Below are 57,103 nucleotides of genomic sequence, written 5' to 3' on the forward strand. Positions count from 1 at the left end.
GCGGTGACCTCGACGCACCATCCTCCGTACCCCCCGCCCGAACCACCCCACGGATCCGGCGCCGGAAACGGCGGTGTCCCCGGCCAGGGACCCGGGACCGGCCCCGAGCCGGGCCACGGACACGCAGGGCCGGGCGGCGGCCACTCCCACAGCCACAGCCACGGTCCGGCGGCTCCCGTCTCGCGGCACCTGCGCAAGGTCATCGCGGCGATCCTGATCCCGTTCGCCGTGGCCGTGCTGGCCGGCCTGGTGGTGCTGTGGCCGGGCGGTACCCCCGGGCACGAACGCACCGGTGTGGGTTTCGACCGGCAGACCCAGCAGGCGACGGTCACCGAGGTGGTCGAGGTCAGCTGCAGGTCGGTCAACGCCTCCGGGGGCGTGCCGACCGGCGACACCTCCACGGCGGAGGGCTCGTCGGCCCAGCAACAGGCGGACGGCACCTGCAAGAAGGCCACGATCCGCGTGGACTCCGGCAAGGACAAGGGCCGTACGTTCACCGAGATCGTGCAGCCCGACCAGTCCCGTCAGCTGAGCCGGGACCAGGAAGTCGTCGTCGCCTACGAGCCGTCCGCGCCGAAGGACCTGCAGTACTCGGTCACCGACGTGAACCGGCGCTTCCCCCTGGCGCTGCTGGCCGGCGTCTTCGCGCTCGCGGTCGTGGCCGTGGGACGGCTGCGCGGGGTCATGGCGCTGGTCGCCCTGGCCATGAGCTTCGTGGTGCTCAACTTCTTCATCCTGCCCGCGATCCTGCAGGGGTCGAACCCCCTGGCCGTCGCCGTGGTCGGGGCGAGCGCCATCATGCTGATCGCGCTGTATCTCTGTCACGGGCTGTCCGCCCGCACGTCGGTCGCCGTCCTGGGCACCCTGATCTCCCTGCTGCTGATCGGCATCCTCGGCTCGGTGTTCATCGGCTGGGCGGCGCTGACCGGGAACACGGACGACAACACCGGTCTGATCCACGGGCTGTATCCCGGGATCGACATGAGCGGCCTGCTGCTGGCCGGAGTGATCATCGGCTCGCTGGGTGTGCTGGACGACGTCACCGTCACGCAGACGTCCGCGGTGTGGGAACTGCACGAGGCCAATCCGCTGATGAGCCGGCGCGCGCTGTACCGCGCGGGGATCAGGATCGGCCGTGACCACATCGCCTCGGTGGTCAACACACTCGTCCTCGCCTACGCGGGTGCCGCCCTGCCGCTGCTGCTGCTGTTCTCCATCGCGCAGAGCGGCGTCGGAACGGTGGCCAACAGCGAACTGGTGGCGGAGGAGATCGTGCGGACCCTCATCGGGTCGATCGGACTGGTCGCCTCCGTGCCGGTCACCACGGCACTGGCCGCCCTGGTCGTCTCGGCGGACCGTCCGACGGGCGGCGGCCGGCCGAAGGCAGCCACGCCGGCCGGGGGCGGCGGGACGGTTACGGAAGCCCGGTCGGCCTCCCCGCGCGGGGGGCGGGGGAGGCGGCGCAAGCGCTGAGCCTCGCCGGGCCGGGCGGCCCGGTCCCGTGGTGGAACAGCCCGCGCCGAGGTGACGCGCCGGTCTCGGGGTTCGACGGGCGCTCACCAGCCCCCGGCGAGCCCTCCGCCCCCACCGGCTGCCCGGCGCTGCGGCGCCCGTGACGGCCCCGCTGCGGCACCCGCGTTCCGCCGCGCGAGGGAGCCGGTCCTCGTCCGCCGCGGTGACGCGAGCCGGTCGGCGGGAGGTGACCGCCCCAACGTGGCTGCCGGGAGGTGGCGGAGCGTTTCTGCGCATCGTGGGCGGAACGCTCAGGAGCGCGTCCGCCCGCCCGGGCGGCCCGCGGGGGCGTCAGCCGGCGCTCTGTTCCGCCAGGATCCGGTCCAACGCGTTGTCCAGGTGGGCGTCGAAGTCCGCGAGCGCGCCTTCCTGGCCCAGCGGGACCAGCTTGTCCGTGCGGTCGAGGAACGCCACCAGCGGAGCCGTCGAGGAACGGAACAGCGCCTGGTCGCTGCCGACCTGGAGCCGGATCATCACCTCGCCCAAGGCGTCCGGTTCCACGGGAGAAACCCGTACGTCGCCCTCACCGCACGGTCGCCCCACGCCGTCGACCAGAAGCTCCCGACCGAACGCCCAGGTCACCGGCGCATCACCCGGAAGATGGAACGTCAGCCGCACGGCATAGGGATCACAGGTGTCGTAGCGGAGTTCCACCGGGATACGGAAGGACAGCTCCTCCGACACGAGAAAGCTCATCATGACCTCTGCCTGCACGGATTCGCGCATCGCCTACCCCGTCATTTGCCGTCGACTGGCCGGGAATGGACCACCTGACACCTGATGGAATCTTGCTGAAAGTACACAGCAGATCACAAGGAGTAAGTTTTCAGATACTGATAGAGAGTGCGAGCGACCCGACGAGACGCGCCCCCTCCGTCTGCAGACGCTGTGCCGCCGGGACCAGGCGGTCGGCCTGGTGTGCGGGCAGCGAGATCGCGATCGCCGCGGCCGTACTGCCGACGGTGACCGGGATTGCCGCACAGACCGTCCCGACGGCGTACTCCTGTCGCTCCGTCACCACGTCCGTGCGGCGGGAGCGTTCGAGGCGCCGGAGCAGACTGTGCCCGTCCCGCACCGTGTACGGCGTGACGGGCCGGACCGGATGGCGGGCGAGGTGGTCACGGCGGTCCTCCTCGCCCAGCTGGGAGAGCAGGCACTGCCCGATGGCGTGGGCGTGACCGGTCTCCCGGAAGGCGGCCCACTCCTCGACCGCGGGGTTGCCGGGGGTGTCCGAGACGCACAGGACGTCGATCTCGCCCTCGCGGTAGACCGCGTAGTACACGGGCGCGCCGAGGGCGTCCCTCCAGTGGGCGAGGGCCTCGAGGAACGCGGTGCGGCGTTTCTGCCGCGCTCCGCTGCTGCTCAGCCTCTCGGTGGCCTCTCCGAGGAAGAACAGTCCCTTGTCCCGGCGCAGATAGCCCTCGTGGACCAGGGTCCGCAGCAGGTGATACGTCGTGGGAAGGGCGAGCCCGGTCTCCCGGGCCAGCTGCTTGGCCGGAGCCCCGTACGTGTGTCCCGACACACACTCCAGCAGCCGCAGCGCGCGCTGCACCGAGCCGATGAGTGTCGCGGTCGGCAGGGCCGCGGCGGACTCCGGTGCGCTGGGCTGCGAGGGGACGGAGGCCACGTGGGCAGGGGCGGTGTCGGCCGGGGCCAAGGATCACTCCCGAGGGCGAGGGGCGGCCCGTGCGGGGAACACGGGTGGGCGTGCGGGCCGCTCGCGGGGATGCGCCGTCCCCACGCCGCGTGTCGGACTCTAACCGTCCGTCACCATCCGTGGCCCGTCCACCGGCGAAGTTCCCCCGGCCGAGGGAACCGGTGACGGGCCGTGCTGCCGCCCCGGTTCCCGGCCGGCTCACCAGTCGCTGCGCGAGGTGGAGCCGGTCATGAACTTCCGCACGACGTAGATGAGTCCGCCGATCAGGGCGACGCACACCAGCAGCTTGAAGAGGAGGCTGATCACGAAGCCGACCACGCTCGCTATCAGGCCGCCGAACACGACCAGGGCGATGACCGGCACCGCGATCCACTTCACCCACCACGGCAGTCCCGTGAAGATCTCTCGCATGGCCCTCGTCCTTACCTCTCCGCCCGCCGGTTACGGGTCGTGTCGATGATGTCCTGCACTCGATGCTAGGACGGCCGGAGGTCCCACGGGGGCCGCGGACCCCTTGTCCTCCCCTGAGCGAACCCCTAGGGAACCCCGAGACCCCGGCTCAGCTCTCGGGCGGGGAGAAGACGACCAGAACCCGCAGGTCCTCGCTGATGTGGTGGAACTTGTGCGGCACGCCCGCCGGCACGTACACGACGCTGCCGCGCGCCACCTGCGTGGTCTCCGTGCCCACGGTGATCGACGCCCGGCCGCTGACGACGAAGTACACCTCGTCCTGCCGGTGCGGCTGCTGCGGGTCCTGAACCCCGGCATCGAGCGCGTAGAGCCCGACCGACATGTTCCGCTCCCGCAGGAACTGCAGGTACGCACCGTCGTTGGCGGCCCGCTCGGCCTCCAGTTCGTCCAGCCGGAATGCCTTCATGGCGATGCCCGCCCCCACCTCACTGCCCAGGTCCGATCGTGTCTGCCACGATCAGACACATGATGAATTTCCTAGTCAAGACGATCGCCAACGCGGGCGCCCTCGCCGTCGCGGTGTGGCTGGTCGACAACATCACCCTCACCGGGGACAGCACGGGCAAGAAAGCCGGCACCCTGATCCTCGTCGCGTTGATCTTCGGCGTGGTGAACGTCCTGGTCAAGCCCGTCGTGCAGCTCCTCAGTCTGCCGCTGCTCGTCCTGACGCTCGGTCTGTTCACCCTGGTGGTGAACGCGCTGATGCTGCTGCTGACCTCCTGGCTCGCCGAGGTGGTCGACCTGAGCTTCCACGTGGAGGGCTTCTGGACCGCGGTGCTCGGCGGGCTCATCATCTCGGTCGTCTCGTGGGCGCTCAACCTCGTCCTGCCCGACGGGGACTGAGCACATGACCTACCGCGTCTGCTTCGTCTGCACCGGCAACATCTGCCGCTCCCCGATGGCCGAGTCCGTCTTCCGCGCCCGCGTGGCGGAGGCCGGGCTCGGGGGCCTGATCGAGGTCGACAGCGCCGGCACGGGCGGCTGGCACGAGGGGGACGGCGCCGACCACCGGGCGGTATCCGTCCTCCGCGAGAACGGCTACGACGGCGACCACACGGCCCGGCAGTTCGATCCGTCGTGGTTCCCCCGTCTCAACCTCGTCGTCGCGCTCGACACCGGCCACCTGCGGGCCCTGCGCCGGCTCGCCCCCACCGAGCAGGACGCGGCCAAGGTGTGTCTGCTGCGGTCGTACGATCCCTGCGCGGTCGACGATCCCGACGTGCCCGACCCCTACTACGGCGAGCGGGACGGATTCGAGACCTGTCTGGCCATGGTGGAAGCGGCGAGCGACGGACTGCTGGCCGCGGTGCGCGCACAGGTGGAAGGACGGGCGGCATGAGCGGTCCCACGACGAACGGTCACCCCGCCGCTTCCGGCCCCGGGGACGGCACGCGCGCGGTGCGGGCCGGGCTCCCCGAGCCGGTCAAGCACGAGCCGACCCTGCCCGGGCCGGTGTTCGCGGCCCATTTCCACCTTCCCGGAGACCCCACCGGCCCGTACACCTACGGCCGGGACGAGAACCCGACCTGGACCCTGCTGGAACGAGCCGTCGGCGAGCTGGAGGCACCCAGCCAGGACGGCGTCGAGACACTGGTGTTCGCCTCCGGCATGGCGGCGATCTCCGCGGTGCTCTTCTCCCAGCTGAGCTCCGGGGACGTGGCCGTCCTGCCGGACGACGGCTACCAGGCGCTGCCGCTGGCACGCGCCCAGCTGGAGGCGTTCGGCATCGAGGTGCGCACCGCGCCGACGGGCGGTGACGCCCAGCTCGACCTGCTCGACGGAGCGAACCTGCTGTGGATCGAGACACCGTCCAACCCTGGGCTGGACGTGTGCGACATCCGGCGGCTGGTCGCCGAGGCCCATGCCCGCGGCGCCCTGGTCGCCGTCGACAACACACTGGCGACCCCGCTCGGGCAGCGCCCCCTCGAACTCGGCGCCGACTTCACGGTGGCGAGCGGAACCAAGCAGCTCACCGGTCACGGTGACCTCCTCCTCGGCTACGTCGCCGGACGGGACGGCCGGGCCATGGCGGCCGTGCGGCGCTGGCGCAAGATCACCGGTGCGATCCCGGGCCCCATGGAGGCATGGCTGGCACACCGTTCCCTCGCCACACTGCAGCTGCGCGTGGAACGGCAGAACGCGACCGCGCTCGTCCTCGCCCGTGCGCTGCGGGAGCGTCCCGAGGTGACGGGTCTGCGCTACCCCGGACTCGTCGACGACCCGTCGTACCCGGTCGCCTCACGGCAGATGCGCGGATACGGGTGCGTGGTGTCCTTCACGCTGCCGACGCACGCCCGCGCGGAACGCTTCCTCGACGCGCTGCGTCTCGTGGACGGGGCGACCAGCTTCGGCGGTGTCCGCTCCACGGCCGAGCGACGGGGGCGGTGGGGCGGGGACGCCGTGCCGGAGGGTTTCATCCGCCTCTCGGTCGGCGCCGAGGACGCCGAGGACCTGGTGGCGGACGTCCTGCACGCCCTGGACGTGTCGGCCGACTGACCTCGCGGGCCGGCAGCCTCCACCGGTCCGGCGACGGGCGGTCCGAGCCTCCCCCCTCGTGGCTCGGACCGCCCTCGGTTCTGCGCGCGAAGAACCGCGCGACCAAGGCTAGTTGACTCACTGTCAGTGTCCAATCACACAAACGACAGCGACCTATCGACTTATTTATAGTGGGACGCCGCCGGGGGCGTCAGCCGGTGCCGACGAGGGGGAGTGCCTGCCGTGGATCTGGCCTTGCTGCGGACGTTCGTCACCGTGCACCGGGCCGGTTCCTTCACCCGCGCCGCCGCGCTGCTCGGTCTCTCCCAGCCCGCCGTCACCTCGCAGATCCGGACGCTGGAGCGCCAGGTCGGGCGTCCGCTGTTCCTGCGGCAGGCCCGCGGTGTGACACCGACCCCTGTCGGGGACGAACTCGCCCACAAGGCCGCACCCCACCTCGACGCCCTGGTGGAGATCACCGGGACGGGCCTGGAGGAGTCCTCCTCGTCGCGCACCCTGCACCTGGCCGGACCCGCCGAATTCGTCGCCGAGCGGGTCCTTCCCGCCCTCACCGGTCTGACCACGGAGGACCGACGGAGCCTGGACCTGCGCGCCTCCTTCGGTACCGCGGATGACGTCCTGGACGGGCTGGCCGCCGGGCATCACGATCTCGCCATCAGCACGATGCGGCCCCGCGGAGCCCTGCTCTCCGCGACCGCGCTCTGCGACGAGGAGCACGTCCTGGTCGCCGCACCGCGCTGGGCCGAACGCATCGGCGACGGCGCCCTGCGCCACACCGGAACCTCCGTCCTGGAACAGGTGCCGGTGATCGAGGTGCACGAGTCGCTGCCTTTCGTGGCCCGCTACTGGGCCTCGGTCTTCGACTCCCGCCCGCCCTCACCGGGCTCCGTCGTCGTCCCCGACCTGCGCGCGGTGCTGGCCTGCACCGTCGCCGGCGCCGGGCTGGCGGTGCTCCCCCGCTATCTGTGCGCCACGGCCCTGGAACGGGGCGCGGTGCGGGCCCTGTACGAGCCGGCGGTCCCGCCCCTGCGCACCTACTTCCTGGTGGTGCGCACGGGCACCCTGGCGTTGCCGCACGTGGCACGCGCCCACGACCGGTTACAGCAGGCGGCATCGGACTGGTGCTGATCGGGGCGGCGAGGCGCCGGTTCCGCCGCACCGGCCCTACGGTGGCGTGGTCGGCCCTGCGGGATGGCGTGGTCGGCCCCTGCGGCGTGGTCGGCCCTGCGGGGTGGCGTGGTCGGCCCTGTGGCGGCGTGGTCAGCGGACAGGCTGCAGAGCCGACACTGAGGTCGCTGGGGCTGGACGAGCGCGGCTCGCGTCGGCCGACGGGGTGAGCCGGGTTGCGGACCGGAGAGACAACACCGCAGCGCACGGGGGAGCGCCGAAGGCGACCGGCGATGTTTCACGTGGAACCAACCGGGCCACATTTCCACCATGACCGTCCGCCCCGTGGTCAAGCGCACCGCCCGTGCGGTTCTGCTGGACGACGACCATCTGATCCTGATCAAGCGCACGAAGCCCGGCGTCGATCCCTACTGGGTGACGCCCGGAGGCGGGGTCGAGCCGGGAGACGCGACCGTGGTCGACGCCTTGCACCGGGAGGTCCACGAGGAGCTCGGAGCGAAGATCTCGGACGTCGTGCCGTGCTTCGTGGACACTGTGGAGCACATCGGGGAGGACGGCGGCGCCACCGGCGTGAAGGTGCAGCACTTCTTCGTGTGCCGTCTCGCATCCATGGATCCCTCGCTGCGACACGGCCCGGAGGTCGAGGAGCCCGCCGGTGAGTACGAGATCGTCCGCGTGCCGTTCACCCGGGTCGGGATCGCCTCCGTCCACCTCGTGCCGCTCTCCCTCCGCCACTTCCTGGACGGCAACACCGAAGGGGTACGTGCCCTGCACGCATCCGACCTCGGCTGACCTGCGGGATCAGGCGGCGCGCACCAGCTCGTAGACCTCCGAGAGGTCCCGCCCGGAGTAGCAATGGGTCGCCAGCCCGTCCACGTGGTGGTCCGCGTTCACCGCGACGGAGACAGGCACCGCACCGAACAGGTCGAGGTCCGAGTGCGAATCGCCATAGGCCACACAGTCTGCCCGCGTCACACCGAACTCCGCACACAGCCGGTCGGCGATCCTGACCTTGGCCGCCGCGCTGAGAACGCCCGTCGGATCGACCGGCTCGGTGAACGGCACGGCCGGGAAGACGGAGCCGTGCGCAGCATGAGCTCCCCAGTCGCGGAGCCGCTCCACGAAGAAGGACGGCGACAGCGAGATCACCGCGCAGTACTCGCCGCGCCGCGTGATCTCCGCCCAGACCTCACGGATGCGAGTCAGCCAGGGTGCCGCGTCGAAAGCCGCTGCCACATGCGCCTCGGTGAGGCCCGCCCAGAGCGCGTGTACCCGTGTCGCGTACTCCGTAGGTCCGATCAGGCCCGTCGAGATCGCCCGGTCCAGCGCCACTGTCTCGGCCTCCAGACCGAGCTGGCGGGAGATCTCCACCGGAGCCGTGGTGCCGTGCAGCAGTGTGCCGTCCAGATCGAACAGATGCAGCCGAGTCATGAGGCACGAGGCTAGCGAGGACGTTTCACGTGAAACGTCCTCGACCGCCGACGAGAGGGGAACTCAGCGCTGCCTGTCCGAAAGCCTGCCGGTCCCCAAGCCTGCCGGTCCCGAGGTCTGCCGGTCCCGGCGTCAGCCGGTCCCGCATAACGAGTGGACGGCCGCGGCCGAGGTCGGCCAGGGTGACCTCCGTGCCTACTCCATCCCCCGTCTCACGGCCGATCCGCCGTCTGACGCTCCGCGATCTCACCGCATGCGCCAACCTGTCCGAGAACCGCGGCTGGCCACGCGAGGAGCACAAGTGGGGACTCCTGCTCTCCGCCGGACAGGGATACGGCATCGACGACCCCGACGGCGGACTGATGGCCGGCTGCGTCGTCACCGAGTACGGCCACGGGCCCCGCCCCGAGCTGGGGGCCATCGGCATGGTCCTGGTCGCCGAGCGGTACGCCCGGCAGGGAATCGGGCGCTGGTTGATGCGCCATGTCCTCTCCGTCATGGACACCACTCCGCTGACCCTGCACGCGACACCCCACGGTCGTCCGCTGTACGAGGAGCTCGGCTTCCGGCTCGTCGGCAGGGCGGAGATGCTGCGCGGACGGTTCCGTCCGGGCGGGGGCGACCCCGCGGTCGCCACCCGGCCCGCGACGGCCGACGATCTGCCCGCCCTTCTGCGACTGGACGAGGAGGTGTTCGGCGCGGACCGCACCCCCCTGCTCACCCGCCTCCCCTCATTCGCCGACCAGGTGCGCGTCGCCGAGGACGACGGACGGCTCACGGGGTACGCGGCTGCGTGGCCCAACATGGACACCCACGTCGTGGGTCCGCTGATCGCCCGCGACACATCGACCGCGCAGGCGCTCGTCAGCTCCCTGGCCGCGGGCACCGACCGCCCACTGCGCACGGACATCGACGTGCGTCACGGGGCGTTCCTCGACTGGGCCAAGAAGCACGGTCTGGCCTCGGTCGCCTTCAACGCCGTGATGACGTACGGCATCACGGACCTGCCCGGGGACTGGAGCCGCAGATTCGCGCCGTTGACGGTCGCCGCGGGCTGACCCCGGCCGATCAGCAGGGCGGCCCAGCGGGCCTGACATAGCACCCGAACCCGCAGGAGTGCGGGGATCGCGGCCTCGCCGTCACAGGAGCGCGTCCACCGCGGTCGTAGCGAAGGCGTGGTCCTGCTCGGGCGCGCCTCCCCCGACACCGATCGCCCCGATCAGGCGCCCGTCGCGGTGGACGGGGACACCGCCGGCGATGAACAGGAGAGGGCGGTCGAGCGCGGTGGGCAGGGTGTGGAACGGGGCGCCGGGCTGCACGGCCAGGACCAGGTCGACAGTGGCCGCGTTCAGTTGCAGGGCCGTGTACGCCTTCCGGGTGCTGGTCTCGCCCGAGATCAGCACGGCGCGGTCGTCCCTGCGGAAGGCGAGCAGATGGCCTCCGGCGTCCAGCACGGTGATGCTCACCGGGACACCCGAGGTGTCGGCGGCGCGGCGTGCGGCGGCGACCAGGACTTCGGCGTCCGACGTGGTCAGCGGGTTCACGGCAGTGGTGGTGCTCATGCGGGGTACTCCTGGAAGCAGAGGGATTGGATGGGGGCGGGGTCGTGCGTGACCGGGTGCTCCTGCCGGTCGGGACGGCCCGTTCTTCGCGGCCGCCGGTTCGTGGACGTCAGAGCCGCGCGGTGACCGGCTGCTCGACGGGCGCGGCCGGACCGGCGGCGGCCGGGACGTCCGTGTCACGGCGTTCCAGTGCGGCCGAGACGACGGCCAGGACGAGGGCGCCGGCGGCCAGGAGGGCGCCCACCCCGTTGGGGGCGGTGTAGCCGAGACCGGCCGCGATCACCGCGCCACCGAGCCAGGCCGCGAGAGCGTTGCCGAGGTTGAAGGCACCGATGTTCACTGCCGAGGCCAGCGTGGGGGCGCCCTTCGCCTGGTCGAGCACCCGCTTCTGCAGCGGCGGCACCGTCGCGAATCCGAGGGCACCGATCAAGGTGATCGTCACGGCGGACGCGACCTTGTGGTGGGCGGTCACGGCGAACAGGGCCAGCACGACGGCCAGCGCCCCCAGGGACACGTAGAGCATGGGCATCAGGGCACGGTCGGCGAACCGGCCGCCGAGGAGGTTGCCGCCCACCATGCCGAGGCCGAAGAGGACCAGGAGCCAGGTGACGGACCCGGCGGCGAAGCCCGCGACGTGGGTCATCATCGGCGCGATGTAGGTGATGGCCGCGAAGACGCCACCGAAGCCCAGCACGGTCATCGCCATGGCCAGCAGGACCTGGACGTTCTTGAAGGCGGCCAGTTCATGGCGCAACCGGACGCCTTCGGGCCTGCTCACCTCGGGAACCAGGACGGCGATACCCGCCAGACCGATGACGCCCAGGGCCGCGACGATGCCGAACGTCACCCGCCAGCCGAGGGACTGACCGACGAGGGTGCCCAGAGGGACTCCGACCACGTTGGCGACGGTCAGTCCGGTGAACATCAGGGCGATGGCGCCGGCCTTCCGGTCGGGGGCGACCAGATCCGCCGCGACCACGGAGCCGATGCCGAAGAAGGCACCGTGAGCCAAGGACGCGACGACCCGGCCGGTCAGCATGAGGCCGAAGGAGGGAGCCAGGGCCGAGACGACGTTTCCGACGACGAACAGGCCCATCAGCAGCATCAGCATCCGCTTGCGGGACACCCTGGTGCCGAGCACGGTCATCAGCGGGGCGCCGAACACGACTCCCAGCGCGTAGCCGGTGACGAGCAGACCGGCCGTGGGGACGGAGACACCGAAGTCACCGGCGACCTCGGGCAGCAGGCCCATGATCACGAACTCCGTCGTACCGATCCCGAAGGCTCCGATCGCCAGAGCGAGCAGGGCGAGAGGCATGGGAGGACCTTCCACATGATTGCAGCAGCGCTTTACGCTTCGAGACAATAATTGCAGACGCTGCCTATTTGCAAACGCGGGCTATTGCGTCCGTGCTCTACGCTGGAAAGGAGCAGTTCCTGGACGGAGGACACCGCCCCATGACAGCCACGGACCCCAGCCTCACCGCTCTCGCCGAGGGCTGGTGGGCTCTCTCCCTGCTGCACGGGAGAATCGAGCCGCACGTCGAACGCGCCCTCCAGGCGGGACACGGCCTCAGCGTGCGCGAGTACTCCCTGCTCAACGTGCTCAGCCGCCAGCACGACGGCGAGGGAGGACATCTGCAGATGAAGCAGGTGGCCGACGCCGTCGTGCTCAGCCAGAGCGCCACCACCCGTCTGGTGACCCGGCTGGAGGACCGCGGCCTGCTCGAGCGCTATCTCTGCCCCACCGACCGACGCGGCATCTACACCAATGTCACCCGCGCCGGCCTGACTCTCCTCGACGAGGCGCGTCCGACACATGATCAGGCCCTTCGCCAGGCCCTCGACGAGGCGGCGGAGAACCCGGACCTGGCGCCCCTGGTCCGGGCGGTGGAGACACTCAAGGCTCCGGTTCCGGCCTGACCGCCCTCTGGTCCGATCATCTCGGGCCGGACCACCCCGCCCCCGCCCACATAGGGTGCGGGCATGACAGATCTTGAGATACGCGCCGTGGTCGCCGACGACCTCCCCGCGATCGTCGGCATGCTCGCCGACGACCCGTTGGGCGCCCAGCGCGAATCGCCGGACGACCTCGGCCCGTACCTGACCGCACTGGAGCGGCTCCGTACTGATCCGCATCAGCACCTGGTGGTGGCAGTGCGCGGCGACCGGGTCGTCGGCACCCTCCAGCTCACCGTGATCCCAGGGCTCTCCCGACGTGGCGCCACCCGGTCCGTCATCGAGGGTGTCCGCGTCCATGCCGACGAGCGTGGCAGCGGACTGGGAACCCAGCTCATCGAGTGGGCGATCGACGAGTCCCGTCGGCAAGGATGCCAACTGGTCCAGCTCACCTCGGACGCCACACGCACCGACGCACACCGCTTCTATGAGCGGCTGGGCTTCACGGCCTCCCACGTCGGCTTCAAGTTGGCGCTGTAGCGGGACGCGCCGGACGTTTCACGTGAAACACCCACCGTGAGAGAAGGTGGCGTGGGCTACCCGACCCCACGCCACCCTTCGGGATCCACGCCTCCGGGCACCGGCGCACCGGCGTCGTAGGGCCTGCGGGTGAACACGAAGGATCCCAGGTCAAGGTGCCCCACCGCCCCGTCGGGCCGGCGCACGGGCTTCAGGACCTCTCCCGCGTAGTAGCCCTCCAGTCCCGTCCAGGTACCGTCGCCGTTCGGCCGGAAGCGTGAGCGGCGTCCGGCACCGGACAAGGGCTCCAGCGAGAGAAGACCGTCGGCAGACAGGCGCAGGGCACAGGACTGCGTCCCCCAGTACCACGGGCCCACCAGCTCCAGCAGATCCGGATCCGTCTGCCGCACGGGCTTCCAGGGCGCCGGGAGGCGGGGCTCCGCCTCGGCGGTGATGCGCACCAGATCGGCGGCGAGGGAGAACACCGGGATCCCGGACGTACAGTTCGCCAGCACCACCACGGACACGTCGTCCTCCACCCCGACCGTGAGACAGGCGAGGAAGCCCGGCAGCGAACCCGTGTGCCCGACCAGAGCCCGCCCGTTGTGGTGCCGCAGCTCCAGGCCGAGGCCGTACGCGTACCCTCCCGCCACGTCCGCCGCCTCGGCCGGGGCCGCCGGAGCCCTCATCTCACTCACGGACGCGGCGCTCAGCACCTGCTCCTCGCCCTCGACGAGGAAGGCCGCGAAGCGCGCCAGGTCCCCCGCCGTGGACCACAACTGGCCCGCCGGTGCCATGCGTCCGAGATCGGCGGCGGGTTCCGGCAGCAGCACATCGGCCCAGGGGTGTACCGCCCAGCCCTGCGCGTACGGAGCCTGAGGCCGCACACCGGTCCGCTCCAGCCCCAGCGGTTCGAGCACCTCCCGTCGCAGCACCTCCTCCCACGGTGCGCCCCGCGTCTGTTCCACCAGGGCACCCAGCAGGGCGTATCCGGGGTTGGAGTAGTGGAACCGCCGCCCTGCCGGATGCACCGAGGGACGCTCCCCCAGCACATCGGCCAGCTCCGGGCGCAGAGACCCGGGAGTCCGCTCCCACCAGGGGCCCGGTGTCTCGGCGGCCAGGCCCCCGGCATGGGCGAGCAGTTCGGCCACGGTCACCTTGCCCACGCCGGTGCCCGGCAGATGCTTCTCCAGAGGGTCCTGCAGGTCGAGCAGGCCCTCGTCCCGCAGCCGGAGCGTCAGCACGGCAGTGAAGGTCTTGGTGATCGAACCGATGCGGTACTGCGTGTCCGCCCCCGGCACCGACTCCTCGGACGAGGCCCGCGCTCCGGTCCACACGACCCGCCCGCCCCGCGCCACGGCCGCCACCACCGACGGGGCCCGCCCCTCCGCCTGGGCGACGGCGACCCGGTGCAGCAGCGCCCTGCGAGTACCCGGCAGCAGTTCTTCCTGAGATGACGTCATGCCCCCAGTCCAGCACGTGCCCAGGCCACGACCGTGCCGACCGGCGACGGCCCGGCCGACGGTGCGTCCCGGGGATCGTCCGAGGGGCCGCACGTTCCGTCCCCGTACCCGATCGGGATACGACGCCCCGGACGAGGACACGCGCAGGGGCAACGGGCCCAGCCCGCCGGCCCGGCCCCGTGCCCCGGGCGCTGCGGACATCCGCCCCGCCCTTCTCAGCACCCGCCCCTCTCACTGCCCCGAGATCCGCCGACAGAACCGACGAAGCCCCGTGAAGCCCTGCACCCGCCCCGCGTCAGGTCTGGGCCATGTCCACGAAGCGCGAGTAGTGGCCCTGGAAGGCGACCGTGATGGTGGCGGTGGGGCCGTTGCGGTGCTTGGCCACGATCAGGTCGGCCTCGCCGGCCCGGGGGGACTCCTTCTCGTAGGCGTCCTCGCGGTGCAGCAGGATGACCATGTCCGCGTCCTGCTCGATGGAGCCGGACTCACGCAGGTCGGAGACCATCGGCTTCTTGTCCGTGCGCTGTTCGGGACCACGGTTGAGCTGAGAGAGCGCGATGACCGGAATCTCCAGCTCCTTGGCGAGCAGCTTCAGGTTCCGGGACATGTCGGAGACCTCCTGCTGACGGCTCTCGGCGCGTTTGGAGCCACCGGACTGCATCAGCTGGAGGTAGTCGATCACGACCAGTTTCAGGTCGTTGCGCTGCTTGAGCCGACGGCACTTCGCGCGGATCTCCATCATCGACAGGTTCGGGGAGTCGTCGATGTAGAGCGGCGCCGCGGACACGTCCGGCATCCGGCGTGCCAGCCGGGTCCAGTCCTCGTCGGTCATCGTGCCGGATCTCATGTGGTGCAGGGCGACCCTGGCCTCGGCGGACAGCAGGCGCATCGCGATCTCGTTGCGCCCCATCTCGAGGGAGAAGACGACGCTCGGCAGGTTGTGCTTGATGGATGCCGCGCGCGCGAAGTCCAGGGCGAGGGTGGACTTTCCCATGGCGGGCCGGGCGGCGATGACGATCATCTGACCCGGATGCAGACCGTTGGTGAGCGAGTCGAAGTCCGTGAACCCGGTGGGGACGCCCGTCATCTCCCCGCTGCGCGACCCGATGGCCTCGATCTCGTCGAGGGCACCCTCCATGATGTCGCCCAGGGGCAGGTAGTCCTCGCTGGTGCGCTGCTCGGTCACCGCGTAGATCTCGGCCTGGGCGCGGTTGACGATCTCGTCGACGTCGTCGTCGCCCGCGTATCCCATCTGGGTGATGCGCGTGCCGGCCTCGACCAGGCGGCGGAGCACCGCGCGCTCGTGGACGATCTCCGCGTAGTAGGCCGCGTTGGCGGCGGTCGGCACCGTCTGGACGAGGGTGTGCAGGTACGAGGCCCCGCCGACCTTGTTGATCTCACCGCGCTTGGTCAGTTCGGCGGCGATGGTGATGGGGTCGGCCGGCTCCCCCTTGGCGTAGACGTCGAGGATCGCCGTGTAGATGGTCTCGTGCGCCGGCTTGTAGAAGTCGTGGCCCTTGAGGAGTTCCACCACGTCGGCGATGGCGTCCTTGGACAGCAGCATGCCGCCGAGCACCGACTGCTCGGCCTCCAGGTCCTGGGGCGGTACCCGCTCGAACGGCGAGCCGCCGGCGTCCCACCCGTCGGTGTCCCGGCCGCGGTCGTGGCGCTCGTCGCGGCCTCGACCGCCCTCGTCCCGGCGACGGGAGGCAGGCAGACGATCACTGGGACCGCTGTCGGCCCACGGATCGTCCAAGGGCTCGGAAATGCTCACCGAGCCACCTCCTCCCGTCCGCGAGCGGACCTCACCGTGCCCCTCTTTCTACGGCACGGCACTGACACATAAGAGGCCCGACTCCGGTAGTCGCGCGCCGGATATGTGGCGATTCCGGAATCGGCGGAAGGAGCGGGACGCCGGACCACCGTAGGCCCGTCGGCACCGTCAGCCAATCTGGTTATCCACAGGCCATGTGGACGACCGGCCCAATGCTGTGGAGAACTCCGCCAAACCTGTGCACGACACCGTGGACAGCGCTGTGAACAAGCTCCGCCGGCCCCGGCATGAAGCGGCTTGACCTGCAGGTTTGCCGTCCACCGGCTGTGCAGAAGAAAAACTTCCCCAGTCGGCCCAAGATCACGTCGGACGGTGTACGCAACCACACACTCTGCGGGAACAAGTAAGGGACGCAGGGGCTTTGCATCTCTTACCTGTGGACGATTAGATTGGTGCACATGACACAGGCCCCTCCGAGCCCCCGGACCAGTCGGCGCCGGCACGACCGAGAGATCGTCCTGCTGGCCGTCCCGGCGTTCGGTGCACTCGTCGCCGAGCCTCTCTTCGTCATGGCCGACAGTGCCATCGTCGGCCATCTGGGCACGGCGCAACTGGCCGGGCTGGGAGTCGCCTCGGCTCTGCTGATGACCGCCGTCAGCGTGTTCGTCTTCCTGGCCTACGCCACCACGGCCGCCGTTGCCCGGCGCGTCGGGGCAGGAGACCTTCCGGCGGCCATCCGGCAGGGCATGGACGGTATCTGGCTCGCTCTGCTGCTGGGTGCGGGCGTCATCGCCGTGGTCCTGCCCACAGCACCCGCGCTCATCGACCTGTTCGGTGCCTCCAGCACGGCCGCTCCCTACGCCGTCACGTATCTGCGGATCTCCGCCCTCGGCATCCCGGCCATGCTGGTGGTCCTGGCGGCCACTGGTGTCCTGCGCGGGCTCCAGGACACCAAGACCCCTCTCTACGTGGCCACGGGAGGCTTCCTCGCCAACGGCATCCTGAACGTCGCCCTCGTCTACGGCGCCGGCTTCGGCATCGCGGGCTCCGCCTGGGGCACCGTCATCGCCCAATGCGGTATGGCCGCGATCTACCTCGTCGTCGTGGTGCGGGGGGCCCGCAAGCACGGTGCCTCCCTGCGTCCGGATCCGGCCGGTATCAGGGCCTCGGCCCAGGCCGGTGCGCCCTTGCTGGTGCGTACGCTCTCCCTGCGGGCCATTCTCATGATCACCACGGCCATCGCCGCCCGTCTCGGGGATGCCGACATGGCGGCCCACCAGATCATCCTCTCCCTGTGGAGCCTGCTCGCCTTCGCTCTCGATGCCATCGCCATCGCGGGGCAGGCCATCATCGGCCGTTATCTCGGAGCCGGTGACGCCCAGGGGGCCCGGGAGGCATGCCGCCGCATGGTCGAGTGGGGCATCGCGGTCGGCGTGGTTCTCGGCGTGCTCGTCGTGATCTCGCGTCCCCTCCTCCTGCCCCTGTTCACCAGCGACTCCACGGTCACGGACGCCGCACTGCCCGCGCTCGTGATCGTGGCCCTGTCGCAGCCGATCTCGGGGATCGTCTTCGTCCTGGACGGGATCCTCATGGGAGCGGGCGACGGCCCCTACCTCGCCTGGGCCATGCTGGCGACGCTGGCGGTGTTCACCCCCGTGGCCCTGCTGGTGCCGGTGGTGGGCGGCGGACTGACCGCCCTGTGGGCCACGATGACGCTGATGATGAGCGTGCGTCTGCTCACCCTCGCCGTCCGCACCCGGTCGGGCCGTTGGATCGTCACCGGAGCGACCCGCTGACGCGCTCCTGTTTCACGTGAAACGGACCGGGCCCTGCGGGTCGGACAACTCGGCGCACCACCGGGACATGAGAGGGGCCGCACCCCGGAGGGTGCGGCCCCTGCTCACTGCCTCAGCCGGCGCGGCGATCAGGCCGCGACGACCTCAATGTTGACCTTGGCGTCAACCTCGGGGTGCAGACGCACGGACGTCTCGTGAGCGCCCAGCGTCTTGATCGGCGCACCGAGCTCGATGCGGCGCTTGTCCACCTCGGGACCACCGGCGGCCTTGATCGCGGAGGCGATGTCGGCCGGGGTGACGGAACCGAAGAGGCGGCCGGCGTCGCCGGAGCGGACAGCCAGACGGACCTTGACGCCTTCGAGCTGGGCCTTGACCTGGTTGGCCTGCTCGATGGTCTGGATCTCGTGGATCTTGCGAGCACGACGGATCTGCTCGACGTCCTTCTCGCCACCCTTGGTCCAGCGGATCGCGAGCTTCCGCGGCACCAGGTAGTTGCGAGCGTAGCCGTCCTTGACGTCGACGACGTCGCCCGCGGCACCGAGGCCGGAGACCTCGTGGGTGAGGATGATCTTCATGAGTCGGTCACCCTTCCCTTATCGCGCGGTGGAGGTGTAGGGCAGCAGCGCCATCTCACGGCTGTTCTTGACGGCCGTGGCGACGTCACGCTGGTGCTGCGTGCAGTTGCCGGTCACGCGGCGGGCACGGATCTTGCCGCGGTCGGAAATGAACTTCCGCAGCATGTTCGTGTCCTTGTAGTCCACGTACGTGACCTTGTCCTTGCAGAACGCGCAGACCTTCTTCTTAGGCTTGCGCACAGGCGGCTTCGCCATGGTGTTTCTCCTGTGTGATCAAGAAGTGTGGTGCGGCCCCGCCTAGAAGGGGGGCTCGTCCGAGTAGCCGCCACCGCCGCCGGAGCCACCGCCCCAGCCGCCGCCGCCGCCCTGCTGGCCGCCGGCGGTAGCACCGGTCGCCCACGGGTCGTCGGCGGGAGCACCGCCGCCCTGCTGGCCGCCGCCGGGGCCACCGCCCCAGCCGCCGCCGCCCTGGCCGCCACCGCCGCTGTAGCCACCCTGACCGCCTCGGCCGGTGGTCTTGGTGACCTTGGCCGTGGCGTTGCGCAGGCTGGCGCCGACCTCGTCGACGTCCAGTTCGTAGACCGTGCGCTTGACGCCCTCACGGTCCTCGTAGGACCGCTGCTTCAGCCGGCCCTGCACGATCACGCGCATGCCTCGCTGAAGCGACTCGGCGACGTTCTCCGCCGCCTGACGCCAGACCGAGCACGTCAGGAACAGGCTCTCGCCGTCCTTCCACTCATTGGTCTGACGGTCGAAGGTGCGGGGGGTCGACGCGACACGGAACTTCGCGACGGCCGCACCGGACGGGGTGAAGCGCAGCTCGGGGTCATCGACAAGGTTGCCGACGACCGTGATGACGGTCTCGCCTGCCATGGGGGAACCTCTCGGCGGGTGTGCTGCTGGCTGCTTGTGCTGCTACTCGGATCCCGGAACAGCTGAGCGGAAGCTCAGTGGTTCTCGGGACGGAGGACCTTGGTCCGGAGGACCGACTCGTTCAGGTTCATCTGGCGGTCGAGCTCCTTGACGACCGCAGGCTCGGCCTGCAGGTCGATGACCGAGTAGATGCCCTCGGGCTTCTTCTTGATCTCGTACGAGAGACGACGACGGCCCCAGGTGTCGACCTTCTCGACCTTTCCGCCGCCGTCACGGACGACAGAGAGGAAGTTCTCGATCAGCGGGGAGACAGAGCGCTCCTCGAGATCGGGGTCGAGGATGACCATCACCTCGTAGTGACGCATGTGGAACCCACCTCCTTTGGACTCAGCGGCCACGGTCGTTCCGTGGCAGGAGGGTCGTGATGCGTTGCGCAACGATGCCTGTCAGTAAAACAGCCGCCACTGACAACGGAGGTCGGGCGGCGGCCCCGGGCCGGCGGCGGAGGACCGTGGTCCGTTCCGCGCCGTCCTGCTTCTGTCCGGACAGACACCGGTGCAGACGATACAGGGTACCCGGACAGTGGCTTCCGGTTGAAATCAGGCCGGGAACCCCGTCAGTCTGTACACATCGGGTGTGTATGGCGCTACGATGCGCCGCCTTTCGCAGGAGGTGCCCCATGGCACAGGCAATGCGACCCAACACCGCCGGAGGGCTGTTCGCCACGGACGGAAAACCCCACCCAGTCCAGGACACCCTGATGGTGGTGACCCTGGTGCTGGGTATCACGTCCTTCGTCACAGCGATGTTCCACCATCTGCACCTGCTCAGCTCCTGGACCGGCCTGGTGGGCATCCTCACCGGCGCGTACGGCCAGTGGATCTCCGAGACGACGCGGCAGCGCTTCGGTCTCATTCTCGGGCTCGGCGCCTCGGCGCTCGGCTTCTTCCTGGGCATGGCACACGGTGGCCTGTTCGGCGGCGTCTTCGACTGACGTCCGGCACCCCCACCGCCGTACGGCGGTCCGCCCCGGCCGGTGACCGGCGGGGGCGGACCGCCCGTGCGCCCCACCGGGCCGCTCCCCGGGCGCAGTAGGCTTCGCGCGAGAGCCGGAGCCCCTGACCCCATGGGGACACACCAGCCCGAGGAGCGCCCCGAATGAGCCTGACCCTGAGGACCATCAGTCGAGAGCAGCATCTGGCATACATCCAGAGCCTGCCGTCGGCGAGTCACATGCAGGTCCCGGCCTGGGCGGACGTCAAGGCGGAATGGCGCGCGGAGAACCTCGGCTGGTTCGACGAGCGGACCGGTGAGATGGTCGGGGCCGGGCTGGTCCTGTACCGCCAGCTGCCGAAGATCAAGCGCTACCTCGCCTACCTGCCCGAGGGGCCGGTCATCAACTGGTTCTCGCCGAATCTGCAGGAGTGGATCGAGCCGATGCTGGCGCACCTGAAGCAGCAGGGCGCCTTCTCGGTGAAGATGGGTCCGCCGGTGGTCATCCGGCGCTGGGAGGCGCCGACGATCAAGAAGGGCATCCAGGACCCGGACGTGAAGCGTCTGCGCGACCTGGAGGCCGACTTCATCGAGCCGCGCGCGTTCGAGGTCGCCGACAAGCTCCGTCGCATGGGCTGGCAGCAGGGCGAGGACGGCGGCGCCGGCTTCGGTGACGTCCAGCCCCGGTACGTCTACCAGGTGCCCCTGGCGAACCGGTCCCTCGAAGAGGTCCACAAGAACTTCAACCAGCTGTGGCGCCGCAACATCAAGAAGGCCGAGAAGGCGGGTGTCGAGGTCGTCCAGGGCGGTTACGAGGATCTGGCCGAGTGGCAGCGCCTGTACGAGATCACGGCCGTGCGCGACCGCTTCCGGCCGCGCCCGCTGTCGTACTTCCAGCGCATGTGGACGGCCCTCAACTCCGAGGACCCCAACCGCATGCGGCTGTATTTCGCCCGCCACAACGGCGTGAACCTGTCCGCCGCGACGATGCTGATCGTCGGCGGGCACGTCTGGTACTCCTACGGGGCCTCCGACAACATCGGGCGCGAGGTCCGGCCCTCGAACGCGATGCAGTGGCGGATGCTGCGCGACGCCTACGCCCTCGGGGCCACCGTCTACGACCTGCGGGGCATCTCCGACTCGCTGGACGAGACGGACCACCTCTTCGGTCTGATCCAGTTCAAGGTCGGCACCGGTGGCCAGGCCGCCGAGTACCTCGGCGAATGGGACTTCCCCCTCAACAAGCTGCTCCACAAGGCGCTCGACATGTATATGTCGCGCCGCTGACTCCTCGGCCGTCGTGCCGACGGCATCGCCTCCTTCCACACCTCTGATACACCGCAGCCACGAGAAAGGTTCCGGTCCGGCCATGGCGCTCACCCTCTACGTCGACACCGCGCGCTGGCGGGCGCACCACAAGCACGTGCAGGAGCAGTTCCCCGGGCTCGTCCCGGTCTGCAAGGGCAACGGCTACGGCTTCGGCCACGAGCGGCTGGCCGAGGAGGCCACCCGCCTGGGTTCCGACGTCCTCGCCGTCGGCACCACGTACGAGGCCGCCCGGATCAAGGACTGGTTCGGCGGCGACCTGCTGGTGCTGACCCCGTACCGGCGGGGCGAGGAGCCGGTCCCGCTGCCCGACCGGGTCATCCGCTCGGTCTCGTCGGTCGACGGCGTCTACGGCCTCGTCGGCGCCCGCGTGGTCATCGAGGTGATGTCCTCGATGAAGCGGCACGGCGTCAGCGAGCAGGACCTGCCCCAGCTGCACTCCGCCATAGAGAACGTCCGCCTGGAGGGCTTCGCCATCCACCTGCCGCTCGACCGCACCGACGGCTCGGACGCCGTCGAGGAGGTCATCGGCTGGATGGACCGGCTGCGCGCCGCGCGCCTGCCCCTGCACACGATGTTCGTCAGCCACCTCAAGGCCGACGAACTGGCCCGGCTGCAGCAGCAGTTCCCGCAGACCCGGTTCCGCGCCCGGATCGGCACGCGGCTGTGGCTCGGGGACCACGAGGCCACCGAGTACCGCGGCGCCGTCCTGGACGTCACGCGCGTGGCCAAGGGGGAGCGGTTCGGTTACCGCCAGCAGAAGGCCGCCTCCGACGGCTTCCTGGTCGTCGTGGCGGGCGGAACGTCGCACGGGGTGGGGCTGGAAGCCCCCAAGGCCCTGCACGGCGTCATGCCACGGGCCAAGGGCGTCGCCCGCGCGGGCCTCGCCACGGTCAACCGCAACCTCTCCCCGTTCGTCTGGGGCGGCAAGCAGCGCTGGTTCGCCGAGCCCCCGCACATGCAGGTGTCGATCCTCTTCGTGCCCTCGGACGCACCGGAGCCGAAGGTCGGCGAGGAGCTGGTCGCCCATCTGCGCCACACCACCACGCAGTTCGACCGTCTCCTGGACCGCTGAGTCTGCTGTGGTGCGGTCAGGCGGGATCGCCGTCGCCGCACAGCGCTTCCGGGGCCGTGCACGGAGCTTCTCCGTGCACGGCCCCGTCGTCCGTTCCGAGACGGTGAGGACTCGGCCGGCCCGGCCGTGCCCGTTCGCTCAGAGTGAACGCCCGGCTCCCGCGGCCCTGCCCCACTCCACCGTCACTCTCTCCACGGCCACGACGTGCCGCGCCGGACGGGCGGCCGGCCCGAAGGCCGCGACGTCCTCGGCTCCGTCCAGCACACCGCCCGACGGATCGTCCCCACCCGACCTGCGGACCGGGTCGCCCTCCGGCTGGAGGATGTCGCGCACGACCATGACGCACAGGTAGAGGGTGCCGAGCAGGTGGAGCGCGATGGCCCAGTGGTAGCCGTCGGCGGGCAGTCCCTTGTGGGCGTCCCCGCTGGTGGTGTACGCGAGGTACATCCAGATGCCCAGGAAGTACGCCACCTCGCACGCCTGCCAGATGAGGAAGTCCCGCCACTTCGGCCGGGCGAGTGCGGCCAACGGCACCAGCCACAGGACGTACTGGGGTGAGTAGACCTTGTTGGTGAGGATGAAGGCCGCGACGATCAGGAAGGCGAGCTGGGCGAACCGCGGCCGTCGCGGCGCCATGAGGGCGAGCGCCGCCACGCCCAGGCAGCACACCAGCATCAGCACGGTGGCCAGTGTGTTGACGGTGTCCGTGCTCAGCGGATCGGACGAGTTCTGCGCCAGGATCAGCCAGAAGGAGCCGAAGTCGACGCCCCGTTCCTGGCTGAAGGTGTAGAACTTCGACCAGCCGTCGAACGCGAACAGCATCACCGGCGCGTTCACCACCGCCCAGGCCACGGCGGCCCCGCCGAGGGCCTTTGCGAACTCCCGCCGGCGACCCGCACGCCAGCACAGCACCAGCAGAGGGCCGAGGAGCAGGAACGGGTACAGCTTGGCGGCCGTGGCGAGCCCCAGGAGGACGCCGAAGGCCAGGGCCCGCCCTCGCGACCACATGAGCATCGCCGCGGCCGTCAGAGCGACGGCCAGCAGGTCCCAGTTGATCGTCGCGGTCAGGGCGAAGGCCGGCGCCAGCGCGACCAGCAGGCCGTCCCAGGGCCGGCGGGCGTGGGTGCGCGTCACACAGACGGCGATGACCGCGGCGCAGGCCATGAGCATCCCGGCGTTGACCATCCAGTACCACTGTTCCTGGTGCTGGATGCTGCCGCCGTCCGTGGTGAGCCAGGCCGCGACCTGCATGAACACACCGGTGAGCACCGGGTACTCGAGATACTGCATGTCACCGGGCAACTGGTCGAAGTACGGCACGAGCCCGTCGGCGAAGCCCCGCCCCTGGTAGAGGTGCGGGATGTCGGAGTAGCAGGCGTGCGTGTACTGGGCGCTGGCTCCGAAGAACCAGGCCCCGTTGAAGCACGGCGCCTTCTGGACCATGCCGAGGGCGAACATGCCGATCGCCACCAACGCGATCACCCTGACCGGGGTCCACCAGGACCTGCCCGGCCGGACACGGCGTCCGAGCGGGCCGCCGATCAGCTCACTGCCGGCAGCAGCGACCTCGTCCTCCCTCGTCGGCCCCACCGCGTCGGGTTCGTGAACGCTCGCGCGCGTCGATTCTCCACTGGGCATGGCGCACATCCTGCCGTACGCCGCCGTGAAGGGCCGAGGGCCGCCGCACCGGAGAGGTGCGGCGGCCCATGTTTCACGTGAAACGCCCGGAACGGGCAGGAGTCGGACTAACCTGCCGGGCCTCCGAAGAAGCCAGGACCCCCGTTGTTCCCGTTGCCTCTGTTGTTGCCGACGCCGTCGGACTGTGTCGGCGTCGGCGAGGTGGGCACTCCTCCGTCCGTTCCGCCGTCGTCCGCACCGCCCGGTCCGTTGCCACCCGAGTCGTCCTCGTCCTCACAGTTGAAGTCGAACGGCCGGCAGGTGTTGCTCGGCTGCGGGGGCGTCGGAGTGGTCTGGGACGGCGTCGGGTCGGGCGACGCGGAAGGCGTCTCCGACTCCGTCTCGGTGGGCGTGGGCGTCGGGCTCGGCTCGGGGTCGTCGTTCACGACCGTGCCGATCGGCTGGGGGGTCGGGAACGGCTGGGGCGCCTTCCCCTTGAGCGCGTCCTCCATGTAGTCCGCCCAGATCTGCGACGGGAAGGACGCGCCGTGGATCTTCTTCTCGCCACCGGTTCCGAACATCTCCAGGAACTGGCGGTTCTTGATGGACTCGTCATCCGGGTACCGGAACATGCTGATCGCGGTCGACAGCTGCGGGGTGTACCCGACGAACCAGGCGGACTTGTTGCCGTCGGTCGTACCCGTCTTCCCGGCCACCTGACGGCCCGGAAGCTGCGCGTTGGTACCGGTGCCCTCCTCCACCACGGTCTTCAGGATGTCCGTGACGTTGTCGGCGACCTGGGCGGTGAACGCCTGCTTGGTCTCGGTCTTGTGGGTGTAGACCGTGCCGTCCTTGCTCGTGACCCTCTTGACGGAGTACGGCTCACGCTGCTTGCCGCTGGCCGCGAAGGTGGCGTAGGAGCCCGCCATGCGGATCGCACTGGGGCTGGAGGTGCCGATGGAGAACGACGGGTAGTCGGTTCCGGCCAGGCTGGACTTCAGGATGCCGGTGTCGATCGCGGCCTCCTTCACCTTGTCCAGGCCGACGTCCATGCCGAGCTGGACGAAGGAGGAGTTGATGGACTCGCGCATGGCCTCGCGGAGGTCGACCTTGTAGTCGGGTGGCGTGCCGTAGGACTGGTCACCGTCGTTGACCTGCAGCCACTCCTCCCCCTTCTCGTTCCGCCAGATCGACCCGTCGTAGTTCTTGATCTTGAGCTTGTTCTTGCCGTTGTACAGGCTCTTCGGCGAGACGATGGTGCGCTCGTCCTGGGCCTGGCTCGGGTCACGCTCCGGGTCGCGCACGCCCCACTTCATGGCCGCCGCCAGCACATAGGGCTTGAAGGTGGAGCCGACCTGGGCCCCGGTCGCGTCGGCGTTGTTGGTGAAGTGCTTGGTCGCGTCCTCACCGCCGTAGATGGCCTCGATCGCGCCGGTGGCCGGGTTCACCGAGGCACCACCGAACTGCACATGGGTGTCCGTCTCCGGGCGTTCCTTCGGTCTGATCTTCGCCTTGTAGACCTTCTGGACCGACTTCTCGAGCTCCTTGACCTTCTTCTTGTCGAAGGTCGTGTAGATCGAGTAACCGCCCTGCTCCAGCTTGCTGGCGGTGATGCCGGTCTCGTCGCTGTTGTTGACGATGTAGGCCTTGGCGAGGTCCACGAGGTAACCGATCTGGCCGCTCAGCGCGGTGTTCGACCGGGGGTTCTGCACCTTGGGCAGCTTGGGGTACTTGGCCCTGGTCTCCGGGTCGAGCAGGTCGTACTCGACCATCTTGTCCAGCGTGTCCTGCATCTGGGTCAGCGCACGCTTCTTGTTCGCCGCGGCGGTGGCGTTGACCGGGTCGATGGACGGGGAGCCGTTCGGGTCGTAGTAGGTGGCTCCCTTGAGCACGGCGGCGAGGAGGGCGCATTCGCCCTCGTTCAAGTCGATGGCTTCCTTGTTGAAGTAGGCGCGGGCGGCCGCCTGGATGCCGTACGCGCCCCGCCCGTAGTAGGCGGAGTTCAGGTAACCCTCGAGGATGGTGTCCTTGTCCTCGGTGGTGCCCACCTTGACGGCGACGAAGATCTCCTTGAACTTGCGGGAGAGCGTCTGCGACTGGTCGTCCAGCATCGCGTTCTTGACGTACTGCTGGGTGATGGTGGACCCGCCCTGCGTCTCGCCACCGCGCGCCATGTTGAACACGGCGCGGGCGATGCCCTTCGGGTCGATGCCGCTGTCGTCGCGGAACGTCTTGTTCTCCTGGGCGATGACCGCGTTCTGCATCGCCTTGGGGATCTGCGTGAGATTGACGATCTGGCGGTTGCGTTCACCACCCGTGGCAACCATCTGCGAGCCGTCGGACCAGTAGTAGACGTTGTTCTGGGCCTTGGCCGTCAGCGCGATGTTGGGCACGTCGACCAGGGCGTATCCGACTCCGGCGACGGCCACCAGACCACCGAAGAAGGCGATGCACAGACCGGTCACCAGCCGCCACGACGGCATCCACCGGCGCCAGCCGTACTGGTCGTGCCGGGGATAGTCGATGATCCGCTTCTTGGCGGGCGGTGCCGCGCGTCCCCTGCCCCGGCCGGGCCCGGCGGCCGGGGCGGCCCGGCGCCGGCTGCCTCCACCTCGTTGTGCCGCACGCCGCGCCTCGGCGCGGCTGCCGTACGTACGCTCCTCACCCCGTCCGCCCGACCCATGGGAATCGGACGGAGACCCGGTGGCGCCTCGCGGAGCCGCGCGGCGGCCGGAGGACGAGCCGGACTGACCGCGTCGGGCCGCGGCACGTCCGCCTCCCTGCGGCTGCGGCGGTTTGCGACGGTGCTCGCTCATCGAACGACTACTCCTAGGGCAGGCGCACCTGTGCGCCTGGAAACGGCGGCTGGTTTCCGGTCCCCCCGAAGTACGGATGTGACGCGCAGCGCATTCACCCGTACGGCACCGGGGACGACGACGCTCACGGACGTCACTCGGTTCCCGGTGGTGTGCATGGCGCACAGACTACGCATCGCCAAACCGTGCCGAGGACAGAAGTTCACCTCAAACCAGGCAACTTGCTCTCCTCGAAGCGGGGATGTGATCCCGTTCACGCCACCCCCTCTTGTCGCGACCGGGAGGCCGTTCTATCGTCGTGATGTATCGAGTCGATACATCAGCTCGGCATAAGGTGTCGCTGAGCCGGACCCCGCTCCGGCGCCAGGCGACCGTGGAGGGGAGGAGGCGACGATGAGCCGGCGTTCCGGGATCCTCGAGTTCGCTGTCCTCGGTCTGCTCCGCGAATCACCCATGCACGGCTATGAGCTGCGCAAACGACTCAATACATCACTGGGTGTGTTCCGTGCGTTCAGCTACGGGACGCTCTACCCGTGCCTCAAGACGCTGGTCGCGAACGGCTGGTTGATCGAGGAACCGGGGCACACCACCGAGGACGCCCTCGCCGCTCCGCTCACGGGCCGTCGCGCCAAGATCGTCTACCGGTTGACGGCGGAGGGGAAGGAGCACTTCGAACAGCTCCTCTCCCAGACGGGACCCGACGCGTACGAGGACGAGACCTTCGCCGCGCGCTTCGCCTTCTTCGGGCAGACGTCGCGTGACGTGCGCATGCGGGTGCTCGAGGGCCGCCGCAGCCGGCTGGAGGAGCGCCTGGAGAAGATGCGCGTCTCTCTGGCGCGGACCAGGGAACGCCTCGACGACTACACACTCGAGCTCCAGCGCCACGGGATGGAGTCCGTGGAGCGCGAAGTGCGCTGGCTGAACGAGCTCATCGAGAGCGAGCGTGCCGGACGGGACCTCAAGGGTTCCGTCTCCGGGGGGACCGCTCAGCAGGACACCACATCTGGAGCGACGGGCGGCCTGCCCCGGCCGGAGGACGACCTCCGGCCGGATTCGCCCGACGACACCGCCACGTGAGTCCCAGTCAGGGCCTCACTCGTACTACACAGGGAGCAACCGGAATGGGTTCGGTTCGCGTAGCCATCGTTGGCGTGGGCAACTGCGCCGCATCGCTGGTGCAGGGAGTCGAGTACTACAAGGACGCCGACCCGGCGTCCAAGGTGCCGGGCCTGATGCACGTCCAGTTCGGCGACTACCACGTCCGCGACGTCGAGTTCGTCGCCGCCTTCGACGTGGACGCCAAGAAGGTCGGCCTCGACCTGGCGGACGCCATCGGCGCATCCGAGAACAACACCATCAAGATCTGCGACGTCCCCCGCACCGGTGTGACGGTCCAGCGCGGCCACACCCTCGACGGTCTCGGCAAGTACTACCGCGAGACGATCGAGGAGTCCGCCGAGGACCCCGTCGACGTCGTGCAGGTCCTCAAGGACCAGCAGGTCGACGTCCTCGTCTGCTACCTGCCGGTCGGCTCCGAGGACGCGGCGAAGTTCTACGCGCAGTGCGCCATCGACGCCAAGGTCGCCTTCGTCAACGCGCTCCCGGTCTTCATCGCCGGCACCAAGGAGTGGGCGGACAAGTTCACCGAGGCGGGCGTCCCGATCGTCGGTGACGACATCAAGTCGCAGGTCGGCGCGACGATCACGCACCGCGTGATGGCGAAGCTGTTCGAGGACCGGGGCGTCATCCTGGACCGCACGATGCAGCTGAACGTCGGCGGCAACATGGACTTCAAGAACATGCTCGAGCGGGACCGCCTCGAGTCCAAGAAGATCTCCAAGACGCAGGCCGTCACCTCGCAGATCCGCGACCGGGAGCTCGGCGAGGACAACGTCCACATCGGCCCGTCCGACTACGTCGCCTGGCTGGACGACCGCAAGTGGGCCTACGTCCGCCTCGAGGGCCGCGCCTTCGGCGATGTCCCGCTGAGCCTCGAGTACAAGCTGGAGGTCTGGGACTCCCCGAACTCCGCGGGTGTCATCATCGATGCCCTGCGTGCCGCGAAGATCGCCAAGGACCGGGGCATCGGTGGCCCGATCCTCTCCGCGTCCTCGTACTTCATGAAGTCGCCGCCGGTGCAGTACTTCGACGACGAGGCCCGTGAGAACGTCGAGAAGTTCATCCAGGGCGAGGTCGAGCGCTGATCACGCCCGACCGGGGCAGGTGAGAGGTCTCCGGGTCGCACGACCCGGAGACCTTTTTTCTGTGTGAGGCTGTCCCCCATGGCCGTCGTCCGTGACCTGCGCGTACTCCTGCGTTTCCAGGGTTTCCGACGTCTGCTCGCGGTCCGGCTCCTCTCCCAGGGCGCCGACGGCGTCTTCCAGGTGGCGCTCGCCGCCTATGTCGTGTTCTCGCCGGAGCGGCAGACGTCGGCCGCGGCGATCGCCTCGGCGATGGCGGTGCTGTTGCTGCCGTACTCCCTGGTGGGACCGTTCGCCGGGGCGTTCCTGGACCGCTGGCGCCGACGGCAGATCTTCCTGTACGGCAACCTCCTGCGCGCGCTGATGGCCTGCGCGACCGCTCTCCTCATCTTCGGCCGGGTCCCGGACGGCTTCCTCTTCGCCGCCGCGCTGTGCGTCACGGCCGTGAACCGGTTCGTCCTGGCCGGGCTGTCGGCGGCTCTGCCGCGGGTGGTCGACGCCGAGCGGCTGGTCGTCGCCAACTCCCTCTCCCCGACGGCGGGGACCCTGGCCGCGACCGCCGGCGGTGGGCTCGCCTTCCTGGTCCGCCTGTTCGTCGCCGACTCGGACGCCGCGGTGGTCCTGGTGGGTGCCGCGCTCTACCTCTGTGCCGCTCTGGCCTCCCTGCGGATCGCCAAGGACCTGCTGGGCCCGGATCGCGCCGCCGCTCCCTCGCGTCTGGCCACCGCCCTCCGGGAGTGCGCCCGCGACCTGGTGGCGGGCGTCCGCCACCTCGCCGCCCCGGAGCGCAGGGAGGCGGCCCGGGCTCTGACGGCGATGGCTCTGATGCGGTTCTGCTACGGCGCCATGCTCGTCATGGTGCTGATGCTCTGCCGGTACGCCCTGACCTCGTCCACGGAGGAAGGGCTCGCGCTGCTCGGGACGGCTCTGGGGGTCTCCGGCGCCGGATTCTTCGCGGCGGCGGTGCTGACTCCCTGGGCCGCGGGGCGCCTCGGGCCGGGGCGATGGATCCTGGTGTGCTCCGCGGTGGCCGCGGTCCTGGTGCCCGCCCTCGGCCTTCCCTTCGCCACGGGCCCCCTGCTGGCGGGAGCGTTCGTCCTGGGACTGAGCACTCAGGGAGCGAAGATCGCCACGGACACCATCGTGCAGTCGACGGTCGAGGACGCGTTCCGTGGCCGGATCTTCTCGGTCTACGACGTGCTGTTCAATGTGGCGTTCGTCGGCGCCGCCGGCGTGGCCGCCCTGATGCTCCCACCGGACGGCAGGTCGGTCCCGCTGGTGGTAACGATCGCCGTTATCTACGGCACAGTTGCTGCGTCTATCGCCCGTTTTGACCGTCAGTAAGTGTCACATCAGTGCCACAGAGCCCCACAGAACTCTTGGGATGTCAGTGCGGCCAGGTAGCTTACGGGCGTCTTGACTCGCGTGCAGTTCACGCCACGCGAGGCTTTTTCGAGTTCGAGGGGGACCCCCAAGTGACCACTCCGCCGCCCCAGGGCAACCCGTTCGCCCAGGGCCAGCCGCCGCAGGGCCAGGCTCCGCAGCCGCCCCAGGGCGGATTCCCGCAGCCGGCCGGTCAGCCGGGGTTCCCTCAGGGCGGTCAGCCCGGGTTCCCGCCGCCTGGAGCACCCGTTCCGCCGCCGCCCTCGGGCGGCCGGTTCAACAAGAAGCTGCTGCGCGTTGTCGCGGTCATAGCCATCGCCATCGTCATCGGCGTGGTCAAGTGGCAGTGGAACAAGTCCGACGCCGAGACGACCTCGGTGGGCAGTTGCATGCAGAACGAGGGCACCCAGTTCAAGCCGGACCTCAAGTCCGTCGACTGCTCCTCCGGTGACGCCGAGTACAAGGTCGTCGAGAAGTTCGACGGCACCAGCGACAGCGACAAGTGCAAGACGGTTCCTGACGCGCCCATCGCCTACTACCAGACCGGCGGCGGCCACGAGGTGGTCCTCTGCCTCAAGGACATCAAGTAGGACAGCCAACGCTCTCCGTGGGTGGTGATGTTTCACGTGAAACATCACCACCCACGGACGCGAGACCTACCTGAAGGTGGTCGTGTTTCACGTGAAACACGACCACCTTCCGCGTTCAGCCCTGCTGAGCGGCCCACCATTCCTTGAGAGCCGCGACGGCGGCCTCGTGCCCCATGGGCCCGTGCTCCAGACGCAGCTCCAGCAGGTGCTTGTACGCCTGCCCCACCGCCGGCCCCGGCTTGAGGTCCAGGATCTGCATGATCTGGTTCCCGTCGAGATCCGGCCGGATCGCGTCCAGCTCCTCCTGCTCCTGCAACTGGGCGATCCGCTCCTCCAGACCGTCGTAGGCGCGCGACAGCGCGGCGGCCTTGCGGCGGTTGCGCGTGGTGCAGTCGGAGCGCGTCAGCTTGTGCAGTCGGTCCAGCAGCGGCCCGGCGTCGCGGACGTAGCGACGGACGGCGGAGTCGGTCCACTCTCCCGTGCCGTAGCCGTGGAAGCGCAGGTGGAGCTCCACCAGTCGCGACACGTCCTTGACGAGCTCGTTGGAGTACTTGAGTGCCGTCATGCGCTTCTTGGTCATCTTCGCCCCGACCACCTCGTGGTGATGGAACGAGACCCTGCCGTCCTTCTCGAAACGGCGCGTGCGGGGCTTGCCGATGTCGTGCAGGAGAGCCGCCAGGCGGAGTGTCAGGTCGGGGCCGTCGTCCTCCAGCGCCATCGCCTGCTCCAGCACGATCAGCGTGTGCTCGTAGACGTCCTTGTGCCGGTGGTGCTCATCGCTCTCCAGCCGCAGAGCCGGCAGCTCGGGGAGGACGTGACCGGCCAGCCCCGTGTCGACGAGCAGGGTCAGTCCCTTACGGGGATGGGGGGAGAGGATCAGCTTGTTCAGCTCGTCCCGCACCCGCTCGGCGGACACGATCGTGATGCGGTCGGCCATCTCCGTCATGGCCCCGACCACCTCGGGGGCCACGTCGAAGTCGAGCTGGGCGGCGAACCGGGCGGCCCGCATCATCCGCAGCGGATCGTCCGAGAAGCTCTGCTCCGGGGTGCCTGGCGTCCTCAGCAGCCGCTGGGCGAGATCCCCACGTCCGTCGTGCGGGTCGATGAAGGTCCGCTGCGGCAGAGCGAGCGCCATCGCGTTGACCGTGAAGTCGCGGCGGACGAGATCGTCCTCGATGGAGTCGCCGTAGGACACCTCCGGCTTGCGCGAGGTCCGGTCGTACGCCTCGGAACGGTATGTGGTGACCTCGATCTGGTAGCCGTCCTTCTGCGCGCCGACCGTGCCGAACGCGATCCCCACCTCCCAGACCGCGTCCGCCCAGGGCCGGACGATCCTCAGCACGTCCTCGGGACGGGCGTCGGTCGTGAAGTCCAGGTCGTTGCCGAGCCGTCCCAGCAAGGCGTCCCGGACCGATCCGCCGACCAGGGCCAGGGAGAATCCGGCCTCCTGGAAACGGCGGGCGAGGTCGTCGGCGACAGGGGCGACCTGCAACGGATCGGGCGACCCGGGACGCGGCACCTGACTCAGGACACTGGTTTCTTCATTGGCGTTCGGCACAACAGAAAAGAGTACGTGGCCAGGGCTGCCGGGGGCGCCCCCATCGGCGTGCGGTCCCGGACACCTCGCACCGAACCCGTACAAGCATCGCTCCGGCGACGCCGGGACACACTCCGGCCATACGGCGGCACAGCGGACGACAGGGTAACGCCCGCGATCTTGGAGGTCGATCCGCGGCACCTCCTCTCAGCGCGCATCGTTACCATGCGGGGACGCACATTCCGACGACCACTGACGACGAGGGACGGGCGAGCGCGTGGCCGAGGCGGCAGACTTCCAGGGGACCCCTCCCTCACCTGCCCGCCACCGGCGGCGCACCGGGGTCCTCCTCGCCACCCTGCTCGTGCTGACCGGGCTCCTGCAGTGGGCCTCACTGCCTTCCGCGCATGCCGCGGGCCGGGAGGCCCCACGGGCCGCCACGGACACCGGGTCGGTCGCGGTCGCCGTGGACGGGCTCACCCCCAGCGTGCCGGGGGAGGGCGACACGGTCACCGTGACGGGCACCGTGACCAACAAGGGCCGTCAGGCCGTCACCGACGCTCACGTGGGGCTGCGGGTCGGCCCGATGCTCAACACCCGCTCGGGCATCGAGACCGTCGCCAGGAACAGCACGGACATCCTGAGCCCGGCCGGACAGGAACTCGGCGGCAAGTACACCGCGAAGCTGTCCAAGCTCACGCCCGGTGTCTCGCAGCCGTTCCGCATCTCCGTGCCGGTCGACAAGCTCGACCTCGAAGAGAACGGCGTCTACCAGCTGGCCGTGTCGCTCACCGGCGAGACGTCCGCACAGCCCTGGCAGCGCATCCTCGGCATGCAGCGGACATTCCTGCCCTGGCAGCCGGAGGAAACCGACCCCAGGACGCGGACGACCGTGCTGTGGCCGCTCATCTCGTCGACCCACATGACCGCGGAGACCGGGTCGGACGAACAGCAGACGCCCGTCTTCCGCGACGACGACCTCGCCAAGGAGATCGCGCCCGGCGGCCGCCTCGACCGCATGGTGGCGCTGGGCGAGGACCTGGACGTCACCTGGGTCGTCGACCCCGACCTGCTGGCCTCGGTCGATGCCATGACCGAACGGTACGAGGTCCGGGGAGAGGGCGACACCACCGTGCCCGGCCGCAACCAGGCGGTCGCCAAGCGGTGGCTGGCCGCGGTGCAGAAGGCCGTGGCCGGAGACGAAGTGGTCGCACTGCCCTTCGGCGATCCGGACCTCGCCTCGCTCGCCCACAACGGCACCTCGGTCGGCGGCTCGCTGAAGCACCTCAAGGAGGCCACCGACGTCGTCGTGAACACGGTCGAGCCGATCCTGCACGTGAAGCCGACCACGGACTTCGCCTGGCCCGTCGACGGGGCCGTCGACCCTTCCGTCATCAAGGTCGCGACGTCGGCCGGCGCCGACAAGATCATCACCCGCAGCGACAGCCTCAAGGAGTCCGCAGGCCTGTCGTACACCCCGTCCGCGGCCCGCCCCATCGGCGGCGGCACCACGGCGGTCGTCGCGGACGCCACACTGTCCACGGCCTTCCGCGGCGATCTGACCAAGGCTTCCGCCTCGACCCTCGCCACCCAGCGCTTCCTGGCACAGACCCTGACGCTCGGCCTCCAGACCGGCAAGGACCGCAGCATCGTGGTCGCCCCGCAGCGCATGCCGTCGGCGAGCCAGGCACAGACCATGGCCGAGGCCGTGAAGGCGCTGCAGGAGGGCACCTGGACACAGGCCCAGGACCTCACCACCGCTGCCCGGGCGAAGCCGGACCCGGCCGCCTCCACCCGGGTCCCCCCGGCCGGCGCGTACCCCTCCTCGCTGCGCAAGCAGGAGCTGCCGCGCGCCGCCTACGAACAGATCGCACGGACACAGGGCAAGCTCGACAAGTTCAACGTGATCCTCTCCGACCGCTCCAGGGTGGTGACCCCGTTCGGACGCGCCCTGAACCGGGCCATGTCCGCCTCGTGGCGCGGCCGGGTCGCGGAAGCAGCCACGTACCGGAGCGGTGTCGAGGCGTACCTGGACGTCCTGATCGACCAGGTGAAACTGATCGACAAGTCGGAGACGAAGCTCTCCGGCCGCAGCGCCACCATCCCCGTGACCGTCCAGAACAACCTGGTGCAGGGCGTCGAGAACCTGGTGCTGCGGCTCAGCTCGACCAATCCGACGCGTCTGGAGATCGGCGGGGACGCCTACCAGGAGCAGCCCGTCACGGTCTCCGGGGGCCACAGCCAGTCCGTGAAGTTCACCACGTCCGCCAACGCCAACGGCCGGGCCACCGTGGTCGCCCAGCTGTACACCGAGGACGGCCGGCCGTACGGCGGGCCCGTCGTGTTCGATGTGAAGGTCACCGAGATCACCGCCACCGTGATGCTGGTCATCGGCGGCGGGGTGCTGCTCCTCGTGCTGGCCGGATTCCGGATGTACACCCAGCGCAAGCGGGCAGCCGCCCGCGGTGCTGAGGGCGGCGGAAGCGACGGCCCGGATGAGGACGGGGACGATCCGCAGAACCCGACGGCACCCGAGGTGCGTCTCACGGAGGAGCCGGACACCGGCCCGGGGGCAGACGCCCCGCAGGCGAGTGACCCCGCCCCGGACACCGCATCGGAAAGCCAGGACCCGTCCGGCACGGGTGAGAGAGTGGACCGTTGAGGATGTCGTGGCCGGTGGGCCCGGGACGATGAGGTGGGGTAACCATGAACGCGCCGTACGACGGTGACCGCGGCGGTGCCGCGGGCAGCTCGGGCCATCCCGAGCCGGACCGCTTCGAAGGTCCGCCGCCCGGGCACGACCAGGCGCCGCAGGCATCCGCGGACACCTACCTCCAGGACGCCTACGACCAGGATCCCTACCGGGCGCGGGACATCGCCGCGCAGGACCCCGTCGACGAGGCGCTCTACGACCGCGCCGCGCACCCGCCGCCCCCTCCGGGCAGCTACCCGCCGCCGCAGCCGCTGTACGGGCAGCCGCCGCAGCCGCCGCACGCGCCCGACCCCCGGGTGTGGGCGCGGACCCCGGCGCCCGAGCCGGACGGCCCCACCCAGTTCCTGCCGCACGGCGACGACCCGCGCACCACGCAGTACGTGGGCGTGGACGACCTGGTGGGCGGGAGCCGGGAACGGGACCAGGGATCCGACGCGTTCGCGCATCTCTTCCGCGATCAGCAGCACAGCGGTTCCGTCCCGGGGCAGTACGGCGCCGCGTACCCGCAGGAGCCGCGGCACGACCACGCCGCCTACCCGGCGGAGAGCAGCCACCGCGTCGAGCAGCCCGCCGGAGTGCCGGCCGCAGTCTCGGCGCCGGGTCACTACGCCGGCGCCACCCCTCCGCCGGCCGCCGAGGCACCCCAGTCGTCCGAGACGCCCGAGCCCGCCCCGAAGAAGGCGGGCAAGGCGGGAGGGCTGCTGAAGTCCAGCGCCGTGATGGCGGCGGGCACCATGGTGTCGCGGCTGACGGGCTTCGTCCGCTCGGCGCTGATCGTCTCCGCGCTGGGACTGGGCCTTCTCGGTGACTCGTTCCAGGTCTCCTACCAGCTGCCGACGATGATCTACATCCTCACGGTCGGCGGTGGACTGAACTCCGTGTTCGTGCCGCAGCTCGTGCGGGCCATGAAGGACGACGAGGACGGTGGCGAGGCGTACGCCAACCGGCTCCTGACCCTCGTGATGGTGGCTCTGGCCGCCCTGACCGCCCTCGCCTGGTTCGCCGCGCCCCTGCTGGTGCGCGCCCTGTCGAACCCGGTCGCGACGGACCCGGCGGCCAACGAGGTCGCCGTCACCTTCACCCGCTACTTCCTGCCCTCGATCTTCTTCATGGGCGTGCACGTGGTGATGGGTCAGATCCTCAACGCCCGCGGCCGGTTCGGCGCCATGATGTGGACCCCGGTCCTCAACAACATCGTCATCATCGTGACGCTCGGCGTCTTCATCTACGTCTACGGCACCGCCGCCGACTCCCGGATGAACGTCTCCAACATCCCCCCGGAGGGCCAGCGCCTCCTCGGCCTGGGCGTCCTGCTCGGCCTCGTCGTCCAGGCCCTGGCCATGATCCCGTACCTGCGGGAGACCGGTTTCCGCATCCGCCCCCGGTTCGACTGGAAGGGCCACGGCCTCGGCAAGGCCGCCATGCTCGCCAAGTGGACCATCCTGTTCGTCCTGGCCAACCAGGCCGGCGCCCTGGTCGTCACGCAGCTGTCCACCGCGTCCGGTCTGGACTCCGGGGTCGAGGGAACGGGCTTCGCCGCCTACGCCAACGCCCAGCTCATCTGGGGACTGCCGCAGGCCATCATCACCGTCTCCCTGATGGCCGCCCTGCTGCCCCGGATCTCCCGCTCGGCAGCCGAGGAGGACGGCGGCGCCGTCCGTGACGACATCTCCCAGGGCCTGCGCACCACCGCGGTCGCCATCGTGCCGATCGCCTTCGGGTTCATCGCCCTCGGCATCCCGATGTGCACCCTGATGTTCGGGTCCTCGGGCACCGCCGAGGCCACCAACATGGGCTACATGCTGATGGCCTTCGGCCTCGGCCTGATCCCCTACTCCGTGCAGTACGTCGTCCTGCGTGCCTTCTACGCCTACGAGGACACCCGAACCCCCTTCTACAACACCGTGATCGTGGCCGCCGTGAACGCGGCCGCCGCGGTGGCGTGCTTCCTGGTGCTCCCGGCCCGCTGGGCCGTGGTCGGCATGGCCGCGTCCTACGGCGCCGCCTACGCGGTCGGTGTGGGAGTCGCCTGGCGGCGGCTGCGCCCGCGGCTGGGCGGGGACCTCGACGGCGCCCGCGTGCTGCGCACCTACGCGCGCCTGTGCATCGCCTCGGTCCCGGCCGCCCTGCTCAGCGGTGCCGTCTGTTATGGCATCAGCCAGGCGATCGGCCAGGGCGTCGCTGGTTCGTTCGCCGCCATCCTGGCCGGCGGGGCCGTGCTGCTGGGCGTCTTCTTCGTCGCGGCCCGCCGGATGCGCATCGAGGAACTCAACTCGCTGGTCGGAATGGTCCGCGGACGCCTGGGACGCTGAAGCGGGGGGTAGGCGCACAACCATCGTCGTCCGCCGTGTGTCGTGCATAGCGGCGGACTGTGGGCACAATTGGTGTCGGCGTCGGATGCGCGCGACGGACGCCGACCGACGCGCAATGAATGGGGAGGCAGGGAACGACGGTGGCGGATCGGAGCACAGCTGCCGTCGACGTGGCAGACAACAGCGGCGAGGAGTCGCTGACCGCGCAGGCGGACCAGTCCACGGCCGACGGGGTGGCCAAGAACCGGGAGCAGGACACGGACAGCGACGAGGCACAGGAGAGCACCGGGACCGACGGTTCCGGGAAGACCTCGCCGCCCGAACTGCACAGCGGTCACAAGCTGGCCAGGCGCTACCGCCTCGAGGAGTGCGTCACCCGTCTGGACGGGTTCAGCAGTTGGCGCGCCGTGGACGAGAAGCTCCGCCGGGCCGTCGGCGTGCACATCCTGCCCGCCGACCATGCGCGAGCCCGCTCCGTCCTGGCCGCGGCCCGTTCCTCCGCCCTGCTCGGTGACCCTCGCTTCGTGCAGGTCCTGGACGCCGTCGAGGAGAACGACGTCGTCTACGTCGTCCACGAATGGCTCCCCGACGCCACCGAGCTGACCACCCTGCTCGCCGCCGGCCCCCTGGAGGTGTACGACGCCTACCAGATGGTCAGTCAGGTCTCCTCCGCCATGGCCGCCGCCCACCGCGAGGGCCTGTCCCATCTCCGTCTGAACCCCAACTCCGTCCTGCGCACGTCCACCGGTCAGTGGCGCATCCGCGGCCTCGCCGTGAACGCGGCGCTGCGCGGCGTCTCCTCCGACACCCCGCAGCGCACCGACACCGAGTCCATCGGTGCCCTGCTCTACGCCTCGATCACCCAGCGCTGGCCGTACGAGAGCGATGCCTACGGCCTCACCGGACTGCCCAAGGACGTGGGTCTGCTCCCGCCCGACCAGGTGCGGGCCGGCGTGCATCGCGGCTTGTCCGAACTGGCCATGCGCGCGCTGGCCAACGACGGGGCCACCGCCTCCCGTCACGAAGCCGCCTGCACCACCCCCGAGGAGCTGGTGAAGGCGATCGGCGAGATGCCCCGCATCCGTCCCCCGGAGCCCGCGTTCACGACTCCTCCGGGCTACCAGCGCACGACCTACCAGCAGGGCACCTACGGTCGTCCCGCTCCGCACCCGCACGCCACGCAGCCCGTACCCACCCCTCCGCCCCCGCTGCAGAGCCGCACCGGCAAGGCCCTGAAGTGGGCCGTGTCGGCCCTGCTGATCGCCGCACTCGGGCTGGGCAGCTGGCAGCTGGCGGACGCCCTGATGGACCAGGGCAGCGCGTCCGACGACCCGAACAAAACCCAGACGACCGACGGCGACGAGAAGGGCGGCCGTCAGCCCCGGCCCGTCAAGCCGCTCGCCATCCAGGGGGCCCAGGAGTACGTGGCCAAGGGCGCGGCCCAGGCACCCGGAGACGTCGGCAACACCTATGACGGCGACAGGTCGACCTACTGGCGCACCAAGACCTACCGGGAGGGGCCGGACATGAACCCGGCCTACAAGCCCGGCGTCGGGATCGTGTACGACCTCGGATCCGAGCAGTCGGTGACGTCGTCCTCGATCGGCCTGCTGCACCAGGGCGCTCACACCACGATCACCCTCTACGCGACGGACTCCCCGGGCTCGTCCACCCCGATCAGCTCGATGACGAAGCTGGGGACCGAGACGACGAGCGGCGGTGAGGCCACGGTGAAGGTCGACAAGCCGGTCAAGACCCGCTACGTGCTGGTCTGGCTGACCGCCCTGCCGTCGGCGCCCGGAGACGCCTACAGTGAGCCCGGTTACAAGCAGGCCATCACCGATCTCAAGTTCACCGGCTGACGTCTCACCGAGGGGGAGGGGTCCGATGGCGGACGGCACCGCGTACCGCGAAGCGAGCGACCAGGACCTGCTCTCCCGCCACGTGAAGGGCGACCCCGATGCCTTCGGTGAGCTGGTGCGCCGGCACCGCGACCGGTTGTGGGCCGTGGCGCTGCGGACCCTGGGCGACCGTGAGGAAGCCGCCGATGCCGTCCAGGACGCCCTCGTCTCCGCCTACCGGGCCGCACACTCCTTCCGGGGCCAGTCGGCGGTCACCACCTGGCTGCACCGGATCACGGTCAACGCCTGCCTCGACCGCGTCCGCAAGGCCGCCTCGCGCAAGACCTCACCCGTCGAGGACACCGAGCGGCTGGAGCAGCTGCTGGAGCCGCACGAGTCCGCCTCGGCCCCCGCGGAACGCAACGACCTGCACCGTCAGCTCATCGAGGCGATGGCCACTCTCCCGCCCGATCAGCGGGCGGCTCTCGTCCTCGTGGACATGCAGGGGTATCCGGTCGCCGAAGCCGCTCGCATCCTGGATGTCCCCGCCGGCACCGTGAAGAGCCGCTGCGCCAGGGGCCGGGCCAGGCTGCTACCGCTGCTCACCCACCTCCGCTCCGACACGACCGGTGAAGGCGACACGACCGGTGAAGGCGAGAGCAGGACCCGCGGAGGGAACCGGACGCGAGGTCCGTCCGTCCCATCCTCGGCGGAGCCGCGGCAAGCGGTTCCGCCGGAGAGCGGACCGAATGATCCGGCTGCGGTGAAGGGCGGAGGTGGGCGAGCGTGACGTCGAAAGCGGACAGGATGGAGCACCCGGACGTCGCGGAGATTGCCGACCTCACCGAGGGCCTGCTTCCGCCGGACCGCACCACCACCGTGCGGCGCCACGTGGGCGAGTGCGAACTCTGCGCTGATGTGCACGCCTCCCTCGAAGAGGTCCGGGGCCTGCTCGGTGCGCTGCCCGAGCCCGCTCGCATGCCCGATGACGTCGCCGAGCGCATCGATGCGGCGCTTGCTGCCGAAGCCCGGCTCAGTGCCACGGGCACGGGACGCCGGACGCCCGGTGGAGAGGCCGGTGGGGCGATCCCGTCGCCCGACAGCCACGGCGCTGATGTGTCCGACGCTGATGTTTCACGTGAAACATCAGCCGCACCGTCCGACCGGCCTGCCGGAAAGGCCCGGCTCTCGACGACCGGACCGGGTCGCGGCAGCCGTCGCCCCGGCAGCGCACGCCGAGGACGGCGCCGGATCGCCGTACTGGGCACCGCGTTCACCGTCGCCGCTCTGGGCCTCGGCTCGGTCCTCCTGTCCTCACTCGATGACACCGGAAGCGCTGAAGGGGACCAGCGGGTGACCGCTGCCGACACCTTCGCCGCGGGGGAGCTGGAGCAGCAGGTGACGGAGCTCCTGGGCCGGAGTGCTCCCTCCGACGCCGGGTCCCGCTCACCGAACACCTTCGGGCTCGAGTCGGAAGCGAACGGGACGAGCCCTCGGACCCTCAGGCAGCCCGCCGTCCCGGAGTGCGTCCGTGAGGGCCTCGGGACGGACGACCAGGCCCTCGCGACCGAGACCGGCGTCTTTCAGGGCAAGGAGGCGCTGCTCGTGGTACTTCCCGAGTCCGCCGACGAGCGCCGGGTCACGGCCTACATCATGGAAGCGACCTGCGTGGACCGGCCATCGGCCGGCCCGGCCCAGCTGCTGCTCAAGGAGTCCTACACCCGGCGTTGAGCGCCGACTGCGCCTGGTGGCCACCCAGGCCCCTGACGCTTGTGTTCACTTCCCGGGGCTCGCCCCCGGCGGCGCTTCCGTGTGCCCTGACACGGCGGGAATGCCCGCCCCGTAGGATCCGTTGGACGGGGTGAGAGTCCCGCGAGAAGCTCCCACCACCGGTCGACCGAAGCAGACAGAGACGAGGAAACACGCCGTGAGCGACGTCCGTAACGTGATCATCATCGGCTCGGGGCCCGCCGGCTACACGGCAGCGCTCTACACCGCCCGTGCGTCGCTGAAGCCCCTCGTGTTCGAGGGTGCCGTCACCGCCGGTGGTGCCCTGATGAACACCACCGATGTCGAGAACTTCCCCGGTTTCCAGGACGGCATCCTGGGCCCCGAGCTCATGGACAACATGCGGGCCCAGGCCGAGCGTTTCGGCGCCGAGCTCATCCCGGACGACGTGGTCGCCGTCGACCTGTCCGGTGAGATCAAGACCGTCACCGACACGGCGGGCACGGTGCACCGGGCCAAGGCCGTCATCGTCACGACCGGCTCCCAGCACCGGAAGCTGGGGCTGCCGAACGAGGACGCCCTCTCCGGCCGCGGTGTCTCCTGGTGTGCCACCTGTGACGGCTTCTTCTTCAAGGACCAGGACATCGCCGTGATCGGTGGTGGCGACACCGCGATGGAGGAGGCCACCTTCCTCTCGCGCTTCGCCAAGTCCGTGACGGTCGTCCACCGCAGGGACACCCTGCGCGCCTCCAAGGCGATGCAGGAGCGGGCCTTCGCCGACCCGAAGATCTCGTTCGTCTGGGACAGCGAGGTCGCCGAGGTGCAGGGCGACCAGAAGCTCTCCGGGCTGAAGCTGCGCAACGTCAAGACGGGCGAGCTGTCGGACCTGGCGGTGACCGGCCTGTTCATCGCCATCGGCCACGACCCGCGCACCGAGCTGTTCAAGGGCCAACTGGAGCTCGACGAGGAGGGCTACCTCAAGGTCGAGGCGCCTTCCACTCACACGAGTCTTCGCGGCGTCTTCGGTGCCGGTGACGTGGTCGACCACACCTACCGCCAGGCGATCACGGCGGCCGGTACGGGCTGTGCCGCCGCCCTCGACGCCGAGCGTTACCTCGCCGCCCTCGCGGACGGCGAGAAGGCCGAACCCGAGAAGACCGCCGCCGTCTGATCACCCACCACGCATCAACCAGTTAAGGAGCCCGCCGTGGCAGGCACCCTGAAGAACGTGACCGACGCTTCCTTCGAGCAGGACGTCCTCAAGAGCGACAAGCCCGTCCTGGTGGACTTCTGGGCTGCCTGGTGCGGCCCCTGCCGCCAGATCGCTCCGTCCCTCGAGGCGATCGCCGCCGAGTACGGGGACAAGATCGAGGTCGTCAAGCTGAACATCGACGAGAACCCGGGTACGGCCGCCAAGTACGGCGTGATGTCCATCCCGACCCTGAACGTCTACCAGCGGGGCGAGGTCGCCAAGACCATCGTCGGCGCCAAGCCGAAGGCCGCGATCGTCCGCGACCTGGAGGACTTCATCTCCGAGTGACGCCGATCCGCCCTCGCGGCGGCATGTTTCACGTGAAACACAAGAGGGTCGGCCCGTTTCGGGTCGGCCCTCTCGCACGCGTCGCTCAGGAAGGGAGCCGTTGCCGGCTCAGAGCGGCCGAAGGACGGGTTCCTTCTGCACCGCACCCAGCAGACGGTCGAGCGCCATCTCCACATCTTCCTTCCAGGAGAGCGCCGTCCTCAGTTCGAGCCTCAGCCGCGGATGGCGTGGGTGCTGCCGCACCGTCTTGAAACCCACCGCCAGCAGATGGTCGGCCGGCAGGACACAGGCCGGCTCCTTCCAGCGGGCGTCACCGAACGCCTCGATCGCCTTGAAACCCCGGCGCAGCAGATCCTTGGCCACGGTCTGCACCATCACCCGTCCCAACCCCTGCCCCTGGTATCCCGGCACGATGATCGCCGTCATCAGCTGAACCGCGTCCGGTGACACAGGGCTCGTGGGGAACGCGGTGGAACGGGGAACATACGCGGGCGGGGCATAGAGCACGAACCCCACGGGGACGTCGTCCACGTAGACGACTCTTCCGCAGGAGCCCCACTCCAGGAGCACGGCCGAGATCCACGCCTCCTTCTCGAGCGCGGACTTACCCGCTTTTACGGCTGCCTCACCGCTGACGGGGTCGAGTTCCCAGAAGACACATGAGCGACAGCGCTGGGGGAGGTCCTGAAGGTTGTCCAGCGTGAGCGGTGCGACCCGACGCCCCATGAAGGCTGTTCCTCGCTTTTCTCGCCTGCTGCCTCACAGGCGGCTGCCAGAGCGTTCCGTTCCCTGAGCAAGCTGCCGACGAATCCGCCCACGGCCCCCACTCCCAGCCAAGCGCTCACCATCCGGGTGCGGCTCGTCATGCGCATGGCTCCTGCCTTGGTCTCGGACGTGCTGCCGGGTGAGTGCGCCATATACGAACGCATCGTATCCATGATGCGTTTCCGTCGATACCGGCAGAAAGCAAAGGGCGGACCGTGTTCCGGTATACACCGGACAAGGTCCGCCCCAGTCGGCTGCGTCACGGCAACCGGTGGCTGCTCAGGACTCCGGCTCGACCGAGTCGTCGTCGACCAGACTCCTCTGCAGGACAGGTCCCTCCCCCGGTGCCAGCGTGCCGAGGATGCGCTCGAGGTCCTCCATGGAGGCGAACTCGACCGTGATCTTGCCCTTCTTCTGTCCCAGATCGACCTTCACCCGGGTCTCGAAACGATCCGAGAGACGTGTGGCCAGGTCGGTGAGTGCGGGTGAGACCCGGGCGCCGGCGCGCGGCCCCTTGGCCTTCGGGGCCTTCTGGGGCCGCGAGCCCATGAGGTTCACGATCTCCTCGACCGCTCGCACCGAAAGGCCCTCGGCCACGATGCGGTGAGCCAACCGGTCCTGCTCCTCGCTGTCCTCCACGGAGAGAAGAGCACGCGCGTGCCCCGCGGAGAGCACCCCGGCAGCCACCCGGTTCTGCACCCTGGGGGAGAGTTTCAGCAGCCGCAGTGTGTTGGAGACCTGCGGCCGGGAACGGCCGATGCGGTCCGCCAACTGGTCGTGGGTGCAGTTGAAGTCCCTCAGCAGCTGGTCGTAGGCGGCCGCCTCTTCTAGTGGGTTCAGCTGGGCACGGTGCAGGTTCTCCAGCAGCGCGTCCAGAAGGAGCTTCTCGTCCTCTGTGGCACGGACGATCGCCGGAACCTTCTCCAGGCCGGCCTCCCGGCACGCCCGCCAACGCCGCTCACCCATGATGAGCTCGTACTGACCGGGACCGGTCTGCCGTACGACGACCGGCTGGAGGAGCCCGACTTCCTTGATCGAGGTGACGAGCTCCGCGAGAGCGTCCGGGTCGAAGACGGTCCGCGGCTGGCGCGGGTTCGGCGTGACCGAATCCAGCGGGATCTCGGCGAAGTGCGCACCGACGGGCGCCGCGACTCCGTCAGCGGCCGAGCGCGCCGGCGTCGCCTCCGTTTCACGTGAAACGGGCGGCAGGGTGGCCACCTTCGCCGCGGCGACACCTCGCTCGTTCGGCAGCACTGACGCTGCCCCGCCCGTCGCACCCGATGCGCCGCCCCCCACCGCGGGCGGCGGCACGGTCCGCTCCGTCGGGGCAGCAGGAATCAGGGCACCGAGACCGCGGCCCAACCCCCTCCGTCGCTCGCTCACTGGACGCCCTCCACCATGTTCGGATCGTTCTGCTGTGCGCCGACATGGGCATGCGACGCGTCATAGCTGATGCCGACGCCCCTCAGCGCGATCTCGCGTGCCGCCTCGAGGTACGAGAGAGCACCGCTCGATCCAGGATCGTAGGTCAGCACCGTCTGCCCGTAGCTCGGTGCCTCGGAGATCCGGACCGAACGCGGAATGCTGGTCCGGAGCACCTCCTCACCGAAGTGGCTGCGCACCTCGTCCGCGACCTGGGAGGCGAGCCGGGTCCGGCCGTCGTACATGGTGAGCAGGATCGTCGACACGTGCAGAGCGGGATTGAGATGTCCCCGCACCAGGTCGACGTTGCGCAGCAACTGGCCCAGCCCCTCGAGCGCGTAGTACTCGCACTGGATGGGGATCAGGACTTCCTCCCCGGCCACCAGCGCGTTGACCGTGAGCAGTCCCAGGGAGGGCGGACAGTCGACGAGGATGTAGTCCAGTGGCTGCTCGTAGGCCTGGATCGCCCGCTGCAGCCGGCTTTCCCGCGCGACCAGGGAGACCAGCTCGATCTCTGCACCGGCGAGATCGATGGTGGCCGGGGCGCAGAAGAGTCCTTCCACATCGGGGACGGGCTGAACGACGTCAGACAGGGGCTTGCTCTCCACCAGGACGTCGTAGATCGACGGGACCTCTGCGTGGTGATCGATGCCGAGCGCGGTGGACGCATTGCCCTGCGGGTCGAGGTCGACCACCAGGACGCGAGCACCGTGCAGGGCGAGCGAGGCGGCCAGGTTGACGGTGGTCGTGGTCTTACCCACCCCGCCCTTCTGGTTGGCCACCACCATGACGCGGGTCTGCTCGGGCCGTGGCAAGCCCTCACCGGCGCGTCCCAGTGCCTCCACTGCCAGTTGAGCAGCACGACCGATGGGAGTGTCGTCCATAGGCGGCGGTGTTTCACGTGAAACATCCGCCCCCATCGACTCGGTACGGGGACCGGGGACCGGATCGGTCATCGGTCCCGCGATGTTGGCGTCGGACCGCAAGGATTCACTCTCCTCGACTTCAGGCTCGCAATGAACAGAGCCTCCCATGCCTTCGGGGTCGTGAACCAGTGAGGCCTGGCGTTCTGTGGAGAAATCCACCTCTGTGGACATGTCCGTGCCCCTCACGGGGGACGGAGCGGTGTCCGGAACGGGACTTTCTCCGAGTGAACCGAGAGGCTTGCGGTCGCGGGGTTCGGCCGCAGCGCGGCCGCGACTGATGATGCCGTGCAGCAGTGAGCGACGTTTCACGTGAAACACGATGCACAGCGCCATGAGCCGTATCGGCGCGACACTCCGGCGGACGCCGGTTCGGCAGCTGGGGTGGAGTCCTTCTGGCCCCGTACGGACGGGGCGGTGTGTTTATCCGCGCCGACGGCGGGTGCGACCCGTCCGTGCGGCCTTGGCGCGCTTCGCCGCGAACCGCACGCCTCCGGGACTCTCCCCGACTTCCACCCGCACCACCGTCGACAGCGGGTCCACCACGCCGTCACCCACGTGCACGATGGACGTCGTCACGGCCCCCAACTTGTTCAGCGCACTCGCCGCGCTCTTCAGTTCCTCCTCGGCGGTGTCCCCCTTGAGGGCCAGCATCTCCCCGTACGGCCGCAGCAGGGGGATCCCCCAGGTGGCCAGTCGGTCGAGAGGCGCCACGGCACGCGCGGTCACCACATGTACGGGAGGGATCTTGCCCATGACCTCCTCCGCCCGACCCCGCACGACCGTCACATGATCCAGCCCGAGCAGTTCCACCACCTCGGTCAGAAAGGTGGTGCGCCTGAGCAACGGCTCCAACAGTGTGATCTTGAGGTCTTCCCGGACCAGCGCCAGGGGAATGCCGGGCAGGCCGGCGCCCGACCCGACGTCGCACACCGTCACTCCCTCGGGGACGACCTCGGAGAGCACGGCACAGTTCAGCAGGTGGCGCTCCCAGAGACGGGGCACCTCTCTCGGGCCGATCAGACCACGCTGGACACCCGCCTCGGCGAGCAGCTCCGCGTACCGGACCGCGTCCGCGAAGCGGGCACCGAACACCTCACGTGCCTGCTCGGGCGCGGGGGGAAGCTCCGCTGCCTCGGTCACGGGGGAACCGTCCTTCCGTACCGTGCCGACATCGAGCGCCGACACCAGAACCACGAACTATCAGGCTGACAACATCCGGCCCCGCCTGCGCAACAGACGGGGCCGGTGAAGCATGCATCCGATCAGGCGGGAAGCACAACGACGAAGCGCTGCGGCTCCTCGCCCTCGGACTCGCTGCGCAGTCCGGCGGCCTTGACCGCGTCGTGCACGACCTTGCGCTCGAACGGCGTCATCGGGTCGAGCCGCACGGGCTCGCCACTGCTCTTGGCATCCGCCGCGGCCTTCGCACCGAGCTCGGACAGCTCGGCCCGCTTCCGGGCCCGGTACTCGGCGATGTCGAGCATCAGGCGGCTGCGGTCGCCGGTCTCCCGGTGCACGGCCAGCCGCGTCAGTTCCTGGAGTGCCTCCAGTACCTCACCGTCCCGGCCGACCAGCTTCTGCAGATCACGGCTGCCCGTGTCGCTGATGATCGATACGGAGGCGCGGTCGGCCTCGACGTCCATGTCGATGTCACCGTCGAGGTCGGCGATGTCGAGCAGACCCTCCAGGTAGTCCGCAGCAATTTCACCCTCCTGCTCCAGGCGGGTCAGGGTGTCTGTGCCCTCGGCAGCGGTGGAGATGGTGCCTTCCGTCACGGATGGACTCCTTCTTACTTCTTGGACGGGGACTTGGGCCGCTGCGGGCCCTTGCGCTGTCCGGACTGGGCCTTGCTGCGGGTACCGCTGCCGGGCTGCTTGCCCGTGCCCTTCTTGGCACCGGCGGTGGACTTGGCGTTGCTCCCGGCCCGCGGTTCGTCGGACTTGGTCAACGAGGTGGGCTCGCCGGCGGCCTTGGCCGCGCCGGACTGGCGCTGCGACTTGCTCTGCCGCTTGGGCTGCTGGCGCTTGGGCGCCGTCCCGCCCTGGGCGCCGTCCTCGGCGTGCTCCGTGGCCTCGCCCTTGATCACGGAACCGTCGGTCTGGGCCACCAGACCCGACTTGCCCAGACCGTTGATGAACCTGCGCTCGTGCTCGTTGCGGTCCCGGCCCTTGGCGACGATGGCCTTGACGATGGCGCGCTGGCGACGGTTGCGGGTGCCGTCGTGCTTCACGAGGTGCTTGGCGAGGCGCTCCAGGTAGGCGGCCTGGGCCTTGGAACCCGGCGTCGGGTTGTTGTGGATGACGTACATCTGCTGGCCCATGGTCCACACGTTGGTGGTCAGCCAGTAGACCAGGACACCGACCGGGAAGTTGATGCCGAAGACGGCGAAGATGATGGGGAAGACGTACATCAGCATCTTCTGCTGCTGCATGAACGGCGTCTTCACCGTGGTGTCGACGTTCTTCGTCATCAGCTGGCGCTGCGTGTAGAACTGCGACAGCGACATCAGGACGATCATCAGCGCCGTGACGACGCGCACGTCCGTGAGCGAGGCGCTGAGCTCCTGGACCTTCTCCGCGCTGTCCGTGAACTTCGCGGCGAGCGGGGCGCCGAAGATGTGGGCCTTCTGCGCGCTCCGGAGCAGGGTCTCGTCGATCACGCCGACGGTGTTGTTCGACGCGATGCTGTTGAGCACGTGGTACAGCGCGAAGAAGAACGGGGACTGCGCCAGGATGGGAAGACACGAGGACAGCGGGTTGGTACCCGTGTCCTTGTAGAGCTTCATCATCTCTTCGGACTGGCGCTGCCGGTCGTTCTTGTAGCGCTCCTGGATCTTCTTCATCTCCGGCTGGAGCGTCTGCATCGCGCGCGTCGCCTTGATCTGCTTCACGAAGAGCGGGATCAGGCAGATACGGATGAGGATCACCAGGGACACGATGGACAGGCCCCAGGCCCATCCGGTGTCAGGGCCGAAGATGGCGCCGTACACCGTGTGGAACTGGACGATGACCCAGGAGACGGGTGTCGTGATGAAGCTGAAGAAGCTGGCAATCGTGTCCACTAATCATGCTCCTTGGGCATGGGACGAGGTCTCGGCGGCCGGGCTCGAAGGACTCGTCGGACCTGTGGGGGAAGTCTGTCCCTCGGTGGCCGGTTCGGCGGCGGAGGGCCCGCCCTTGCGTGCACGCCAGGCGCTTCGCAGCATCTCGTGCCATCGCGGGCGCTTGCGCGGAGGGACATGGTCCACACCACCGAGCGACCACGGATTGCACCGCAGGATGCGCCAGGCCGTGAGTGCTGTGCCCTTGATGGCACCGTGCCGGTCGATGGCCGTGTAGCCGTAGTGGGAACACGATGGGTAGTACTTGCAGACCGGGCCCAGCAGCGGACTGATCGTCCACTGGTAGAGCTTGATCAGGGCCAGCAGTGGGTACTTCATCGGGTGCCCCCTCCCAGGAGCCGCTGCAGGGCGGCGTCCAGGTCTCGGGCCAGTTCTGCGTGGTCGGCGTCGCCCGCGCCGGGCAACGCTCGTACGACTACCAGGCTACCGGGGGGCAGCCGGCCGATTCGCTCGCGCATCAGATGGCGAAGCCTGCGCTTCACCGTGTTGCGCACCACCGCACCGCCCACGGCCTTGCTCACGACGAAACCCGCACGCGTCGGAGGAGCGCTCTCCCCAGGCGCGTGCGGGTCCGTGGCACCGCTACGAAGGTGTACGACGAGGTGCTGGCGCCCGGCCCGGCGTCCTCGTCGTACGGCGTTCGCGAAGTCCTCGCGCCGCCTCAGCCGGTGGTCGGTGGGCAGCACGACGTCATGACCTGATCGGGATCAGGCGGACAGGCGGGCGCGACCCTTGCTGCGGCGGGACGCGAGGATCGCGCGGCCGGCACGGGTGCGCATACGCAGCCGGAAGCCGTGGGTCTTCGCGCGACGACGGTTGTTCGGCTGGAAGGTGCGCTTGCTCACTCGGGGGCTCCAGAAAAGATCGGGGTCTGCGGGATGCCGTCCTGGCTGTCACCGTGCGCCCACGAGTAGCTCGCGTTACGCCCGAGTGCACCGCTGACCGATCACCTTGTGCGATCTGTGCCCATCGGAGGCAGGCGGCAGCAGCCATCGACAACTCGACCTCGTCACGGTACGCGCGGCTGCGCCATTCGGTCAAACCGCTGCTCGCCGGGAGACACTTGTCCACAGCCTGGGGACAACAACTTGAACCGTACCGGCCGCGCTGACTACCGTGACGGGACTTCGACTCGTTCCCTTGTGTCCCTTCACCACCCCTTGATCCACCGACCCGTCCCCGAATCACACCTTCGAGGGACCTGTGAGAGAGCGTGCCCTGTGGCTGACGTACCTGCCGATCTTGCCGCAGTGTGGCCACGCGTTCTGGAACAGCTCCTCGGTGAGGGCCGGGGGCACGGGGTCGAGGGGAAGGACGAGCACTGGATCAGGCGCTGCCAGCCGCTGGCCCTCGTCGCCGACACCGCGCTGCTGGCCGTGCCGAACGAGTTCGCCAAGGGCGTGCTCGAGGGACGCCTGGCACCCGTCGTCAGCGAGACCCTGAGCCGCGAGTGCGGCCGCCCCATCCGGATCGCCATCACCGTCGACGACTCCGCCGGCGAACCTCCGTCCGCTCCGGCGCCCTCCCCGCCCCGCGCCCAGCCCCGGTACGAGGAGCCCGAACTCCCCACGGCCCGCCCGGAACGCGACCCGTACGAAGGCGGATACGACGGGTACGGCCGCCGCCGCTCCGAGCAGCAGCCCGGCCCTCCCGGTGACCAGCTCCCCACCGCCCGTCCCGCCTACCCGTCCGAGTACCAGCGGCCGGAGCCCGGGTCCTGGCCCCGGCCCACGCAGGACGAGTACGGCTGGCAGCAGCAGCGCCTCGGCTTCCCCGACCGGGACCCGTATGCCTCACCCTCGCAGGACGCCTACGGCGACCGGGAGGGTTATGGGGGCCCGGACGGCTACGGCGGTCCGCCTCCGCAGGACTACCGTCCGCAGCCGATGGAGCGCCCCTCCTACGACCAGCCACGTGCCGACTACGACCCGCCCCGCGGTGACTACGACCGCGGCGATTACGACCCGCGCGACTCCGGACGGCGCGAGCGGCCCGAGCCCCCGACCGGTTCCGGCCACGTCCACCGCGGCGGTCCGGTCGGCCCGAACCTGCCCACCACCGGCGCGCCCGGCCCGCTGGCCGCACAGCCCGCGCCGGCCACCGGCCCCGGCGAACCGACCGCGCGGCTCAACCCGAAGTACCTCTTCGACACGTTCGTGATCGGCGCGTCCAACCGGTTCGCGCACGCGGCCGCGGTCGCCGTCGCCGAGGCACCGGCCAAGGCGTACAACCCCCTCTTCATCTACGGGGAGTCGGGGCTCGGCAAGACGCACCTGCTGCACGCCATCGGGCACTACGCGCGCAGCCTCTACCCGGGCACCCGCGTGCGGTACGTCAGCTCCGAGGAGTTCACCAACGAGTTCATCAACTCGATCCGTGACGGCAAGGGCGACAGCTTCCGCAAGCGGTACCGCGAGATGGACATCCTCCTGGTCGACGACATCCAGTTCCTGGCGGACAAAGAATCGACGCAGGAGGAGTTCTTCCACACCTTCAACACCCTGCACAACGCGAACAAGCAGATCGTGCTCTCCAGCGACCGGCCGCCGAAGCAGCTGGTGACGCTGGAGGACCGGCTGCGGAACCGTTTCGAGTGGGGCCTGATCACCGACGTCCAGCCGCCCGAGCTGGAGACGCGCATCGCGATCCTGCGCAAGAAGGCGGTGCAGGAGCAGCTCAACGCGCCGCCGGAGGTCCTGGAGTTCATCGCCTCGCGGATCTCCCGGAACATCCGTGAGCTGGAGGGCGCGCTGATCAGGGTGACGGCGTTCGCGTCGCTCAACCGCCAGCCGGTGGACCTGGGGCTGACGGAGATCGTCCTGAAGGACCTGATCCCCGGTGGCGACGACTCGGCGCCGGAGATCACCTCGACGGCCATCATGGGCGCCACGGCCGACTACTTCGGGCTCACGGTCGAGGACCTGTGCGGCACGTCCCGCGGCCGGGCGCTGGTCACCGCGCGGCAGATCGCGATGTACCTGTGCCGGGAGCTCACGGATCTGTCGCTGCCGAAGATCGGTGCGCTGTTCGGCGGGCGGGACCACACCACGGTGATGCACGCGGACCGCAAGATCCGCAATCTGATGGCCGAGCGGCGCTCGATCTACAACCAGGTCACCGAGCTCACCAACCGCATCAAGGCAGGCTGAGGCAGACCGCCGGCCCGCCGAGGGCGTCTCCCGGAACCGTCCTGGAGGCCCTTCGTCCTGCCCGGGGGCCCGGGGCTCCGCTGCACACCCTGGGCGGCGGGCGACGCGGTCGCCGCGGGCCCGGTCTCGCGCTGCGGGACACCGCCGGGACCGTCGCCCTCGGCTCCCCTGCCCGCTTCCGAACCGCTGTGGGTGCCGCCGGCACCGGGTCTACCGCTATGTGCCGCCGGCACCGGGTGTACCGCCGTACCGGCCGGACCGGCTCGGCCCGCTCGGCCCGCTCGGCCCGCTCGGCCCGCTCGGCCCGCTCGGCAGGAGAGTCTGCTGCTGCCGCCTCCGTCGCACCGGGGGTTTTCACCGAGTGCTTCCACCGGGCACGCCCGCGCGATGTGTACAGGTGCTGCCCGGAGAGCCGATCACGGCGCCCCCTCACCCACCGTGTCCCGAGCCCGACCGACTGCCCCTCGGTGGTCGCCGCCCCTCGCCGACCGCCCCCGGTGGCCGCCCGCGACGCCCCACAGGCCGTCGTCGGTACGCGCCGCCGAGCGTGGCCCGGACCCGACCCGCGCCCGCCCGGGGCCCCGTCTGGGCCCGCCACCCACCGCGCGATGCCGCAACGATGCCCCGCCATGCCGCACGGCAGTCGGCGCCGTGCGGCACCCGCTGTTCGATTAAGGGCCGGGTTACGGCCGCACTCCACAGATTCCACGACTTTTTCGCGTCCACATCCTGGGGACTGCGAAGTTGTCCCGACCTCGTCCACAGGTCACCCTGGTGAGGAGTGATCGACCCAGGTCAGCAGGTTGGGGATTCGTGGACGAACGATCTCCACAGGCTGTGGACAACCTGCCGGTCCCCAGCCTGTGCACAAAGTTGTCCACGGACAATCCACAGGCTGGAGCCCTTTGTCCCCAGCAAACGCCGTCTTCTCCACATGGCTGTCCACTGTTCGGCAACGCGACGCCCGCCCTCACTGAGTCGAGTGAAAGGCGTCACATCACGGTGCCGCACGGCCCTGTGGGAAAGACGCCGAAAGCTGGGGACGGCTCTGGGGAGAACTCGCCCCGTCCTGTGCACGGTCTGTGCAGAACTTTCTGTTCTCCACAGAAGCCCCTGGTTGTCCACCGCCCCCGCCCACAGGCCCCGTGGACAAAAAATGGGCCATGACCTGCGGAAACGAGGTTATCCACGGTATCCACAGGCCCTACTACTACTCCCAACTAGAGAGAGCGAGGAATTCGTTTCGAAGTGGGTCCTGTGCACAACTCGAGGCTTCGACCCCGGCTGCCCCTCGTCACGACTTGACCCCGACCGGCACCTACTGTCAGTGCGGTGCGTCAGACTGGTCCCGGTGTCCTTCCCCGTACCGGGAGCGATGACACCGAGTCAGACGACGAAGCCAGGCAGGGCGAGAAGCGCCGGCAACAGCAGGAGGCGGCAACAGTGAAGATCCGGGTGGAACGCGACGTACTCGCGGAGGCAGTGGCCTGGGCGGCACGCAGCCTCCCGGCCCGTCCGCCGGCGCCTGTCCTCGCCGGCCTGCTGCTGAAGGCCGAGGACGGTCAGCTCAGCCTGTCCAGCTTCGACTACGAGGTCTCGGCGCGGGTCTCGGTGGAGGCGGAGATCGAGGAGGAGGGCACGGTGCTCGTCTCCGGCCGCCTGCTCGCCGACATCTCCCGCGCCCTCCCCAACCGGCCGGTGGAGATCTCCACGGACGGTGTACGGGCGACGGTGGTGTGCGGATCCTCGCGGTTCACCCTCCACACCCTGCCCGTGGAGGAGTACCCGGCCCTGCCGCAGATGCCGAACGCGACCGGCACGGTCCCGGGGGAGGTCTTCGCCTCCGCCGTGCAGCAGGTCGCCATCGCCGCGGGCCGCGACGACACGCTGCCCGTCCTCACGGGCGTGCGCATCGAGATCGAGGGCGACACCGTGACGCTCGCCTCCACCGACCGCTACCGCTTCGCGGTCCGCGAGTTCCTGTGGAAGCCGGAGAACCCGGAGGCGTCCGCGGTCGCCCTCGTGCCCGCAAAGACGCTGCTGGACACCGCCAAGGCCCTGACCAGCGGCGACCAGGTGATCCTGGCGTTGTCCGGCTCGGGCGCGGGCGAGGGCCTGATCGGTTTCGAGGGCGCCGGCCGCCGCACCACCACGCGACTGCTGGAGGGTGACCTCCCGAAGTACCGCACGCTGTTCCCGACCGAGTTCAACAGCATCGCCGTGATCGAGACCGCCCCCTTCGTGGAGGCCGTGAAGCGCGTGGCGCTGGTCGCCGAGCGCAACACCCCGGTGCGCCTCAGCTTCGAGCAGGGCGTGCTCATCCTGGAGGCCGGTTCCAGCGACGACGCACAGGCTGTGGAAAGGGTCGACGCCCAGCTGGAGGGCGACGACATCTCCATCGCCTTCAACCCGACGTTCCTGCTGGACGGCCTCAGCGCGATCGACTCCCCGGTGGCACAGCTGTCCTTCACCACGTCCACCAAGCCGGCCCTGCTCAGCGGGCGCCCGGCGGTCGACGCGGAGGCGGACGAGGCCTACAAGTACCTGATCATGCCGGTGCGGCTGAGCGGCTGAGCGGCCGGACTGTCCACAGCTGTGCACAGTCCTTCCGGGGTCCGGTGGACCACGGCTCCGCCGAGTCGGCCGGGCCCCGGAAGCCCTGTGGAGGAATCCGCAGGTGGGGGCGTACGCATGAGCGCATACGCCCACAGATGTGCGTGAGCGTCCGGGTTTAGGCTCAGGGCCGTACCCGGCACCCGGCACGGCCGTGCCGTCACGCCACGTCACGTCGCAACCTAAGGAACACAACTGATGGAGCTCGGTCTCGTCGGCCTCGGCAAGATGGGCGGCAACATGCGCGAGCGGATCCGTCGCGCGGGCCACACCGTCGTCGGATACGACCGCAACCCCGACCTCGCCGACGTCCACAGCCTGCACGATCTGGTGGGCAAGCTGACCGGCCCGCGCGTGGTGTGGGTGATGGTGCCGGCCGGTGAGGCCACCCAGGCCACCATCGACGCGCTCGCCGAACTCCTCGAGCCGGGCGACGTCGTGGTGGACGGCGGCAACTCCCGCTGGACGGACGACGAGAAGCACGCCGGGCAGCTGGCCGCCAAGGGCATAGGTTTCGTCGACTGCGGTGTCTCCGGCGGCGTCTGGGGCCTGGAGAACGGCTACGCCCTGATGTACGGCGGCGCCGAGGAGGACGTCGCCAAGGTGCAGCCGATCTTCGACGCGCTCAAGCCGGAGGGCGACTTCGGCTCGGTGCACGCCGGCAAGGTCGGCGCCGGCCACTTCGCGAAGATGGTCCACAACGGCATCGAGTACGCGATGATGCAGGCGTACGCCGAGGGCTGGGAGCTGCTGGAGAAGGCCGACTCCGTCACCGACGTCCGGGAGGTGTTCCGCTCCTGGCAGGAGGGTACGGTGATCCGTTCCTGGCTCCTGGACCTCGCGGTGAACGCCCTGGACGAGGACGAGCACCTGGACGCGCTCCGGGGTTATGCACAGGACTCGGGTGAGGGACGCTGGACGGTGGAGGCGGCCATCGACCACGCGGTGCCGCTGCCCGCGATCACCGCGTCGCTGTTCGCGCGGTTCTCCTCGCGTCAGGAGGACTCGCCGCAGATGAAGATGATCGCGGCCCTGCGCAACCAGTTCGGCGGGCACGCGGTCGAGAAGAAGTAGTCCACAGGGGTCCACGAGCACGGGACCCACAGAACCCACAGAATCCACAGGACACCCAGTCATCCACAGGGCCGTAGGGCGCGGCCCGCGGCGCCGGGGGAGGTCGGCGAAGGACCATGCACGTCACGCACCTGTCGTTGGCCGATTTCCGGTCCTACCCCCGGGTCGAGGTCCCGCTCGACCCGGGGGTGACGGCCTTCGTCGGTCCCAACGGCCAGGGCAAGACGAACCTGGTCGAGGCCGTCGGCTACCTGGCCACCCTCGGCAGTCACCGGGTCTCCTCCGACGCCCCGCTGGTCCGGATGGGGGCCGACCGGGCCGTCGTCCGGGCCCAGGTCCGCCAGGGGGAACGGCAGCAGCTCATCGAGCTGGAGCTGAACCCCGGGCGCGCCAACCGGGCCCGCATCAACCGCTCCTCGCAGGTGAAACCGCGGGACGTGCTGGGCATCGTCCGCACCGTGCTGTTCGCGCCCGAGGACCTGGCGCTGATCAAGGGCGACCCTGGTGAGCGGCGCCGGTTCCTCGACGAGCTGATCACCGCCCGTTCCCCGCGCATGGCCGGGGTCCGCTCCGACTACGACCGGGTGCTCAAGCAGCGCAACACGCTGCTGAAGTCGGCCGCGCTGGCCCGCCGGCACGGCGGCCGCACGCTGGACCTGTCGACGCTGGACGTGTGGGACCAGCACCTCGCCCGTGCGGGGGCCGAACTGCTCGCGCGGCGCCTGGACCTGATCGCGGCGCTCCAGCCGCTGGCGGACAAGGCGTACGAGCAGCTCGCGCCGGGCGGCGGGCCGGTCGCGCTGGAGTACAAGCCGTCCGCGCCCGGCGAGGCGCACACCCGCGAGGACCTGTTCGAGCAGCTCATGGCCGCCCTTGCGGAGGCGCGCAAGCAGGAGATCGAGCGGGGCGTCACCCTGGTCGGTCCGCACCGGGACGATCTGCTGCTGCGGCTCGGCGAGCTGCCGGCGAAGGGGTACGCCTCCCACGGCGAGTCCTGGTCCTACGCGCTCGCCCTGCGGCTGGCGTCGTACGACCTGTTGCGGGCCGAGGGCAACGAGCCGGTGCTGGTCCTCGACGACGTCTTCGCGGAGCTGGACACCCGTCGCCGGGAACGCCTCGCCGAACTCGTCGCCCCCGGTGAGCAGGTGCTGGTGACCGCGGCCGTGGACGACGACGTCCCGCACGTGCTCGCCGGGACGCGGTTC

53 protein-coding genes (1 of these 53 only partly in view) are annotated in these 57,103 nt (G+C 69.7%); 28 read left to right on the top strand and 25 right to left on the bottom strand.

Going from position 1 to position 57,103, the window contains the following annotated elements; all coding sequences use genetic code 11:
- Positions 1-3 precede the first annotated feature (3 nt).
- On the top strand, positions 4-1,473 hold the full coding sequence (locus AC02VZ_RS10650; protein ID WP_432056528.1) for a YibE/F family protein: 1,470 nt from the start codon (positions 4-6) through the stop codon (positions 1,471-1,473).
- 330 nt (positions 1,474-1,803) lie between these two features.
- Here the strand turns inward: AC02VZ_RS10650 and AC02VZ_RS10655 are convergent, their stop codons facing one another.
- The 4 genes from AC02VZ_RS10655 to AC02VZ_RS10670 form a co-directional block, all read right to left on the bottom strand.
- Positions 1,804-2,238, bottom strand: coding sequence for an SsgA family sporulation/cell division regulator (locus AC02VZ_RS10655; protein WP_432056527.1), 435 nt, complete (start codon positions 2,236-2,238; stop codon positions 1,804-1,806).
- A 100-nt stretch (positions 2,239-2,338) separates the two neighbouring features.
- Positions 2,339-3,064 carry an IclR family transcriptional regulator gene (locus tag AC02VZ_RS10660; RefSeq protein ID WP_432056577.1) on the bottom strand — a complete coding sequence of 242 codons (726 nt, stop codon included), beginning with the start codon at positions 3,062-3,064 and terminating at the stop codon, positions 2,339-2,341.
- 303 nt (positions 3,065-3,367) lie between these two features.
- Positions 3,368-3,580, bottom strand: coding sequence for a DUF5326 family protein (locus tag AC02VZ_RS10665; protein ID WP_476475229.1), 213 nt, complete (start codon positions 3,578-3,580; stop codon positions 3,368-3,370).
- A 148-nt stretch (positions 3,581-3,728) separates the two neighbouring features.
- On the bottom strand, positions 3,729-4,046 hold the full coding sequence (locus AC02VZ_RS10670) for a cupin domain-containing protein (protein ID WP_362093918.1): 318 nt from the start codon (positions 4,044-4,046) through the stop codon (positions 3,729-3,731).
- 59 nt (positions 4,047-4,105) lie between these two features.
- Here AC02VZ_RS10670 and AC02VZ_RS10675 point away from each other — a divergent pair, with 59 nt between their 5' ends.
- The 5 genes from AC02VZ_RS10675 to AC02VZ_RS10695 all read left to right on the top strand — a co-directional run bounded on the left by AC02VZ_RS10675 (position 4,106) and on the right by AC02VZ_RS10695 (position 8,056).
- A complete protein-coding gene (locus AC02VZ_RS10675) occupies positions 4,106-4,483 on the top strand; it encodes a phage holin family protein (RefSeq protein WP_432056525.1) in 378 nt (125 codons plus the stop codon).
- A gap of 4 nt (positions 4,484-4,487) precedes the next feature.
- Positions 4,488-4,979, top strand: coding sequence for a low molecular weight protein-tyrosine-phosphatase (locus AC02VZ_RS10680; RefSeq protein WP_432056524.1), 492 nt, complete (start codon positions 4,488-4,490; stop codon positions 4,977-4,979).
- Positions 4,976-6,136, top strand: coding sequence for a cystathionine gamma-lyase (locus AC02VZ_RS10685; RefSeq protein WP_476475230.1), 1,161 nt, complete (start codon positions 4,976-4,978; stop codon positions 6,134-6,136). Before AC02VZ_RS10680 ends, AC02VZ_RS10685 begins: the two co-directional genes overlap by 4 nt.
- A 222-nt stretch (positions 6,137-6,358) precedes the next feature.
- On the top strand, positions 6,359-7,264 hold the full coding sequence (locus tag AC02VZ_RS10690) for a LysR family transcriptional regulator (protein ID WP_476475231.1): 906 nt from the start codon (positions 6,359-6,361) through the stop codon (positions 7,262-7,264).
- A 309-nt stretch (positions 7,265-7,573) separates the two neighbouring features.
- Complete coding sequence (locus AC02VZ_RS10695; protein WP_476475232.1) at positions 7,574-8,056, top strand: NUDIX hydrolase; 483 nt, start codon at positions 7,574-7,576, stop codon at positions 8,054-8,056.
- Between the two features lie 9 nt (positions 8,057-8,065).
- On the opposite strand, the gene AC02VZ_RS10700 is transcribed toward AC02VZ_RS10695, so the two are convergent.
- Entirely contained in the window at positions 8,066-8,695 is a 630-nt protein-coding gene (locus AC02VZ_RS10700; RefSeq protein WP_432056520.1) for an HAD family hydrolase, read from the bottom strand.
- A 191-nt stretch (positions 8,696-8,886) separates the two neighbouring features.
- Between AC02VZ_RS10700 and AC02VZ_RS10705 the strand changes: the two genes are divergently transcribed.
- Complete coding sequence (locus AC02VZ_RS10705) at positions 8,887-9,753, top strand: GNAT family N-acetyltransferase (protein WP_432056519.1); 867 nt, start codon at positions 8,887-8,889, stop codon at positions 9,751-9,753.
- A gap of 81 nt (positions 9,754-9,834) precedes the next feature.
- On the opposite strand, the gene AC02VZ_RS10710 is transcribed toward AC02VZ_RS10705, so the two are convergent.
- Both AC02VZ_RS10710 and AC02VZ_RS10715 read right to left on the bottom strand, forming a co-directional pair.
- Positions 9,835-10,257, bottom strand: a complete 423-nt coding sequence (locus AC02VZ_RS10710; protein ID WP_432056518.1) for a GlcG/HbpS family heme-binding protein — start codon at positions 10,255-10,257, stop codon at positions 9,835-9,837.
- A 109-nt stretch (positions 10,258-10,366) separates the two neighbouring features.
- Complete coding sequence (locus AC02VZ_RS10715; protein WP_476475233.1) at positions 10,367-11,575, bottom strand: MFS transporter; 1,209 nt, start codon at positions 11,573-11,575, stop codon at positions 10,367-10,369.
- Positions 11,576-11,715: 140 nt separating this feature from the next.
- On the opposite strand from AC02VZ_RS10715, the gene AC02VZ_RS10720 reads away from it, so the two are divergent.
- Both AC02VZ_RS10720 and AC02VZ_RS10725 read left to right on the top strand, forming a co-directional pair.
- Positions 11,716-12,180 carry a MarR family winged helix-turn-helix transcriptional regulator gene (locus AC02VZ_RS10720; RefSeq protein WP_432056516.1) on the top strand — a complete coding sequence of 155 codons (465 nt, stop codon included), beginning with the start codon at positions 11,716-11,718 and terminating at the stop codon, positions 12,178-12,180.
- Positions 12,181-12,243: 63 nt separating this feature from the next.
- On the top strand, positions 12,244-12,696 hold the full coding sequence (locus AC02VZ_RS10725; RefSeq protein WP_432056515.1) for a GNAT family N-acetyltransferase: 453 nt from the start codon (positions 12,244-12,246) through the stop codon (positions 12,694-12,696).
- 56 nt (positions 12,697-12,752) lie between these two features.
- On the opposite strand, the gene AC02VZ_RS10730 is transcribed toward AC02VZ_RS10725, so the two are convergent.
- Together AC02VZ_RS10730 and dnaB are read right to left on the bottom strand one after the other, a co-directional pair.
- The gene (locus AC02VZ_RS10730; protein WP_432056514.1) at positions 12,753-14,138 is read right to left on the bottom strand and encodes a serine hydrolase domain-containing protein; all 1,386 of its coding nucleotides are present in this window, start codon (positions 14,136-14,138) and stop codon (positions 12,753-12,755) included.
- Positions 14,139-14,433: 295 nt separating this feature from the next.
- Positions 14,434-15,912: a replicative DNA helicase gene (gene dnaB / locus AC02VZ_RS10735; RefSeq protein WP_432056513.1), complete on the bottom strand. Its 1,479-nt coding sequence runs from the start codon at positions 15,910-15,912 to the stop codon at positions 14,434-14,436.
- 458 nt (positions 15,913-16,370) lie between these two features.
- Here dnaB and AC02VZ_RS10740 point away from each other — a divergent pair, with 458 nt between their 5' ends.
- Positions 16,371-17,708, top strand: a complete 1,338-nt coding sequence (locus tag AC02VZ_RS10740) for an MATE family efflux transporter (protein ID WP_432056512.1) — start codon at positions 16,371-16,373, stop codon at positions 17,706-17,708.
- 128 nt (positions 17,709-17,836) lie between these two features.
- Here AC02VZ_RS10740 and rplI read toward each other — a convergent pair whose 3' ends face one another.
- The 4 genes from rplI to rpsF form a co-directional block, all read right to left on the bottom strand.
- On the bottom strand, positions 17,837-18,283 hold the full coding sequence (gene rplI / locus AC02VZ_RS10745; protein ID WP_164334484.1) for a 50S ribosomal protein L9: 447 nt from the start codon (positions 18,281-18,283) through the stop codon (positions 17,837-17,839).
- A gap of 18 nt (positions 18,284-18,301) precedes the next feature.
- Positions 18,302-18,538 (bottom strand): 30S ribosomal protein S18, encoded by a 237-nt coding sequence (gene rpsR / locus AC02VZ_RS10750; RefSeq protein ID WP_003949403.1) that lies wholly within the window; start codon positions 18,536-18,538, stop codon positions 18,302-18,304.
- A 42-nt stretch (positions 18,539-18,580) separates the two neighbouring features.
- Positions 18,581-19,156, bottom strand: a complete 576-nt coding sequence (locus tag AC02VZ_RS10755; RefSeq protein WP_432056511.1) for a single-stranded DNA-binding protein — start codon at positions 19,154-19,156, stop codon at positions 18,581-18,583.
- A gap of 74 nt (positions 19,157-19,230) precedes the next feature.
- Entirely contained in the window at positions 19,231-19,521 is a 291-nt protein-coding gene (gene rpsF / locus AC02VZ_RS10760; protein ID WP_030420069.1) for a 30S ribosomal protein S6, read from the bottom strand.
- Between the two features lie 314 nt (positions 19,522-19,835).
- Between rpsF and AC02VZ_RS10765 the strand changes: the two genes are divergently transcribed.
- The 3 genes from AC02VZ_RS10765 (at position 19,836) to AC02VZ_RS10775 (ending at position 22,550) form a co-directional block, all read left to right on the top strand.
- A complete protein-coding gene (locus AC02VZ_RS10765) occupies positions 19,836-20,150 on the top strand; it encodes a hypothetical protein (RefSeq protein WP_362093965.1) in 315 nt (104 codons plus the stop codon).
- A gap of 164 nt (positions 20,151-20,314) precedes the next feature.
- Positions 20,315-21,436: a lipid II:glycine glycyltransferase FemX gene (locus AC02VZ_RS10770; RefSeq protein WP_432056510.1), complete on the top strand. Its 1,122-nt coding sequence runs from the start codon at positions 20,315-20,317 to the stop codon at positions 21,434-21,436.
- 82 nt (positions 21,437-21,518) lie between these two features.
- Positions 21,519-22,550: an alanine racemase gene (locus AC02VZ_RS10775; protein WP_476475234.1), complete on the top strand. Its 1,032-nt coding sequence runs from the start codon at positions 21,519-21,521 to the stop codon at positions 22,548-22,550.
- Positions 22,551-22,688: 138 nt separating this feature from the next.
- On the opposite strand, the gene AC02VZ_RS10780 is transcribed toward AC02VZ_RS10775, so the two are convergent.
- Entirely contained in the window at positions 22,689-24,197 is a 1,509-nt protein-coding gene (locus tag AC02VZ_RS10780; RefSeq protein WP_476475235.1) for a glycosyltransferase family 87 protein, read from the bottom strand.
- 98 nt (positions 24,198-24,295) lie between these two features.
- Positions 24,296-26,983 carry a transglycosylase domain-containing protein gene (locus AC02VZ_RS10785; protein ID WP_432056507.1) on the bottom strand — a complete coding sequence of 896 codons (2,688 nt, stop codon included), beginning with the start codon at positions 26,981-26,983 and terminating at the stop codon, positions 24,296-24,298.
- 393 nt (positions 26,984-27,376) lie between these two features.
- On the opposite strand from AC02VZ_RS10785, the gene AC02VZ_RS10790 reads away from it, so the two are divergent.
- From AC02VZ_RS10790 to AC02VZ_RS10805, 4 genes are all read left to right on the top strand, one after another.
- Complete coding sequence (locus AC02VZ_RS10790; RefSeq protein ID WP_362093979.1) at positions 27,377-28,060, top strand: PadR family transcriptional regulator; 684 nt, start codon at positions 27,377-27,379, stop codon at positions 28,058-28,060.
- A gap of 44 nt (positions 28,061-28,104) precedes the next feature.
- Positions 28,105-29,187, top strand: a complete 1,083-nt coding sequence (locus AC02VZ_RS10795; RefSeq protein ID WP_432056506.1) for an inositol-3-phosphate synthase — start codon at positions 28,105-28,107, stop codon at positions 29,185-29,187.
- A 78-nt stretch (positions 29,188-29,265) separates the two neighbouring features.
- Positions 29,266-30,528 (top strand): MFS transporter, encoded by a 1,263-nt coding sequence (locus tag AC02VZ_RS10800; RefSeq protein ID WP_432056505.1) that lies wholly within the window; start codon positions 29,266-29,268, stop codon positions 30,526-30,528.
- A gap of 131 nt (positions 30,529-30,659) precedes the next feature.
- Positions 30,660-31,157, top strand: a complete 498-nt coding sequence (locus tag AC02VZ_RS10805; protein ID WP_432056504.1) for an LppU/SCO3897 family protein — start codon at positions 30,660-30,662, stop codon at positions 31,155-31,157.
- A gap of 115 nt (positions 31,158-31,272) precedes the next feature.
- On the opposite strand, the gene AC02VZ_RS10810 is transcribed toward AC02VZ_RS10805, so the two are convergent.
- Positions 31,273-32,715: a CCA tRNA nucleotidyltransferase gene (locus AC02VZ_RS10810; protein ID WP_432058691.1), complete on the bottom strand. Its 1,443-nt coding sequence runs from the start codon at positions 32,713-32,715 to the stop codon at positions 31,273-31,275.
- Between the two features lie 256 nt (positions 32,716-32,971).
- On the opposite strand from AC02VZ_RS10810, the gene AC02VZ_RS10815 reads away from it, so the two are divergent.
- The 7 genes from AC02VZ_RS10815 (at position 32,972) to trxA (ending at position 42,828) form a co-directional block, all read left to right on the top strand.
- On the top strand, positions 32,972-35,356 hold the full coding sequence (locus AC02VZ_RS10815; RefSeq protein ID WP_476475236.1) for a DUF6049 family protein: 2,385 nt from the start codon (positions 32,972-32,974) through the stop codon (positions 35,354-35,356).
- Positions 35,357-35,400: 44 nt separating this feature from the next.
- The gene (murJ, locus tag AC02VZ_RS10820; protein ID WP_476475237.1) at positions 35,401-37,719 is read left to right on the top strand and encodes a murein biosynthesis integral membrane protein MurJ; all 2,319 of its coding nucleotides are present in this window, start codon (positions 35,401-35,403) and stop codon (positions 37,717-37,719) included.
- 140 nt (positions 37,720-37,859) lie between these two features.
- Positions 37,860-39,581, top strand: coding sequence for a serine/threonine protein kinase (locus tag AC02VZ_RS10825; RefSeq protein ID WP_476475238.1), 1,722 nt, complete (start codon positions 37,860-37,862; stop codon positions 39,579-39,581).
- A 25-nt stretch (positions 39,582-39,606) separates the two neighbouring features.
- A complete protein-coding gene (sigM, locus tag AC02VZ_RS10830; RefSeq protein ID WP_476475239.1) occupies positions 39,607-40,350 on the top strand; it encodes an RNA polymerase sigma factor SigM in 744 nt (247 codons plus the stop codon).
- Positions 40,347-41,291 (top strand): anti-sigma factor, encoded by a 945-nt coding sequence (locus tag AC02VZ_RS10835; RefSeq protein WP_476475240.1) that lies wholly within the window; start codon positions 40,347-40,349, stop codon positions 41,289-41,291. Before sigM ends, AC02VZ_RS10835 begins: the two co-directional genes overlap by 4 nt.
- 196 nt (positions 41,292-41,487) lie before the next feature.
- On the top strand, positions 41,488-42,459 hold the full coding sequence (gene trxB, locus AC02VZ_RS10840; RefSeq protein ID WP_432058685.1) for a thioredoxin-disulfide reductase: 972 nt from the start codon (positions 41,488-41,490) through the stop codon (positions 42,457-42,459).
- 36 nt (positions 42,460-42,495) lie between these two features.
- A complete protein-coding gene (gene trxA / locus AC02VZ_RS10845) occupies positions 42,496-42,828 on the top strand; it encodes a thioredoxin (RefSeq protein ID WP_432058684.1) in 333 nt (110 codons plus the stop codon).
- Positions 42,829-42,936: 108 nt separating this feature from the next.
- On the opposite strand, the gene AC02VZ_RS10850 is transcribed toward trxA, so the two are convergent.
- The 9 genes from AC02VZ_RS10850 to rpmH form a co-directional block, all read right to left on the bottom strand.
- A complete protein-coding gene (locus AC02VZ_RS10850) occupies positions 42,937-43,554 on the bottom strand; it encodes a GNAT family N-acetyltransferase (protein ID WP_432058683.1) in 618 nt (205 codons plus the stop codon).
- Positions 43,555-43,872: 318 nt separating this feature from the next.
- Complete coding sequence (locus AC02VZ_RS10855) at positions 43,873-44,976, bottom strand: ParB/RepB/Spo0J family partition protein (protein WP_476475241.1); 1,104 nt, start codon at positions 44,974-44,976, stop codon at positions 43,873-43,875.
- Complete coding sequence (locus AC02VZ_RS10860; protein ID WP_432058692.1) at positions 44,973-46,049, bottom strand: ParA family protein; 1,077 nt, start codon at positions 46,047-46,049, stop codon at positions 44,973-44,975. Before AC02VZ_RS10860 ends, AC02VZ_RS10855 begins: the two co-directional genes overlap by 4 nt.
- A 312-nt stretch (positions 46,050-46,361) precedes the next feature.
- Complete coding sequence (rsmG, locus tag AC02VZ_RS10865; RefSeq protein ID WP_432058681.1) at positions 46,362-47,081, bottom strand: 16S rRNA (guanine(527)-N(7))-methyltransferase RsmG; 720 nt, start codon at positions 47,079-47,081, stop codon at positions 46,362-46,364.
- A 122-nt stretch (positions 47,082-47,203) separates the two neighbouring features.
- The gene (locus AC02VZ_RS10870) at positions 47,204-47,716 is read right to left on the bottom strand and encodes a Jag family protein (RefSeq protein ID WP_362094014.1); all 513 of its coding nucleotides are present in this window, start codon (positions 47,714-47,716) and stop codon (positions 47,204-47,206) included.
- 14 nt (positions 47,717-47,730) lie between these two features.
- A complete protein-coding gene (yidC, locus tag AC02VZ_RS10875; RefSeq protein ID WP_476475242.1) occupies positions 47,731-49,002 on the bottom strand; it encodes a membrane protein insertase YidC in 1,272 nt (423 codons plus the stop codon).
- A 3-nt stretch (positions 49,003-49,005) separates the two neighbouring features.
- The gene (gene yidD / locus AC02VZ_RS10880) at positions 49,006-49,380 is read right to left on the bottom strand and encodes a membrane protein insertion efficiency factor YidD (protein WP_362094020.1); all 375 of its coding nucleotides are present in this window, start codon (positions 49,378-49,380) and stop codon (positions 49,006-49,008) included.
- Positions 49,377-49,748, bottom strand: a complete 372-nt coding sequence (gene rnpA, locus AC02VZ_RS10885) for a ribonuclease P protein component (RefSeq protein ID WP_432058679.1) — start codon at positions 49,746-49,748, stop codon at positions 49,377-49,379. Before rnpA ends, yidD begins: the two co-directional genes overlap by 4 nt.
- A 21-nt stretch (positions 49,749-49,769) precedes the next feature.
- Entirely contained in the window at positions 49,770-49,907 is a 138-nt protein-coding gene (gene rpmH / locus AC02VZ_RS10890; protein ID WP_003956500.1) for a 50S ribosomal protein L34, read from the bottom strand.
- Between the two features lie 375 nt (positions 49,908-50,282).
- On the opposite strand from rpmH, the gene dnaA reads away from it, so the two are divergent.
- The 4 genes from dnaA to recF form a co-directional block, all read left to right on the top strand.
- The gene (gene dnaA, locus AC02VZ_RS10895; RefSeq protein ID WP_476475243.1) at positions 50,283-52,211 is read left to right on the top strand and encodes a chromosomal replication initiator protein DnaA; all 1,929 of its coding nucleotides are present in this window, start codon (positions 50,283-50,285) and stop codon (positions 52,209-52,211) included.
- A 1,443-nt stretch (positions 52,212-53,654) separates the two neighbouring features.
- Positions 53,655-54,785 (top strand): DNA polymerase III subunit beta, encoded by a 1,131-nt coding sequence (gene dnaN / locus AC02VZ_RS10900; RefSeq protein WP_362094413.1) that lies wholly within the window; start codon positions 53,655-53,657, stop codon positions 54,783-54,785.
- Positions 54,786-55,022: 237 nt separating this feature from the next.
- The gene (gene gnd, locus AC02VZ_RS10905; RefSeq protein WP_432058738.1) at positions 55,023-55,898 is read left to right on the top strand and encodes a phosphogluconate dehydrogenase (NAD(+)-dependent, decarboxylating); all 876 of its coding nucleotides are present in this window, start codon (positions 55,023-55,025) and stop codon (positions 55,896-55,898) included.
- A 116-nt stretch (positions 55,899-56,014) separates the two neighbouring features.
- On the top strand, positions 56,015-57,103 hold the 5' portion of the coding sequence (recF, locus tag AC02VZ_RS10910) for a DNA replication/repair protein RecF (RefSeq protein WP_432058739.1). Its footprint extends 33 nt past the window's final position; the window shows 1,089 of its 1,122 coding nt (coding positions 1-1,089); the start codon lies at positions 56,015-56,017; the stop codon falls past the right edge of the window.

The organism is Streptomyces sp. 3-6 (assembly GCF_056323165.1).

Excerpts from the sequence above, each read along its gene's own strand:
- AC02VZ_RS10655 (WP_432056527.1), bottom strand. The coding sequence starts at position 2,238 with ATGCGCGAATCCGTGCAGGCAGAGGTCATGATGAGCTTTCTCGTGTCG.
- AC02VZ_RS10665 (WP_476475229.1), bottom strand. The coding sequence starts at position 3,580 with ATGCGAGAGATCTTCACGGGACTGCCGTGGTGGGTGAAGTGGATCGCG.
- AC02VZ_RS10670 (WP_362093918.1), bottom strand. The coding sequence starts at position 4,046 with ATGAAGGCATTCCGGCTGGACGAACTGGAGGCCGAGCGGGCCGCCAAC.
- AC02VZ_RS10675 (WP_432056525.1), top strand. The coding sequence starts at position 4,106 with ATGATGAATTTCCTAGTCAAGACGATCGCCAACGCGGGCGCCCTCGCC.
- AC02VZ_RS10680 (WP_432056524.1), top strand. The coding sequence starts at position 4,488 with ATGACCTACCGCGTCTGCTTCGTCTGCACCGGCAACATCTGCCGCTCC.
- AC02VZ_RS10685 (WP_476475230.1), top strand. The coding sequence starts at position 4,976 with ATGAGCGGTCCCACGACGAACGGTCACCCCGCCGCTTCCGGCCCCGGG.
- AC02VZ_RS10695 (WP_476475232.1), top strand. The coding sequence starts at position 7,574 with ATGACCGTCCGCCCCGTGGTCAAGCGCACCGCCCGTGCGGTTCTGCTG.
- AC02VZ_RS10700 (WP_432056520.1), bottom strand. The coding sequence starts at position 8,695 with ATGACTCGGCTGCATCTGTTCGATCTGGACGGCACACTGCTGCACGGC.
- AC02VZ_RS10710 (WP_432056518.1), bottom strand. The coding sequence starts at position 10,257 with ATGAGCACCACCACTGCCGTGAACCCGCTGACCACGTCGGACGCCGAA.
- AC02VZ_RS10715 (WP_476475233.1), bottom strand. The coding sequence starts at position 11,575 with ATGCCTCTCGCCCTGCTCGCTCTGGCGATCGGAGCCTTCGGGATCGGT.
- AC02VZ_RS10720 (WP_432056516.1), top strand. The coding sequence starts at position 11,716 with ATGACAGCCACGGACCCCAGCCTCACCGCTCTCGCCGAGGGCTGGTGG.
- AC02VZ_RS10725 (WP_432056515.1), top strand. The coding sequence starts at position 12,244 with ATGACAGATCTTGAGATACGCGCCGTGGTCGCCGACGACCTCCCCGCG.
- AC02VZ_RS10730 (WP_432056514.1), bottom strand. The coding sequence starts at position 14,138 with ATGACGTCATCTCAGGAAGAACTGCTGCCGGGTACTCGCAGGGCGCTG.
- AC02VZ_RS10740 (WP_432056512.1), top strand. The coding sequence starts at position 16,371 with ATGACACAGGCCCCTCCGAGCCCCCGGACCAGTCGGCGCCGGCACGAC.
- rplI (WP_164334484.1), bottom strand. The coding sequence starts at position 18,283 with ATGAAGATCATCCTCACCCACGAGGTCTCCGGCCTCGGTGCCGCGGGC.
- rpsR (WP_003949403.1), bottom strand. The coding sequence starts at position 18,538 with ATGGCGAAGCCGCCTGTGCGCAAGCCTAAGAAGAAGGTCTGCGCGTTC.
- AC02VZ_RS10755 (WP_432056511.1), bottom strand. The coding sequence starts at position 19,156 with ATGGCAGGCGAGACCGTCATCACGGTCGTCGGCAACCTTGTCGATGAC.
- rpsF (WP_030420069.1), bottom strand. The coding sequence starts at position 19,521 with ATGCGTCACTACGAGGTGATGGTCATCCTCGACCCCGATCTCGAGGAG.
- AC02VZ_RS10765 (WP_362093965.1), top strand. The coding sequence starts at position 19,836 with ATGGCACAGGCAATGCGACCCAACACCGCCGGAGGGCTGTTCGCCACG.
- AC02VZ_RS10770 (WP_432056510.1), top strand. The coding sequence starts at position 20,315 with ATGAGCCTGACCCTGAGGACCATCAGTCGAGAGCAGCATCTGGCATAC.
- AC02VZ_RS10775 (WP_476475234.1), top strand. The coding sequence starts at position 21,519 with ATGGCGCTCACCCTCTACGTCGACACCGCGCGCTGGCGGGCGCACCAC.
- AC02VZ_RS10780 (WP_476475235.1), bottom strand. The coding sequence starts at position 24,197 with ATGTGCGCCATGCCCAGTGGAGAATCGACGCGCGCGAGCGTTCACGAA.
- AC02VZ_RS10785 (WP_432056507.1), bottom strand. The coding sequence starts at position 26,983 with ATGAGCGAGCACCGTCGCAAACCGCCGCAGCCGCAGGGAGGCGGACGT.
- AC02VZ_RS10790 (WP_362093979.1), top strand. The coding sequence starts at position 27,377 with ATGAGCCGGCGTTCCGGGATCCTCGAGTTCGCTGTCCTCGGTCTGCTC.
- AC02VZ_RS10795 (WP_432056506.1), top strand. The coding sequence starts at position 28,105 with ATGGGTTCGGTTCGCGTAGCCATCGTTGGCGTGGGCAACTGCGCCGCA.
- AC02VZ_RS10800 (WP_432056505.1), top strand. The coding sequence starts at position 29,266 with ATGGCCGTCGTCCGTGACCTGCGCGTACTCCTGCGTTTCCAGGGTTTC.
- murJ (WP_476475237.1), top strand. The coding sequence starts at position 35,401 with ATGAACGCGCCGTACGACGGTGACCGCGGCGGTGCCGCGGGCAGCTCG.
- sigM (WP_476475239.1), top strand. The coding sequence starts at position 39,607 with ATGGCGGACGGCACCGCGTACCGCGAAGCGAGCGACCAGGACCTGCTC.
- AC02VZ_RS10850 (WP_432058683.1), bottom strand. The coding sequence starts at position 43,554 with ATGGGGCGTCGGGTCGCACCGCTCACGCTGGACAACCTTCAGGACCTC.
- AC02VZ_RS10860 (WP_432058692.1), bottom strand. The coding sequence starts at position 46,049 with ATGGGAGGCTCTGTTCATTGCGAGCCTGAAGTCGAGGAGAGTGAATCC.
- yidD (WP_362094020.1), bottom strand. The coding sequence starts at position 49,380 with ATGAAGTACCCACTGCTGGCCCTGATCAAGCTCTACCAGTGGACGATC.
- gnd (WP_432058738.1), top strand. The coding sequence starts at position 55,023 with ATGGAGCTCGGTCTCGTCGGCCTCGGCAAGATGGGCGGCAACATGCGC.